Annotated in this window: 49 protein-coding genes, 2 tRNA genes and 2 pseudogenes (1 of these 53 running past the window's edge); 11 read left to right on the top strand and 42 right to left on the bottom strand. The window is 40.5% G+C overall.

The annotated features are described in order from the left end of the window. Nucleotides 1-598 carry the 3' end of a DUF445 domain-containing protein gene (locus tag AW165_RS15645; protein WP_014208114.1) on the top strand. 620 nt of this gene lie to the left of the window's left edge, so only the last 598 of its 1,218 coding nucleotides appear in the window; its start codon lies beyond the left edge, outside the window; the stop codon is at nt 596-598. A gap of 66 nt (nt 599-664) precedes the next feature. Here the strand turns inward: AW165_RS15645 and AW165_RS15640 are convergent, their stop codons facing one another. Next, nucleotides 665-1,102, bottom strand: coding sequence for a DoxX family protein (locus AW165_RS15640; protein WP_060466362.1), 438 nt, complete (start codon nt 1,100-1,102; stop codon nt 665-667). Nucleotides 1,103-1,296: 194 nt separating this feature from the next. Here AW165_RS15640 and AW165_RS15635 point away from each other — a divergent pair, with 194 nt between their 5' ends. Then, a complete protein-coding gene (locus AW165_RS15635; RefSeq protein WP_005071971.1) occupies nt 1,297-1,938 on the top strand; it encodes a DedA family protein in 642 nt (213 codons plus the stop codon). 8 nt (nt 1,939-1,946) lie between these two features. On the opposite strand, the gene AW165_RS15630 is transcribed toward AW165_RS15635, so the two are convergent. The 5 genes from AW165_RS15630 to AW165_RS15610 form a co-directional block, all read right to left on the bottom strand. Beyond that, the gene (locus AW165_RS15630) at nt 1,947-2,537 is read right to left on the bottom strand and encodes a LysE family translocator (RefSeq protein ID WP_060466361.1); all 591 of its coding nucleotides are present in this window, start codon (nt 2,535-2,537) and stop codon (nt 1,947-1,949) included. Nucleotides 2,538-2,751: 214 nt separating this feature from the next. Continuing rightward, nucleotides 2,752-3,138: a hypothetical protein gene (locus AW165_RS15625; protein WP_060466360.1), complete on the bottom strand. Its 387-nt coding sequence runs from the start codon at nt 3,136-3,138 to the stop codon at nt 2,752-2,754. A 10-nt stretch (nt 3,139-3,148) separates the two neighbouring features. Next, nucleotides 3,149-3,991: a ParA family protein gene (locus AW165_RS15620; RefSeq protein ID WP_002114096.1), complete on the bottom strand. Its 843-nt coding sequence runs from the start codon at nt 3,989-3,991 to the stop codon at nt 3,149-3,151. A 76-nt stretch (nt 3,992-4,067) separates the two neighbouring features. Continuing rightward, entirely contained in the window at nt 4,068-4,460 is a 393-nt protein-coding gene (locus AW165_RS15615) for a SirB2 family protein (protein WP_005071964.1), read from the bottom strand. An 11-nt stretch (nt 4,461-4,471) separates the two neighbouring features. Further along, nucleotides 4,472-4,780, bottom strand: coding sequence for a BolA family protein (locus AW165_RS15610; protein ID WP_060466359.1), 309 nt, complete (start codon nt 4,778-4,780; stop codon nt 4,472-4,474). Between the two features lie 230 nt (nt 4,781-5,010). Here AW165_RS15610 and AW165_RS15605 point away from each other — a divergent pair. Together AW165_RS15605 and AW165_RS15600 are read left to right on the top strand one after the other, a co-directional pair. Then, a tRNA-Gly gene (locus AW165_RS15605) sits at nt 5,011-5,086 on the top strand. 45 nt (nt 5,087-5,131) lie between these two features. Continuing rightward, nucleotides 5,132-5,207, top strand: a tRNA-Gly gene (locus tag AW165_RS15600). Nucleotides 5,208-5,370: 163 nt separating this feature from the next. Here the strand turns inward: AW165_RS15600 and AW165_RS15595 are convergent. The 9 genes from AW165_RS15595 to abaR all read right to left on the bottom strand — a co-directional run bounded on the left by AW165_RS15595 (nt 5,371) and on the right by abaR (nt 22,425). Next, nucleotides 5,371-6,132 carry a 4'-phosphopantetheinyl transferase family protein gene (locus tag AW165_RS15595; RefSeq protein ID WP_060466358.1) on the bottom strand — a complete coding sequence of 254 codons (762 nt, stop codon included), beginning with the start codon at nt 6,130-6,132 and terminating at the stop codon, nt 5,371-5,373. Further along, entirely contained in the window at nt 6,125-7,990 is a 1,866-nt protein-coding gene (locus AW165_RS15590; RefSeq protein ID WP_060466357.1) for an alpha/beta fold hydrolase, read from the bottom strand. The genes AW165_RS15595 and AW165_RS15590 overlap by 8 nt, the downstream gene beginning before the upstream one ends. A 53-nt stretch (nt 7,991-8,043) precedes the next feature. Then, the gene (locus tag AW165_RS15585; protein WP_060466356.1) at nt 8,044-9,318 is read right to left on the bottom strand and encodes a DUF1302 family protein; all 1,275 of its coding nucleotides are present in this window, start codon (nt 9,316-9,318) and stop codon (nt 8,044-8,046) included. Beyond that, nucleotides 9,315-12,965, bottom strand: coding sequence for an outer membrane lipoprotein-sorting protein (locus AW165_RS15580; RefSeq protein WP_060466355.1), 3,651 nt, complete (start codon nt 12,963-12,965; stop codon nt 9,315-9,317). The genes AW165_RS15585 and AW165_RS15580 overlap by 4 nt, the downstream gene beginning before the upstream one ends. A 24-nt stretch (nt 12,966-12,989) precedes the next feature. Further along, a complete protein-coding gene (locus AW165_RS15575; RefSeq protein ID WP_060466354.1) occupies nt 12,990-16,949 on the bottom strand; it encodes a non-ribosomal peptide synthetase in 3,960 nt (1,319 codons plus the stop codon). Then, the gene (locus AW165_RS15570) at nt 16,946-17,206 is read right to left on the bottom strand and encodes an acyl carrier protein (protein WP_001030690.1); all 261 of its coding nucleotides are present in this window, start codon (nt 17,204-17,206) and stop codon (nt 16,946-16,948) included. The genes AW165_RS15575 and AW165_RS15570 overlap by 4 nt, the downstream gene beginning before the upstream one ends. Further along, nucleotides 17,203-18,978: an acyl-CoA dehydrogenase gene (locus AW165_RS15565; protein WP_081410691.1), complete on the bottom strand. Its 1,776-nt coding sequence runs from the start codon at nt 18,976-18,978 to the stop codon at nt 17,203-17,205. The genes AW165_RS15570 and AW165_RS15565 overlap by 4 nt, the downstream gene beginning before the upstream one ends. A gap of 50 nt (nt 18,979-19,028) precedes the next feature. Further along, nucleotides 19,029-20,918, bottom strand: coding sequence for a fatty acyl-AMP ligase (locus AW165_RS15560; protein ID WP_060466352.1), 1,890 nt, complete (start codon nt 20,916-20,918; stop codon nt 19,029-19,031). 790 nt (nt 20,919-21,708) lie between these two features. After that, nucleotides 21,709-22,425 (bottom strand): LuxR family transcriptional regulator AbaR, encoded by a 717-nt coding sequence (gene abaR, locus AW165_RS15555; protein WP_060466351.1) that lies wholly within the window; start codon nt 22,423-22,425, stop codon nt 21,709-21,711. A gap of 818 nt (nt 22,426-23,243) precedes the next feature. Between abaR and AW165_RS15550 the strand changes: the two genes are divergently transcribed. Further along, nucleotides 23,244-23,660 carry a DUF4902 domain-containing protein gene (locus AW165_RS15550; RefSeq protein ID WP_060466350.1) on the top strand — a complete coding sequence of 139 codons (417 nt, stop codon included), beginning with the start codon at nt 23,244-23,246 and terminating at the stop codon, nt 23,658-23,660. Between the two features lie 63 nt (nt 23,661-23,723). Beyond that, nucleotides 23,724-24,290: an acyl-homoserine-lactone synthase AbaI gene (gene abaI / locus AW165_RS15545; RefSeq protein ID WP_079380981.1), complete on the top strand. Its 567-nt coding sequence runs from the start codon at nt 23,724-23,726 to the stop codon at nt 24,288-24,290. 90 nt (nt 24,291-24,380) lie between these two features. On the opposite strand, the gene AW165_RS15540 is transcribed toward abaI, so the two are convergent. The 7 genes from AW165_RS15540 to AW165_RS15510 form a co-directional block, all read right to left on the bottom strand. Next, nucleotides 24,381-25,733, bottom strand: coding sequence for an MFS transporter (locus tag AW165_RS15540; RefSeq protein WP_032005649.1), 1,353 nt, complete (start codon nt 25,731-25,733; stop codon nt 24,381-24,383). A 120-nt stretch (nt 25,734-25,853) separates the two neighbouring features. Continuing rightward, nucleotides 25,854-26,879: an enoyl-CoA hydratase/isomerase family protein gene (locus AW165_RS15535; protein ID WP_060466349.1), complete on the bottom strand. Its 1,026-nt coding sequence runs from the start codon at nt 26,877-26,879 to the stop codon at nt 25,854-25,856. A 12-nt stretch (nt 26,880-26,891) separates the two neighbouring features. Then, a complete protein-coding gene (locus tag AW165_RS15530) occupies nt 26,892-27,665 on the bottom strand; it encodes an enoyl-CoA hydratase (RefSeq protein WP_002118081.1) in 774 nt (257 codons plus the stop codon). Nucleotides 27,666-27,686: 21 nt separating this feature from the next. Beyond that, a complete protein-coding gene (locus AW165_RS15525; protein ID WP_005804783.1) occupies nt 27,687-28,814 on the bottom strand; it encodes an acyl-CoA dehydrogenase family protein in 1,128 nt (375 codons plus the stop codon). Nucleotides 28,815-28,825: 11 nt separating this feature from the next. Continuing rightward, a complete protein-coding gene (locus AW165_RS15520) occupies nt 28,826-30,475 on the bottom strand; it encodes an AMP-binding protein (RefSeq protein ID WP_060466348.1) in 1,650 nt (549 codons plus the stop codon). Between the two features lie 77 nt (nt 30,476-30,552). Next, on the bottom strand, nt 30,553-31,443 hold the full coding sequence (gene mmsB / locus AW165_RS15515) for a 3-hydroxyisobutyrate dehydrogenase (protein ID WP_060466347.1): 891 nt from the start codon (nt 31,441-31,443) through the stop codon (nt 30,553-30,555). 11 nt (nt 31,444-31,454) lie between these two features. Continuing rightward, nucleotides 31,455-32,972 (bottom strand): CoA-acylating methylmalonate-semialdehyde dehydrogenase, encoded by a 1,518-nt coding sequence (locus AW165_RS15510; RefSeq protein WP_060466346.1) that lies wholly within the window; start codon nt 32,970-32,972, stop codon nt 31,455-31,457. A gap of 165 nt (nt 32,973-33,137) precedes the next feature. Between AW165_RS15510 and AW165_RS15505 the strand changes: the two genes are divergently transcribed. Further along, entirely contained in the window at nt 33,138-34,019 is an 882-nt protein-coding gene (locus tag AW165_RS15505) for a LysR family transcriptional regulator (protein WP_057067783.1), read from the top strand. Nucleotides 34,020-34,076: 57 nt separating this feature from the next. Here AW165_RS15505 and AW165_RS15500 read toward each other — a convergent pair whose 3' ends face one another. The 5 genes from AW165_RS15500 to AW165_RS15480 all read right to left on the bottom strand — a co-directional run bounded on the left by AW165_RS15500 (nt 34,077) and on the right by AW165_RS15480 (nt 40,241). Further along, nucleotides 34,077-35,510 (bottom strand): amino acid permease, encoded by a 1,434-nt coding sequence (locus AW165_RS15500; RefSeq protein ID WP_009387486.1) that lies wholly within the window; start codon nt 35,508-35,510, stop codon nt 34,077-34,079. 370 nt (nt 35,511-35,880) lie between these two features. After that, entirely contained in the window at nt 35,881-37,320 is a 1,440-nt protein-coding gene (locus AW165_RS15495; RefSeq protein ID WP_002118023.1) for an amino acid permease, read from the bottom strand. 161 nt (nt 37,321-37,481) lie between these two features. Next, on the bottom strand, nt 37,482-37,841 hold the full coding sequence (locus AW165_RS15490; RefSeq protein WP_000071347.1) for a RidA family protein: 360 nt from the start codon (nt 37,839-37,841) through the stop codon (nt 37,482-37,484). Between the two features lie 10 nt (nt 37,842-37,851). Next, entirely contained in the window at nt 37,852-38,955 is a 1,104-nt protein-coding gene (gene alr, locus AW165_RS15485; protein ID WP_060466345.1) for an alanine racemase, read from the bottom strand. Between the two features lie 20 nt (nt 38,956-38,975). Beyond that, the gene (locus tag AW165_RS15480; RefSeq protein WP_060466344.1) at nt 38,976-40,241 is read right to left on the bottom strand and encodes a D-amino acid dehydrogenase; all 1,266 of its coding nucleotides are present in this window, start codon (nt 40,239-40,241) and stop codon (nt 38,976-38,978) included. A 136-nt stretch (nt 40,242-40,377) separates the two neighbouring features. On the opposite strand from AW165_RS15480, the gene AW165_RS15475 reads away from it, so the two are divergent. Beyond that, complete coding sequence (locus AW165_RS15475; RefSeq protein ID WP_060466343.1) at nt 40,378-40,845, top strand: Lrp/AsnC ligand binding domain-containing protein; 468 nt, start codon at nt 40,378-40,380, stop codon at nt 40,843-40,845. A 41-nt stretch (nt 40,846-40,886) separates the two neighbouring features. Here AW165_RS15475 and AW165_RS15470 read toward each other — a convergent pair whose 3' ends face one another. Next, nucleotides 40,887-42,032: a DUF1624 domain-containing protein gene (locus AW165_RS15470; protein WP_060466342.1), complete on the bottom strand. Its 1,146-nt coding sequence runs from the start codon at nt 42,030-42,032 to the stop codon at nt 40,887-40,889. Between the two features lie 75 nt (nt 42,033-42,107). Between AW165_RS15470 and AW165_RS15465 the strand changes: the two genes are divergently transcribed. Further along, entirely contained in the window at nt 42,108-44,198 is a 2,091-nt protein-coding gene (locus AW165_RS15465; RefSeq protein ID WP_060466341.1) for a TonB-dependent receptor, read from the top strand. 44 nt (nt 44,199-44,242) lie between these two features. On the opposite strand, the gene AW165_RS15460 is transcribed toward AW165_RS15465, so the two are convergent. From AW165_RS15460 to AW165_RS15430, 7 genes are all read right to left on the bottom strand, one after another. Further along, nucleotides 44,243-44,620, bottom strand: coding sequence for a nuclear transport factor 2 family protein (locus AW165_RS15460; protein WP_017387409.1), 378 nt, complete (start codon nt 44,618-44,620; stop codon nt 44,243-44,245). 28 nt (nt 44,621-44,648) lie between these two features. Beyond that, nucleotides 44,649-45,026: a ribonuclease E inhibitor RraB gene (locus AW165_RS15455; protein ID WP_005079563.1), complete on the bottom strand. Its 378-nt coding sequence runs from the start codon at nt 45,024-45,026 to the stop codon at nt 44,649-44,651. Between the two features lie 127 nt (nt 45,027-45,153). Beyond that, on the bottom strand, nt 45,154-45,819 hold the full coding sequence (locus AW165_RS15450) for an RluA family pseudouridine synthase (protein ID WP_060466340.1): 666 nt from the start codon (nt 45,817-45,819) through the stop codon (nt 45,154-45,156). A 111-nt stretch (nt 45,820-45,930) separates the two neighbouring features. Further along, nucleotides 45,931-46,632, bottom strand: a complete 702-nt coding sequence (locus AW165_RS15445; protein ID WP_016802481.1) for a DUF1003 domain-containing protein — start codon at nt 46,630-46,632, stop codon at nt 45,931-45,933. 80 nt (nt 46,633-46,712) lie between these two features. Beyond that, a complete protein-coding gene (locus AW165_RS15440) occupies nt 46,713-47,216 on the bottom strand; it encodes a DUF2867 domain-containing protein (RefSeq protein WP_005071896.1) in 504 nt (167 codons plus the stop codon). A 486-nt stretch (nt 47,217-47,702) separates the two neighbouring features. Further along, nucleotides 47,703-48,902: an MFS transporter gene (locus AW165_RS15435; protein WP_060466339.1), complete on the bottom strand. Its 1,200-nt coding sequence runs from the start codon at nt 48,900-48,902 to the stop codon at nt 47,703-47,705. 197 nt (nt 48,903-49,099) lie between these two features. Beyond that, a complete protein-coding gene (locus AW165_RS15430; protein WP_060466338.1) occupies nt 49,100-49,684 on the bottom strand; it encodes a TetR/AcrR family transcriptional regulator in 585 nt (194 codons plus the stop codon). A gap of 249 nt (nt 49,685-49,933) precedes the next feature. Here AW165_RS15430 and AW165_RS15425 point away from each other — a divergent pair, with 249 nt between their 5' ends. Beyond that, a complete protein-coding gene (locus AW165_RS15425) occupies nt 49,934-50,635 on the top strand; it encodes an SDR family NAD(P)-dependent oxidoreductase (protein WP_060466337.1) in 702 nt (233 codons plus the stop codon). A gap of 98 nt (nt 50,636-50,733) precedes the next feature. Here the strand turns inward: AW165_RS15425 and AW165_RS15420 are convergent, their stop codons facing one another. The 4 genes and pseudogenes from AW165_RS15420 to AW165_RS20170 all read right to left on the bottom strand — a co-directional run. Then, nucleotides 50,734-51,963, bottom strand: a complete 1,230-nt coding sequence (locus tag AW165_RS15420) for a beta-ketoacyl synthase N-terminal-like domain-containing protein (protein WP_060466336.1) — start codon at nt 51,961-51,963, stop codon at nt 50,734-50,736. Between the two features lie 1,456 nt (nt 51,964-53,419). After that, complete coding sequence (locus AW165_RS15415; protein WP_060466335.1) at nt 53,420-53,929, bottom strand: GNAT family N-acetyltransferase; 510 nt, start codon at nt 53,927-53,929, stop codon at nt 53,420-53,422. Between the two features lie 182 nt (nt 53,930-54,111). Then, complete coding sequence (locus AW165_RS15410; protein WP_060466334.1) at nt 54,112-55,068, bottom strand: carbon-nitrogen hydrolase family protein; 957 nt, start codon at nt 55,066-55,068, stop codon at nt 54,112-54,114. An 82-nt stretch (nt 55,069-55,150) separates the two neighbouring features. Continuing rightward, nucleotides 55,151-55,264, bottom strand: a pseudogene (locus tag AW165_RS20170) (AraC family transcriptional regulator); the annotation flags it as partial. A gap of 4 nt (nt 55,265-55,268) precedes the next feature. Here AW165_RS20170 and AW165_RS19420 point away from each other — a divergent pair. After that, nucleotides 55,269-55,373 (top strand): annotated as a pseudogene (locus AW165_RS19420) (Mpo1-like protein); the annotation flags it as partial. Between the two features lie 65 nt (nt 55,374-55,438). On the opposite strand, the gene AW165_RS15405 reads toward AW165_RS19420, so the two are convergent. The 3 genes from AW165_RS15405 to AW165_RS19765 form a co-directional block, all read right to left on the bottom strand. Then, on the bottom strand, nt 55,439-56,017 hold the full coding sequence (locus tag AW165_RS15405) for a DUF4126 domain-containing protein (RefSeq protein ID WP_060466333.1): 579 nt from the start codon (nt 56,015-56,017) through the stop codon (nt 55,439-55,441). Between the two features lie 122 nt (nt 56,018-56,139). Further along, the gene (locus AW165_RS19965; protein ID WP_004640417.1) at nt 56,140-56,274 is read right to left on the bottom strand and encodes a zinc ribbon-containing protein; all 135 of its coding nucleotides are present in this window, start codon (nt 56,272-56,274) and stop codon (nt 56,140-56,142) included. Nucleotides 56,275-56,685: 411 nt separating this feature from the next. Next, the coding region (locus AW165_RS19765) for a hypothetical protein (RefSeq protein WP_060466332.1) at nt 56,686-57,671 on the bottom strand (986 nt) is incomplete at its 5' end.

The raw sequence follows: 57,671 nt of genomic DNA, 5'->3' as shown, positions 1-57,671 counted from the left end.
TCAAGGAAAATATCCTTGGATGCTACCTTTGTTTGGTGGTTTTGTGGGTTTCTTCAGTGACTGGATTGCACTGCAAATGATGTTTAGACCACTTTATCCTAAAAAGATATTGGGTTACACATGGCAAGGTCTGTTCATTAAACGTCAAAATGAAGTTGCAGCTGACTATGCAGCTTTAATTTCTAAACAGCTTTTAACTTCACGTCACATGATGGAAGAGTTATTTTCGGGTACACATTCAGCGCGTGTTATTGATCTGGTTAACCGCCATGTCAAACAAGAAATTGATATGCAAGCTGGGGTTATTCGTCCTTTAGTTGTATATGCAATTGGCGGAGAAAAATATCAGAATATGAAATCACAAGTTGCTGAACGTATTATGCAACAGCTTCCAGAGACGATGAAATATGTAGAGTCTTATGCAGAAGATGCAATGAATATTCGTAGCACACTCATTGAACGTATGCAAAAATTAACACCTTCTGAATTTGAAGGGATGTTACGTCCTGCATTTAAAGAAGATGAGTGGGCCTTGATTGCAGTCGGCGCAGTTCTTGGTTTCGTGGTTGGGGAATTGCAAATCCAATTTATGCTTTAATTTTTAAAATAAAGAAATAAAAAAATCGGATGAATTGCTCATCCGGTTTTTATTTTGTCTTGAATATTATTTCTCGATTGCATGATCCAGACTAATACGGCCAGCACCATGAAGCATTAGGAAGAATAAACCACCTGCCATTGCTAAGTTTTTCATAAAGTGGATGCCATTATTGTATTGTGCCGCTGCATCAGCCCCACCTTGGTGGAACAAGAATGCAGTTAAAATACTAAAGATACCAAGACCGAAAGCTGCAAAGCGTGCTTGGAAACCAAATAACAAGGCTAAACCACCACCAAACTCAACCAAGATAACTAAAGGAAGAATTCCACCTGGTACACCCATTGCTTCCATATATCCTGCAGTTGCTGCATAACCGGTAATTTTCCCCCAACCAGCAACAAGGAAGATATAAGCCATAAGAAGACGAGCAATAAGGCTAATAAAACTGTCCGCGCCTGATTGCTTTACGATATTTTTGACCACTACATTTGGATTAAACATTTTGCCACCTTTATTTAAATGCTTATTTATTGATGAGCTCATTCTAGGTTTGGGACATTGATAATTAAATACTCAAAATCCATATATATCGTTGCACAAACAGGATGATCAATTTGTATATTTTTGATGTTTTATACTGACTTTCTATAGGGTCACTGCTACGATTTGAGCACGGTTTACCACTTAATCATCTCATGGAACTTCTTGATTTTATTCTACACGTTGATCAACATCTCGCCGAGTTTATTACAAATTACGGGACGTGGATTTATGGCATTTTATTTTTAATTATCTTTGTCGAAACTGGTTTAGTGGTTATGCCGTTTTTACCGGGAGATAGTCTACTATTTGCAGCTGGTGCTTTAGCAGCATCTACAGGTGCGATGGATCCATGGTTATTGGGTGCTCTACTCTTCATTGCTGCCGTTTTAGGCGATACAGTGAACTACCATATTGGTCGTTTTATCGGTCCACGTGTATTTGAAATGAATTCACGATTCATTAATAAGCAGCATTTAATTAAAACTCAAGAATTCTTTGCTCGTCATGGTGGCAAAACAATTATTTTTGCTCGCTTTGTTCCATTTGCCCGTACTTTTGCCCCTTTTGTTGCGGGTGCTGGCAGCATGAACTATAAGTTTTTCCTAACTTATAATGTGATTGGCGCATTTTGTTGGGTCGCTTCTTTTGTGGCATTGGGCTATCTATTTGGAAATATGCCAATCGTTAAAGATAACTTCACTCATCTTATTTTTGGCATCATTATTATTAGTGTTTTACCGGGCATCATCGGCTTTATACGTGAAAAGCTAAAAAGCCGGAAAACCAATGCTTAAGGCTTAATTTAGAAGAAACGGAATACCACTGGAAGCATACATAAAATAAGCAACATAGCCGATCCTTTATATAAATGATCGGCTTTTATTTTTTGTACTGGGCCCGTTAATAGTGCACGTCCAAAAATCATCCAGAAACTCGCAGCTGGAATGAGCGTCAATGTAAAAACACCAAATACCATTAGACAATTTTCAGGCGAATTCCATGTTTCAGCAGGGAAAATACCTGCAGCAAAAAGTAAAGATTTCGGATTTTTTAAGGTTGAGAAGAATAATTGACGTGGGCGAATGTTACTGTGAGTTTGACTAAATTGTTGTAAATGGGTGGTTTTCCATAATCGGAATGCCATCCAGAACACATATGCCACACTTGTAATATGTAAAATGAGCAATAACGCAGGCCAAACTGGTGCTGCCAAATGAATAAACACAGCCCAAAAACTAATACCATAGGCATAGCCTAACCATTCCATAGGAATAAGCCAAAACGCTTTAGCTAAACCTTGAGAGTGAGCAGCGGTTGCAAGTAAAGCATTTGTCGGCCCTGGAATGAGCAAAACAGCCAACATTGCCAATACAAAAAACCAACTCTCAATCATAAAGTTTCCATAATATCTAAGATGGGGCCACCTTAAACGAAACAGGCAAAATATAGCAAGTTTATGAGGCTTTTTGATTACAGAAAATACAGAATTTTGGAAGCTTAAAAATTGATAAACTACTTATTTATATTACTTTTATTATGAAACATTTTGCTAAACTTTATTCATCACAACATGCCCTAGTTAGCATATTGTGATGCAAAGTTGACTATTAATTGGTCTTTTTATGAACAATTATTGGACAATTTTTGAACTGAGCAGCCTGAACAATCGCTTCTTGTTGACCTAAAACACGTGAAAGTTCGGTATTTTTCGTTGAAGAAGACTGTCCCATGTTTACAGAAATAGATGGACCGAATCCCCAGCCACCTCGTCCCCAACCACCACCGAGTCCAAGACCAACACCCATACCTGTACTTTTTGGAGTTTGCACGCCATTGTCGATATATTGCTGAATACGGTTATATTCACTTTGTAGCTGTTGGCAGCTCAAAGATTGATATTGTGTCGGAGACACATAAGTCGGTTTTACCGTTGTAGCACAAGCGCCAAGGAGTAAAGTGGCTGCCACCAAAGGCGCAATATATAAGCCTTTCATCATTTTTCTCTTATCGTTTTGGCTCAATCTCACCAAACAATATCTCATAAGCTTGAGTCAATTTATGTTCTGGTGCCAAATGGGCCAAAGGTAAATTTTTCTGATGCGATTCTTTCATCAAAATCGAAGGCGGTAACATGCTATTGAGTACAGGCAACCCTTCATCTTTTAACTGCTGAACCACTTCCCGAGGTAATTTTGCTTGGGATTGGAATTGATTCACCACAATTCCTTCAATTTCCAAGCGATCATTATGATCATCTTGCGTTTCGAGAACATTTTCAATCAATGTTTGTAACGCACGCTTTGAAAAAACATCACAGTCGAAAGGAATGAGTACTTTATCTGCCGCAATCAAAGCAGAGAGAGTAAAAAAGTTAAACGCTGGTGGTGTATCTATATAGATACGGTCATATCGCCCAACTAAGTTTTGGATCGAATCACGTAATTTATAAATTTTATGTTTACTTTCAAGCGCATGTTCAAGCGCGCCAAGTGTGGGACTTGCTGGAAGCACATCTAATTTTGCAAAAGGAGTTGAATGAACAAAACTGTCGAGATCTTTATTTCTTGGAGCTTTTAAAATTGAACCTAATGCATTACCGATTAAACCCTTTTGTTGATTGTTGCCCAACACATCATCAAAGAAATTTTCGATATTTGGCTCTAAAATTGATTTTTCAGCAGAATAGGTTGCTTCGTCACCTAAAAGATACTGACTAGAATTGGCTTGAGGATCAAGATCGATCACCAATGTTCTTAAGCCATGTTTGGCACTAATTGCAGCCAAATTTACAGTAATACTTGATTTCCCTACACCGCCTTTTTGGTTAAACACCACACGAGTTAACATGTTTCCCTCTGCATATTATTTTACTGTACGCAGTTTAACCTAGAGCTTAATCAAAAAGGCAAAGAATGTAGAACAATTAAGCAAAAACAGGTTTCACAATCACTAAGATAATAATAGCAATAAATGCAATCGCACTAATGACCAAACCTGCACGACGCTGTGCCAACAAAAGAGTGTCATCTTTTTTAAAGGCTTTCATCAGGGAAGATAACAACACTAAAAATAGAATAATTTTAGCGTAAAACCACGGTTGTACTTGAAAGTCTTTCATGACTAACAAAATTGCACCCGTAATGAAAACCACGGTAAATGACAAATGTTGTAAGGCAACTAATACTTTACGCCCTGCTGGATTGGGTTGTTCACCTTGAACACCTATAAACAGAGTTGAAGCGCGTAAAACAAAGACCATAAGTGCGGCAGCTACCGCAGTCATATGAATAATTTTAGTGAGTAAATGTGCATCCATGAAATTAACCCTTAGCTTTTAGGTGCATGTGCACATTCTGGGCTAGCAGGAGCTTGACCTTGCCACTCACTTGGCAAATAAGCATGAATCGCTAAAGCATGAATTTGGCCTGGATTCATCAAATCAGAAGCTAACGCGTATACTTTTTGATGACGTTGAACCAAACGCAATCCATTAAATTCGTCGCTCACTATAATCACTTTAAAATGAGATTCCTTACCTGGAAAATAACCACCGTGCCCGGCAGACTCATTGGTCACTTCCAAATGACTAGGTGCAAGTGTTTGTAACCGTTCAATCAACTGTTGTTCAAGGCTCATAGCTTTTCCTTTTACGATTATTCGTATATTTAAACCTAGTATACCTTGTCTACACACAAACAAAAGTTGCTCTTGTATGCTTTGACTTCAAACAAAATGTCTATTTATTCGGCAACTTAACAACAAAAATACCGCTAAATGGTCATTTCTGTTTTTATTTTATGCAATCAGCATAATTATTTGCATAAAGTTGTTGACCCTTGTTTTGCTTAATGTATTATAAGCGGCACGCGGGAATAGCTCAGTTGGTAGAGCATAACCTTGCCAAGGTTGGGGTCGCGAGTTCGAGTCTCGTTTCCCGCTCCAAATTGGTTTTTTTTGAGAAAGTTTTAGTAAAAACTGCTTGCATATGCGGGAATAGCTCAGTTGGTAGAGCATAACCTTGCCAAGGTTGGGGTCGCGAGTTCGAGTCTCGTTTCCCGCTCCAAATTTAAAAGGCCCTAGTCGAAAGACTGGGGCTTTTTTCCTTTTATCGACCCATGATTTTACGTTCTATCGATTCACAGCATATTTTGAGGATAGCTCGACTCAAGCCCGAGTGTTTCATTAATAGACTCAGATTTTTAAACTATTAATTGTATCGAGTTAATCTAGTTATATTTGCAGAGTACTGGCGTTATGTGATGCGTAGATATGCATGGCACTAATTGAAAACAATCCAGATCCAATTTTTCTTGGGCAAGAAGCTGCTGTAAACAGATTGAAAAGATAAAGTTATGATCATAGACATAGCTTTGGAAATAATATTCTTCTGTCTTTTGAACATCACCAGTCGAATCGAGAAAATCTATATGTTCAGCTAACACATGAAAGTTGAGCTTCTTTAAATGACGGCTCATTCCTTCACCAGTACATTTAATATAGGATTCTTTTAAAGTCCATATATGAAAAAACCGTTGATATACACTGGATGGATCAATCCTTTCATTTTCCTGAATCCATTCAATTTCACTTGGCGCTAACACGCTATCGACACGCATCCAATCGAACTCACGGTCCACCCGTTCAACATCGACTCCTATTTCTCCTTCTTTAGTCACAGCAAGGACAATAACATCTGCTGAATGACTAAGATTGAAATAAACAGCTTTACTACCTTGTATAAAAGGTTTGCCGTTCGGTTGTAATTGAATATTAACTTCATGGGGTGAGATACCCAGCTTATCTGCTAAAACAGACTTCGTTAACACACGAGAAATTAAGAAAAGACGTGCAGCCTGAGAATGATATTGATCATATCTCAACTTTTCTGTCGCATTGAGAAAGCTGAGATAATGACTCAATATGAGGTAGTTTTGTGGCACCCGTGAAACTGGGCAGACATACACCTCTACTTTGGAAATATCAGACATCACTGAGCTGTGCTGTGGTGCTGATGTATTTGGTTAGAACTGGTGTGAGGTAATCATAAACCGCTTCTACATGGGTAACGTGCGGATTATGACCTGCACCAGCAATGATATGTACAGGAATATTAGGACTGATTGTAGTAACAATTGGGTCCTTTTCTCCAACAAGGATTTCAACTTTAGAGCCAAGCTCATTTAACAAAGCTGTTTGAGACGCTCGCTGCTGAGGCAAACTAATACGGTGCATATACTCACTAATATGCTTGGCTACCGACACCCGGCGTAATGAATCCATCGCATAACCAACAGATGGATTTTTTTGTCCCTCTGGATGTAAGTCTTTAGCAATCACATCTTTTGGCACAAAACGGAAAATGAGATTAGATATAGCTTGTATCTGAAACATTTTGGCAGCCTGTGCCTGAACAAAATAAGGCGATATGAGAATAAGGCGTGCAACTTTATCTGGGTATTTCTTTGCAAGGCTCAATGCAAAGAGACATCCTAACGAGTGGGCAATCACAACACTATTTGGCGCTAAAAGCTTTGCAGCAGTATCGATAAACTGATGGTTGTTGTCTTCTATCACCTCATAACTACCTGAATGCCCAAGTCCGGGTAAGTCCATCATAGCGACCTGATCATATGTAATTTTATTGATGATTGGAGACCAACATGCGCTATCGAATGGAATGCCGTGTAAAAATAGTGCGGAAGATTTTTCTGAACCAACAGGCTGTTTAGTATAGATTTCTGTCCAATATCGGTTCTGATAGCTAAAAGAATTAGGTGTTGGAGCTTGCATACGACCAAAGCGTGTAAGCACCAAACGATCAATCCAGCGAGAAAAATAAGGCATGATATTGATCAGGTCTGCGATGCCCATCTTCGCCGCCATCGCCTCAGCCCCAGCAATATGATAGTGCTCGGTAGAAATGAAAGCGAGCTGCTCTTTTGAGCCACCAAGCAATGCCTCAGGTAGTTTCTCTAATAGACCTTTGGGTACTTGTAAATGTGGTGAGCTAACCCCTAAATGCTCGGCAGCGAGATGAACTAGACGATGAAGTTTTGGTGTCGCAGGATCAAGCAACATATACTCCTGAGCAATCGTCTCAGGATAAGACATCGTTCGGATCAAGAAGCTCACGATATATTGCATATTGCACAGTGGCAGGAATGTATCGCGGCCACCTGGTAATGCCAGCAGACGTCCCTGATATAGCTTATCGATCATGTCAGCGACACCAATGTATTGCATATCGCCATAGTTATAAAAACCATCAATGACTGTCGCCGGATTTATTGCAGTCCATGGCACATTTAAACGCTTACAAGCCTCAATAAAAGCTTGATGTCCTAAAATTTTCGAAGCCTCATAGCCACCATGTTTGCAATACAACTCATCAGCCGACTCTTGCGGTGGAGTAGCAACACGATATCCACCAATCCAGATAAAACGCTCAAGCTGCTTTAATGTTGCCGCCCATCCAATCAAGGCAAGGCCGGACTTAATATTCGTACGCTCAGCTTCAGCTTTACTAATGCCCCAATTAAATGATGCAGCAAGATGATAAATCACATGGATCTTTGTCTGAGCATCTGCTAGCAAAGAGTCCAGCTTAAAGTCACGGCTTAAATCATATTCAACAAACGAAATAGATGGATCAACTAACCCTTCTGTTGCAATAAAACCTAACAGCTTATCTTTCTTGGTTGCGGCATTGCGCAGTGCAGCAATCACCTGATGACCTTCACGCAGAAGATCAACGATCAGTCTACTGCCAATGAAACCCGCCGCACCTGTTACTAATATGGTCTTCTGTGAAAAATTATCTTTTTTTGCGTTATTTAAATTATCCATATATCACCTTATTAGATACTGGGCACTCCAGCATTGTTTTGGAGCGAATTGTCTTAAAAGTTATATCGAACCTGGCCATATACCAGACTGTTATCTCTAAATTGTCCTAACACCGTATCATTTCTGCCCCAGAAGCGATCTCCACCTACATTAAACTGCCAGTGGTCATCGAGGTTGTAATTAATACGTACTCTTAATAATTCATTAGGCTCTGGTGCAAAATAGAATCCTGTTACTTCTAATTTCAGATTATCATTCAGTAGATTAAGTGCATAGCGCAACATAGCTCCGTACTGATCCTGCTCATATTGATTACTGATGGTTTGCTGATAACGGTAAACTTCTCTCAATGATGGATTGGTTAGACTATCGGCGGATCTAAAGTCTTCCGTATGTTTGTACACGCCGACCAAACTCAGGGTAGAATTCTTCAATGCTAATTCTGGTCCCATGACTACGGTCAGATTATTTTTTTTGTGCGTAAGATCTTCACTACCATTCGAGTCAGTGTGGGTATATGCCGCTTCACCTCTCCACACAATATCGTTATGGTTATAACTGAAATCAACTCCATAGACAGACATAGGATTATTTTTCAGCTGCAATGTGGCCTCTCCTGTTGGAGACGCTGAAAGAACTGACAGATCAGGCATATGGTCCGAACCTGAGAAATACGATGCACCTACATCTAGACCATCTACGGAATAATCCCAACGCATTGCAAATGCAGGACGGCTCTTACGGTCTATGTCATACTGAACACCAGCAATCTGACGCAATGGAATCACATCTGAACGACTACGCGGATACCACAATGCAGTCCACTTATTAGTTCCAGATTCAGGAATATACGTCAATTTGAGTGCATCATTTCCAAGACGTTGATCTGTCTCATCTGGTACTAAACGCGTATAGTCACGAGGCGATAGATTATCTGTTGGATTAATCCCATCAGCTCTCCCCCAGACGACAACCTGACGACCAACATCAAGATAGAATGTCTGATCCCAGTTGTAAGAGACATACAACTCACGTAAGTTGCGATTCACCTTACTCACCTGATCTGGGTTTACAGTATGGTCCGTTTCATCTCCAATATTTATGTCATAACGGATCTTGAACTCAGGGTTAAACTTGAGTGTACCATTGGACCAGAAACTTGCTTGCCCAATGTTTTTTAAAGAACTTAAATCCCGATCTGATGACCAGACATCGAGTCTGGCTGAGTTCTGGCTCACAAAACTAATTTCGTTGTCATCTGCATAAGCATGCTGCAGTAGCATAAAGCTACTGCAGCATGCAAATACCCAATAGGCACCTTGCGTCATTTTTCAAGACTCTGCGGTGAGAAAATCTTATCGGATAAAGTTTTTTCTGCGACAAAATCATTGACGATCACTTGTGTCATATGCTGAGTTTGCAGATTCTTCGCCATAGATTTCATGGCTTGCCATCTTGGTTTCACTTTGCCGTAAGGACGGATATCCGTGAATTCAATATGCTTTAATGGTTTGCCTGCTGTATCCCAAATGTCGATGGTTGCTGTAACAAAGTTGTCTTTGAGTATGCACATGCGACGTTTGCTATAACCAAAGTCACTCTTCACAGTATTATTGATTGGCGTTGCTTCGATCATGTAACAATCTTTACCATTAAATTTGCCATCTGCAAGCTTCGTGTACTTCCAGTCACTTAACTTATAGCCAAGGACATCACCATAACTAAAGTCCGTGCCAATAAAAGCATCACCTTTATTCGCTGATGCAAGACGGCGTACTTTTTTCAATGCAGGCAAATAGACAAACATGCTATCACTGCCTTTTGCATTCTCAATCAATAGCGTTGTGGTGCCTTGTACATCTGCTGGCGAGATAAACTCGGTCAAACGCATGTTGTTCTGAGTATTTCCCGCAAGCTTGGTCATATTTTTAGTCAGGCGTACACGTTGCTCACCACTTTTAGAGGTCAAAATAAATTTGGCGCTAGCACTTGAAGACAAGAACTTAGAGGCATCATTACTACGATTAACAATGTCTTGAACTTCATCTGCATGAGATGTTTTAGGCAATGAAAAGGTAAGTGCCGTACCCAACAAAAGGCTTGTCACAACTGTTTGTGCAATAGGAAGGCTCTTCTTCTTTGAAGAAAAGATAAAACGAGGTTTCAACATCAGAATCATTGTAGGTACCATAATTAAGGTTGCAAATACACTGAAAAGCATTGCAATCACAATAAACATTGCTAGCCATTGATGGACATGGAAGCCTTGCGACAAAGACAATACGCCATACCCACCAGCGACCGCAGTCGCAACAAAAAGCGAAGCCTTACCAGCAGTACTTAAAGTTTTACGAATCGCATCTTTGATATCGCCCTCTTCTTCACGCAAGATTTCACGCAAGCGATAGAGGAAGTAGATGGCGTAATCTGCACCAATACCTACGGCCATGGCCGAGATAAGTGAATTCGGAATATTGAGCGGAATGTCGAGCCAGCCCATCACGCCAAAGATGGCAAGAATTGAGAACAGAAGTGGTGTCAGGACAATCAGTCCAGCTGAAATCGAACGGAAAACCAGTGCTGAAATAAAGAATACGGCAAACGAAATTTGTAGAATGTTCATGAGCTTGCCGTGAACCATCGTTTCAGTCAAAGCAATGGTTTGCGTCACGTCACCACCAAAACTCACTACAGCTTTATCACCCAATTGACCCGCCATATACGTTTTTAGCGACTCAAGGATTTCTTTGATTCGATGATTACTACCTGTTTTCAGAAGAATCGTGATCTTGGCATAGCGTTGAGTGGTATCAATGTAAGATTCAAAATCAGTCGGCTCACCCGACATTGAATACAACAGCAGATACTGAGCAACGACATCTTTGGTTGCAGGAACCTGAAATGCCTGTGGCTGATCGGCATTCATTGCCTGATTCATTCGTTTGATATAGTCCACGATAGAGATGGTTTTACCCACCTCTGGAATTGAATTCGCGAACTTTTCTGTATTATCAATCGCTTTTAGGATTTCAGGGTTTTCAATACCATCACGAACCTTCGTATCAACCATAATGTAAAGGCTGTTTGTGCCACCAAGAGACTGATTTAAAAATCTGTCGTCTTGCTGCATTGGTAGGTCACGAGAGAAGAAATTACGGCTATCGTTATCGACCACAATACGGCTAGTGCCGATCGCAAGAAGGACACCCATCGCAGCAATTGCAGTCATTAACATCATTCGCGGACGGACTGACAAAATGACATCACCAATACGGTTTGGAATCCAATCCCAGATAGGCAAACCTTTACGTTTGACCTTTGTAGCCGAAGGCGGTGGCAACATTGAGCGGAGTGCTGGAATAAAAGTCATCTCAATCACCAGCGTACTGATGATCCCAATTCCTGTAAAAATACCAAATGAACGAATCGTTGGAATGTTGAAGGTCAACAGAGAGAAGAATCCAGCCGCTGCAATACCACCAGCCAACACCATAACCGGACCCACACGAACCAAAGACTGCACTACAGCTTCGCTATTGGCAGCTTTAGGTTCCATTCCCTGAGCAATCAAACGATCAAAATCTTCATAGTAGCGCTTGAGCAACTGCACGGCGTGCCCTGCTGCAATGGCCAGAATCAGAATTGGTGTAGGTGAGTTAAAGATATCCATTGGCTGTTTGAACAAGCCCATCATGCCCATACCCCATGCCACAGCCAACAAAGCTGTAACGAGTGGCAGAATCAAACCTTGCTTGCTTCGGAATGCTTCAAAGTGCAATAAACCAATCACCAATACGGCAATCGGGAACAAGATATTGATACGCTTAGAGTAGTCTTCAGCTTTATCCAGATACACAGGATTACCACCGACACTGATGGTCATATCTTTAGACTGTTCGCTCTCTACGATTTTGTTGATTGGGCCCATCATCTTTTGGAAGCCCTCTGGACTTTCCTCAAGCTCAAGCAAAATCGCAGCAGTTCGTTGATCTTTAGATACTACTGAATTCATATAGGTTGGATTCAGTGCCAGTAGTTTTTTCAGGTGATCAATATCTTCCTGAGTGACTGAACTACTCGGCAATAGTTTCTTGGCATCGAACCCTTCTGCATTCGCCTCGATACCTTTTGCCTGACGTGCAGCCAGACTCATCATAGTGGAACGGACCACGCCCGGTGCATTATCAACTTCTTCGGTAATGCGTTTAACTTTTTCCAACACTTGCGGCTGATAAATATCACCCTGCTTCGGTGTAATCCCGATCACGACCATATATTTGGAGCCGAATTTCTTTTCAATCAGCTTGGTCGAGGTGATGTAAGGATGCCCTTTAGGCGCAAGTGCATCTGGGTCAATAATAATTTTTACGCCAGATGCCAGATACGCTAGAGCAAGTGTTAAGAGCATCACCACAGTCAAGACAATACGACGATGGCTAAGAATCCAACGCGCATATTTCTCCATCATTTGTTGAGTCTTACGAGGTGGTTTATTGGTCTCATGTGTTGGTTTATTTTCATTACCAACTGACTCATAGGCTTCACCCTTCTGAGCCAATGCTTGAAGATTATCAACATCTTTCTTGAACTGAGCGAGCACCATCTTTTTTAGCAGCGCTGGCGGTAATACACCAAAAAAGCTACCTGGTTCTGCCTCAAACACCCATTCAATCCACGTACCTTCCGGATGTGGCTTGAAACGGTAAGTACCAGTGTAGTGAAAGGGTCCTTCCACTACTTTAAACGCATACAATTCGTTCGGTACTAGATGTGTAATTTCACCTTTAAAGGACATTTCACGCCCAATAAAGCTAAAACCAATTTCGTACTTACTACCCACACGCGGAGTACTGTCTAGCAGCTCAGAATGCTTACATGACAATTGCCAACCTGCATCATTGGCCGGGTTTGCAAGATAGTTGAAAACCTTGTCAATCTCGGCCGGTATGAGGAAAGCATGTTCTATGGTCACCATAGTGGTTCTACCTTCTTGTATTTCTTATGCAGGAATTGGGTACATCTGATCAATGGTCTGGGCTACAGCCACGACATTCTCAGCGTACATAATTGATGAATGGTCACCAGGCAAATCCACTTGTGTAAACGTGTCTTTGACCAGTTGATCCCAACCTAAGCTTTCCCCAAAATCTTCCAGCTCATCTTTTGCCTTAACCAAAAGGATTGGAAAGTCTTCAGGGTCCGGGAAATAAGTCTGGAGTGCGATGCCATTCGCCAAATAGGTATCAAAATAAAGTCGGAAATCTGCTGGGTCTGCATCTAGAGGCAGAACATTGATGGCCTTAGCTTCTTTAAGTACATGATCAAACATTTGATCTGGACTCAATTCACGCAAGTATTGCGCTGGGATCGTTAACTTTTTGCCATAAGGTGCAGCTAAATCACGGGCGAACCAAGACAAAAGCATGGCATCGTCAGCATCTTCAGGCACATTTTCTGGAATTGGAGCACGAGTATCGATCATGACAATACCTGTGACCTGTTGCCCCATTTGACGCAACTGACGACTGATCTCATATGCAATTGCACCACCGAAACACCAGCCACCGAGGAAATAAGGGCCTTGAGGCTGCATCTTTTGCATTTCAGTAATATAGAGCGTCGCCATTTCTTCAATTGCCACTTCCGCAGCATCGGCTTCAATCAGTCCAGGAGACTGAATAGCACGTAAGGTACGATTCGGGTTGAGGTGACGCGAAAGCTCCATATAACAGAAGGTACTGCCACCAATTGGATGAAACAGCCACAGCGGTTGTTCATAGGTTCCACGGCGTAGTTCAATTACGATAGATGGCTTAATTTCTTTATTTTCGCGAATGATTTCACCCAAACTCGCCACAGTGGAATATTGTGCCAACAAAGCAACTGACAGTTCGGTACCGAAAGCCTTTTTAAGATGGTTGACAAGCTTCACAGCTAATAAAGAATGCCCACCTAATTCAAAGAAATCATCGTGTATACCAACTCGCTTGACCGACAAGATCTGTTCAAAGGTAGTACACAATTCAATTTCGATCGGATCACGCGGTGCAAAATAATCATTGCTCTGCTCAAAGATCGGCTCAGGAAATGCCTTACGATCCAACTTATTGTTGGCCGTCATTGGAAATTCATCCAATCGGATAAACGCACTTGGCACCATATAAGCTGGAAGATGGATTTGCAGGGTCTTTTTCAAACCAGCAATATCAAGCTCTTGTCCAGTTACATATGCCACCAATTTCTGGTCATTGCCAGCTGTAGTCTTAACTAGCACTACTGCATCTGTGATACCGTCGATTTGTTTGAGAACATTCTCGATTTCACCTAGTTCGATACGGAATCCACGAATCTTGACCTGAAAGTCTAAACGTCCATGATGAGTCAAACGTCCATCTGTGCGCAGGCAGACTTTATCCCCTGTACGGTAGAGTCGACCAGCATTTGGTAGAGATGGCAATGTTCTAAATTGTACACCTGTCAGTTCAGGTCGATGCCAGTAATCAACTGCCAGACCATCACCGCCAATCCAAAGCTCACCCATAACGCCTGGTGGAACTAAACGCTGCTGCTTATCAAGAACATAAAGCTGGGTATTCGCCAGTGGTTCACCTAAATCAATACACTTTGCATCAGTGATACGAGCCGCACTAGACCACACTGTAGTTTCGGTCGGACCATAGACATTCCATAGACAACCAACTTTACCCAGCAGTTTTTCTGCCAGAATAGTATCTAACGCTTCGCCTCCACAGAGTGCTGTCAATCCCGCATTGCCGCTCCATTCGCTGTCTAGGAGCATTTTCCAAGAAGCCGGTGTAGCCTGCAAAACATTGATAGACTTAGCATTTAGATAATCTACGAGTTGATTGCCGTCTTGTGATACTTCACGTGGACAAACATGCACCACACCGCCGTACATCAACGGAATGAGTAATTCAAGAATTGAAATATCAAATGCATAAGTGGTGATCGCTAACAACTGAGTTTCAGTCGTTACTTGCAATCTATCCTTCATAGATAGCAAGAAATTGATGATTGAAGGATGCCCAATACGTACACCTTTAGGCTTACCTGTCGAGCCTGATGTGTACATCACATAAGCAATGTCACCAAAAGCAAGCGTCTCGCGCACTTCCTCAAGTGGCACAACACCAGCTTGATTGATATCTAAGCGAGGCACAGAACTGTTAAGAGCATCCATTAACTCGGTTTGGGTCAAGATGACTTTAGGTTCGGCATCTTCAATGATGTTTTGTAAACGTTCAGTTGGGAAGTTAGGATCAAGTGGCACATAAGCTGCCCCTGCCGCCCAGATCCCAAGGATTGCTGCTGGCAATAATGCTGTGCGGTCTAACATGAGACCTACACGATCGCCACGTGTAATGCCGTGTGCACGCAAATATTCAGCAATACCAGCAATATGTTGACCTAACTCACGGTAGCTAACCGCATGATCGTTCGAGGTCAAAGCATGATGATCACCACGCTCATCAATCTGCTTGAGAATCATTGCGAATAGATCATGCTGAGCATAATCAGTCGCCTTTCCACGGAGGGCCTCGAACTGGATACCATCTTTATAATCAGGTGCGATATCTAACTCAACGATCTTACGTTCAGGATGAGCCACCATCTCTTCTAGTACAGCTTGCAGCAGCTGCACCATATTTTCGGCAGACTGCGCAGAAAATAACTCAGTGTTATATTTCAATACTCCAACAAGTTCACCCTGATATTCACCGCCCATTTCTAGCGTAATATCCAACTGTCCTTCTTGCTGACGAACTGGAAAACTTCCTAAAGTTAAATCTTGACCAGCTAGAGTAGCTGGGGTATGAATTGGCAGAAGTAGTTCTTTAAACTCATCCATTCCCCCTAGACGTTCCCAGAACATTCCTACCTGAGCCAATGGGTTAATACTGCCATCACGCTTTGGTGAAACAGCCTCAACTACTCTAGAAAAAGCAACTTTTTGATGCTTAAGGCTCTGTCTTAATTGTTCCTGAACCTGCTGTGTAAATTGACGTAAAGTCAAATCAGCATCGATGTCCATCTGGATAGCTATTGTGTTGACGAACTGCCCCAATGCATTACGCAAAGAGCGTTCAAGTCGACCAGCTACAGGTGTGGCAATGACTAGATTATTTTCATTAGAGAGTTTATGTAGTAGGATATAGAAACCAGATAGCACAAGTCCGAACAATGTGATCTCATAATCTTTCGCCAAGTTGACAAGACCAGATGACACTGACTCAGGTACACGAAAAGCCAGTGAGCTACCCTTATGCTGCTGTACAGCTGGACGAGGATAATCAAGTGGAATGCTATGCACATGTGGTGCATGCTTCAACGCATTTTTCCAGAAAATTAAACTTTCATCAGTATCATCAATTACGCTGCTCTGCTGCTTATCGGCATACTGTGCAAACTCAATTCCGTTTACTGTGTCGGACTCTGCAACGAGTCCAAAACGTTTACTAATGTCTCGCAGCAACAGACCAATTGACCAAAAATCCATGAGCGCATGATGAATCACAACGGCAATCACATAGTGATTTTGTCCACGCTCATAACAATGAACACGCCACAATGGTGGCTGAGTCAGGTCAAATGGCTGTTTGGTGTCTTGCTCAACCAATTGCGTCAAATCAGAAGCTTCAATATGACGAACATCAGAAAAGATAATATTCGGATAGACGCGATCCCAGATCAGTTGCTCAATTCCCTGATCATTGGCAGGCATGCTTACTCGCAACAGCGGATAATCATGCATGACCGCTTCCAGAATCTCCATCGGCTTGTTGCCTAATGGTTGATTGACCTTCACATCAAAGGCCACCACCATATTGTAGGCACTGCAAGTTGGCTCAAGACGCTGGATGTACCAAATACCAAGCTGTTCCGCAGAAATCGCATGACGAGACAGAACTTCTGGTTCTAGTCGTGCAAGGTTGTTCATGAAGCAACTCCCTGTTGCAACTCAGAAACAAGATATTCAGCCAACGCATTGATAGTCGGGTAATCCCATAATAGTGTCGGCTCAAGCTCCAGTTTTGTCAGATCTTCTAGGTCCCCAGACACAGACAAAGCAACGATCGAATCAAGACCGTAACTGGTAAATTTTTGGTCTGGATCAATAGTTTCAGGCTCTACACGCATTTCTTTGGCTACTAGCGTACGAATGATTGCGCTCCAGTAAGCTTTATCTTTATTCATGGGGTAATTTCCTCTTTAACCGGTTTGGCATCACGTGGTGCCAGTGCAAAATCGATGACAGATAACATATGGTTGGTTGAAATTCGGTCTAGCAAATCTGCCAATGTGCTTTCACGTAATGACGTCATTGGAGGGGCTGTCTGCCCTTCAGCGGAATTTAAGAAAATGATCAGCCATGCACCATCCTGTAAAGCAGGCCTTAAGCCATGACGGTTGAAGACCCAGAAACCCAGCACAGCAATGCGAGCAAATAACTCTGCATAACTACGCGCAAGACTAAAGCGCAACGTTTCAAACTCTTTGCTTTGCTCAGAATTTGAGAAGTAATCCTGAATTTTTTGATCCAACGAATGCTGCTCAACCAGAAGTTGGTTTGCTTGTTCACGTAGCGTGGTGAGTGTCACAGCAGACAACCCTGCTGTGACATCAGCATCGTTGAGCATTTCGATGATTGTGCCTAGTGATTCCATCACCAAGTCACCATCTCGGTTGAAAATTTCAAGCTCGCGGAAATCAATAGCACCTGTCTCTACCTGCAAGTCATACAACTGGCGATAGCGTGCTTTAGCTTCGGCTTGGTTGAGATGGTCAGCTTTTTTGCTACGACCTTTATTGGCAGATTTGAGCTGGAAACTCAGGCTGTCTAGACAGACGGTGCTACTCCCGTCAAACACACTAACAATTAGATGGTCTCTGAATGCTTTCTGATACATACCATCCGCATATGCATTTCTTAAGAAAAAACGCGACCCAAGCACTGAAGAAGTGATCTTGGCGAGTGACTCTACATACTCAGGTACGAGTACCTTGACGATTGGTGACCATGTACTGAACTGATTGATACAAACGTGTAACCCACGCGCACCAACGAGTGATAACACCTCAGCAGCTAAAAGGTAGGCATAGGCTGTCGCGAGTTGCTCACGTACCAACGGAATACTGATTACTTTTTTGTTATATAACTCACGTTCAATAGCAAACTCGGTCGCGATACGGAGCATGGTATCGCCAGCACCAAGAGAGAAGCTACTGCAATATGCACGTGTTACCTGTAGAGTCTTGAGACCAAGCTCTAACCCTTGGCCTTCTTCACCGATCAAAGCATCTTTGTGAATTTCAGCATTGTTAAAGCCAATACCACTGATATCTAGCCCACGCATACCCACTGTTGGTAGTCGGTTCAGGCTATATGTTCCTTTTGAGGCCATATGACGCTTATCGAGCCAGAATGCGCTTAGGCTACGTGGTCCACGATCGTCTGATGTTTTAGCGATCAGACTTAAAGAGTCTCCTAAAGTGGCACGGTTAATTGACCATTTTTCGCCATTTAAAACATATTTACTCTCGGTAGATTGCGCTGTCACTTCACTCGATAGCAGGTCGGCGCCATGGGCTTTCTCGCTATAAGCCAGCGCTGGAGCAGCACCACTCAAAATTCGACTAGCAATATTTTGGCATTGGTTCTCATTACCGCCGATCCATACAATCACGGACCAAGCATTCGTGCTATAAGTCGAATTGATGGTTAGATCTCGTCGTGCTAACACGCGATGCAGATATAGCAATTCTTCACCAATTTCCATGCGACCTCCAAGTTCTGAAGGTACATAGAAACGGTTCATACCCACCGCATTCAGAAAATCAACAGCACGCTGAGGGTACTGTTCTTTCTCATCACGCTCGATGGCAGCAGACCAAGAAAAGTCGTTGTTAGTATCATGTACGGAGCCTAAAATTTGCTCCAGACGAGCAGCAGATTGAAACTGCCGCAAATTGGATGTAAGTGACATGAATTTTCACTCAAATGATTAAAGGGTAAGGGTTAAAACAAAGCACTTTTCAGACGATTAAAAATCAGCTTGCGCACTTCACGTTCCTTGATCATTGAGTTGAGTAGATTGGAGCTATAACGAATCAGCTGCCCCCGCTGCTCACGATCACGGATGACTTCTAAACCGTTCTTGACATAGTTTCGAGCAATCACCGTTCTACGGTTTGGATGGGTTAAACAGACCAATTGACCGCGTTCGATCTGCTCTTTAATTTTTCTTCTTCTAATTTTGCCGCTCGTGGTCTTATTTATTCGGCCTTGATGCAGTAAAAAGACACCTTCTACAGGCAAGCCAATCTCAGCTGTCACTTGTTCCTTGACCTGAGTTCTAATGGCTTCAAAATTGAGAGTCTTATCTAGTGACTTCTTCTTGATTTCAAGTACAACCGTAACACCGTCAGAATCAGCAACATTCACTGCTGCAACACAACCTTTACGAACAGCAGGATGCGCCATTTCAACAGAGCACTCGATATCTTGTGGATAATAGTTCTTGCCACGAATGATAATCACATCCTTAAGACGACCAGTCACATATAGGTCTCCATCTTTGACAAAGCCCATATCGCCCGTTCTTAAGTAATGTACTTGGCTAGGCTGACCCGCTTCATCGACAATAGTTGCGGCAAAAGTTTCCTGATTGACCTCTGGCTTCTGCCAGTAACCTGCTGTCACACTCTCACCCGCCAACCAGATTTCACCGACTTCATGATCAGCTACTTCTTGACGGGTATCTGGATTGACGATGCGGCAATCTATGTGCGCAGATATCTTGCCACAGCTCACCACTTGCACAGCATTCTGGTCTTGACTGCTTTGTACCAAGTGGGCATTTAATTTGTCACGATCAAGTGAAATTGCATTGAGAGGACCAGTCACACCACTGACTAAGAGCGTGACCTCTGCCAAGCCATAGCATGGTAAGAAAGTATTCAGTTTCAATTTCGATTGAGTATTAAACTTCTCCATGAAGCGCTGCATAACGTGAGCTTTGATTGGCTCGGCACCGTTAAACATTACACGAACGCGACTCAGATCAAGCGCTGCAGCATCCTCATCAGAGATACGATGCAAACACAATTCATAGGCAAAGTTTGGTCCACCACTGATCGTGACACCTTTCTCACTAATGAATTGTAGCCATTTCAGTGGTTTACGGATGAAGTCTAATGGTGACATAACATAACAAGTTAGCCCCACATAAACGGTCTGTAAAACTGAGCCAATTAATCCCATATCGTGATAAACAGGAAGCCATGTCAGACCAATATCATCAGGTTGCGTACAAAATGCTTCGGCAATCATGACTTCATTTGCTATAATATTCTTATGGGTAACGATCACCCCTTTAGGCCAACCTGTTGATCCCGAAGTATATTGCAGGAAGCAGATATCTTGTTCTGCAATAAGCGGAAAATCCTTTTCTACCAAATCACGCTGTAATTCAGTATCAACGGCATGCAATATTAAACTTTCATTTTGAGCCTTTAATGTGATCAGACCTGATAGCTCAAGAATCTTTTTTGTTGTGAGTACGATTTTTGGCTCACAGTCATTCATGATATTCAAAATATTAGAAAAACCATTACGATTAAACGGTAAGCTGACTGGTACTGCGATAATTTTGGCTTTCAGACAGGCAAAGAACGATATGATAAAGTCTAGGCCAGGTTCAAATAGCAATACTGCACGATCGCCACTGTCTACAAGGTTTAGTAGTATCTGAGCTTGGTGTTGAACTCGCTTATTGAGTTCCGCATACGTCAGAGATTGAATACCACCAGATTGACGTCCTAAATACTCGAAAGCGGTCTTAGCTCCATTTAATTTCGCGTGGGATTCCAAAGTTGCAATGATATTATCCGTACACATTACAGCCATAACTTACTCCGATTAATTATAATTAACCCTTAAAAAAAACCTGCTATTTCAGAAATTCAACTTCTAGCTGAGGGTTTAATAAAAATGAATATACTTTTTTTGTTTAAAATATAAATTCACATTATATTTTATGTGTGAGTGTTTTTTATTACACCTGTAAGTATTTACAGGTTAGGTAGCTTTTATTTAAAATTAAGAATTTAAATTACTTTTATAATTATTTTTTATTCAGTTATAGACTACAAATTTTTATGATTAATTAAATTTAAAAACTCATCCTGATAGTCTCGATCCAGAGACTCTTAAGCAAAATTTTTGAAGATTTTCTAATCTATAAAACACGTACTTAGTTCGAATTTTTCTTTTATAGGTCCTTAAATTTAGGTTCTTACTTGAGATAACATTTATAATTTCTATGATTAAATTTAATCTAATTCAGAACCATATTCACTCCACCACCTTTACATTCAAAGGAAAGAATTGAGTTAATCATATTTAACTAACAATTAAAGACTCAAAATTAGGTATCATCCAAGAGTTATAAAGTTAATTTCTTAAATCTATCAACTTCACTTTAAGATTGTGTAAAAATATTAAAAAATTAAAGGCAGCAGTAATAATATATATTTTAATCACAATAAATATTGTATTCTAAATCAAAATAAAACAACAATTTAAATTTAATTAAACTATAAATAGCTTTAGATAGCTTAAATGAAAATTAAATTATTTATATTTATTAAAATACAAACAAAATATATTTATTCAATTTCATATTATAAACTTGGTTTTACAAAAGGCCTAGCATTACAGCCCTGATAGCTGCTGATATTTTATTATTTACGTTTAACTTTTGCATTGAGTTACAGAGATGGAAATTTACTGTTCTTTCAGTTACTCCGAGAATCTGGGCAATCTCAGCTGACGTTTTACCCTCAGCTGTCCAACGTAGCACCTCCTTTTCACGGTTTGTTAAATAAAGATTAAACTGAGAGAACTCGACATCATTCACAATTTTAGCAATGCTGGAATGTACTATTTGGGTCAACCAGTACATATTTGTATATTGTGCCTTTTGCTCTGTCTCTGACAATTGGTCACTGGATCTTGCGAGTGTTAACATTCCTCTGGTCCCAATAAAATCACGGCTTGACTGAGCCCAACCCACATTAAGGCCATAAGAACGTGCCTCCTCCCAGAAATCTTTTTCTTCTTGTGTCTTTGCAGATTGGCTCGACCAGACAAGAGGTTGAAGTGATACCATACAATGCTGCACAGTTGGGTCAACCTTGACATACTGTTGTTCTACATAACGCTTTTGCCATGCTTCTGGATAATTATTCAACATAATAGTTTTTGGTTCAGCAATGGATAATGGCGACTGCATACCATAAGCACAATAATCAAAGCCAAGCTTTGAAGCTGTAGATTTAACGATCTCAAATAACTGGTATTCATCTTGTACGACCAGAAATGCTGATAATAAATCCTCTTGCCAACTGTCCATTTGCTCTCATTAGACTCCGACCAAAAATCATTTTTTGTTCATTTACATTTTATAAATCCAAGCGATCAAATTGAAGTATAGGCCTTGTCTTTTACCCTTATTTCAATAAAGCGATCCGAGAATCTAAAAGATTTTTAGGTTGCTAAGATATTTCACCAACTATTCCTCTTTTATTGATTTCTCAATTATAGATTTTGAATTCATCATTCAATTAACAACACTTTTAAGCCTAAATGGTTGTAAATTATTCAGATAAACTAAATTTCTGAAAGCTTTTAAATTTGTTATATTTCAGGTGCAAATTATGCTTGAAAAAAAATTTTTACAGGATGCATTTTATTCCAAAAAATAATTATTTTTAAATTGATAAAAGTAGCCTAGCATTTACTCCTGATATTATATTTTTTGTTAATTTAATTAAATAATAACTTCCCACAACAACGAAGTTATGTAATTTTACCATTTATTATATATACAAACTAAAAAAATCCACAATAATTCAAAAAATCAAATAATTAGATTATAATTTGTATTATCAATAATTATCCATTCAATAATGAGAACAAGTGCACTATATAAATTTCATGATCGGTTGTGCTATTTATTAACTTTCAAGAAGTTATTTCTCACCAAAAATCTAAATTCATTTTATTATCATATAAGTAAATCTTAATATCCCAATATCTCTCTAATAAGATCAGCTTAACGATGTTGGTCATAAAATTGCCTTCAACCTGTTAAACATAACAGTATTTTATTGGCAATAATTTATGTTATTTATCCATTGAACCCCAATTCAAGTCACTTGAACAGGTAGCATGGTCACCATCCCCCCTCATTTCTCAATATCAGCAGATGGTTTCATTCGACTGAATGAAAACCAGCTTATGAACTATCCACTCCAACACCTCATATCTATTGTTGAATCAACACAAATTGAAGATTCTCAAATTCTCTATTATGGTTTTACTGAATGGGTAACATCACTGACCCCAGCTTTAAGTACGGGATGGGATTGGGAATTTATTGAGTACAATGGCATCACGAGTATAAAAAGAATTGGACTGCCTCGAAGCAATATTATGCTTGTTGATGTATCTGGTACAGATATTGGATTTGAAGTTACTGAAACACTAATTGAAAAGAAAATCGATACTTTGTTCTGGGAACAGTTCATTTATGCCCAAATCAATACAACCCAAACAATGGCTAAATTAACTCCATATTTCTCTTAGAAACCTGTAAATTCTTACAGTTACCGCTTCCCCACCTGTTAAGTAAAGTCACTTGAAAAATAAGTGGAAGCACTTGTAATGAATGTTATTGCTGGATTTCAAAATAATTTTTCAGAAGGCCTATATACTAAATTTAAAAATTACCGCTATAGGGTATTTGTTGAATATTTAGGTTGGGAGTTGAACTGTCCTAATAATGAAGAACTAGATCAGTTTGACAAAGTCGATACCGCCTATGTCGTCGCTCAAGATAGAGAATCTAATATTATTGGTTGTGCCAGATTACTACCAACTACTCAACCTTATTTACTTGGTGAGATATTTCCTCAATTACTTAATGGAATGCCTATTCCTTGCTCACCAGAAATTTGGGAGTTATCAAGATTCTCAGCAGTAGATTTCTCAAATCCGCCATCTTCAGCTAGTCAAGCTGTGTCATCGCCCGTCTCTATTGCAATTCTGCAAGAATCTATCAACTTTGCAAGGGAACAAGGCGCAAAACAACTCATTACCACCTCTCCTCTGGGGGTAGAGCGGTTATTACGTGCTGCGGGTTTTCGTGCTCATCGTGCAGGCCCACCCATGGTTATTGATGGATATGCAATGTTTGCATGCTTGATTGATATTTAATTTCTTATTTGGGACTCATACCTATTTTTGGCATGAGTCCCAATTTTTATATAGTCAGGTAGCAATACGATTAAGAAACATTAATACCTATTAATCAATTTTGGTTTTTAAATTTAAATTCGACTTTTTATAATAAGTTTCATCCGTTTTAGCACTCCAATCGCGCGGCATAAATGACGTCGATATAATTGCGACTACAGCCATACTTCCAATATAAAGCATAATTAGATATGGATTACCCTGCCCGACACTCAATAATTTAGTAGCAATCATCGGTGCCAAACCACCACCTAATACACCAGCCAACTGTACCGAAATCGAGATTCCGCTATATCGAATTTCTGCCGGAAATTGACGGGCAAAAAGCTGAGCTTGTGGTGCGTACATAATTGGGAACACAACGCCAATTGCCAAAACAATTGCTGTCCACACTAATACCGGATCTTTTGTATTGAGCATGGTAAAAAATGGATAGCAGTAAAGTGCCAGTATGCATAGGCCAAACATAAACATATTGCGTTGGCCGACTTTATCCGACAAATGTCCACATAACGGCGTCATAAATAAAATGACGGCTGCGCCGCAAATGGTGGCAAATAAAATGTCTTGGCGTGGAATTCCAAGTTGTGCGGTGGTATAAGCCAAAGTAAATGTTGAAGCAATATAGAACCATGCATTTTCGGCAGCACGAGCTAAAATAATGGTAATAAGTTGCTTTGGATGGTTTTTAAAAACCTGTAAAGCAGGAACTTTGACTTCTTCAGACTGCTGTTTTACTTTTTCGAAATCTGGTGACTCTGGCACTTTTACACGAATATACCAACCTACTGCCAGTAAAATAATACTTGCAAGGAATGGTAAACGCCAACCCCAGCTAAACAGCGCTTCTTCAGGTAATAACGACACCAGACCCAACGCGATTGAGGCTAGCATTAAGCCACCACCTGTACTAGCTTGAGGCAAGCTTCCCCAAAACCCTTTACCGCCTTCGGGTGCATGTTCAACGGCCATCAGTACAGCACCGCCCCATTCACCGCCCATTGCCATACCTTGAATGAATCGCAAGACAACCAAACCAATCGCAGCCCAATATCCAATTGATTCATAAGTCGGTAATAAGCCAATCAGTACAGTTGGGATCCCCATGAGCATCAAGGTCAGTAGCAACATCGATTTACGGCCAATCTTGTCACCAAAATGACCAAAGACTAAGCCGCCTAATGGTCTTCCAATAAATCCAACGGCATAGGTGGCAAATGCAGCAAGCACGCCGGTAAGTGCATCCAGATTTGGGAAAAATAGCTTATTAAAAATGAGCGCCGCCGCCGCACCGTAAATAAAAAAGTCATACCACTCAATGGTGGTGCCGACCATGCTAGAGATACCTGCTAATCGATGTGACGACTTTTTAGTATTTGAACCGTTTCCATGTATTGATTGCATCGTAATATCCTTTTTAGATTTTCTTGTTTTATCTTTTTTATGCTTATGACCAACCCTGACCATAAGCATTTTCAGGTCTCGCTTTATCTCCTTAAGCTTTTTATTTGTTTGAAAAATGGTTTAGCTTAGTTTTTCTAAAATTGGCTCAAATTTCGAATTACGTTCTTGCCACTGTGGTTGTTTGTCTTTATCGACAATGAGAGCGCGGACACCTTCAATAAAGTCACCATGCTCAAACCAAATATCCTGTAAATCACGTTCAAGCTGCATACACTGTGGTAAAGAAAGCCCACGGCCTAAATGTTGCAGTTTCAAACTGGTTTGTTTGGCAATAAATGAGCGCTGTTGCAAAATACTAAGCATCTTACTTGCCCAAGTTTTTAAGCTTTCATCTTGTTCATTTTCAAGACTTTGTTCGATTTCATCTAAATGCTGATATCCGAAGTGTTTACGAATACCTTCTGCCAACTGTTTGAGTTCACTTTCAGCAGGACGAGTAATAAATCGGGTAATGATGCGTTCAATTCTCTCTTTGCTTAAAGTTGGCGCTTCAACGAGAGCATCTTGCAACGCTTGTAACTGCTCGCTTGGCACATGGTAGTCAATTAAATCGAGGTAAAGCGCATCGCTACTGCTAATCTGCTCACCCGTAATTGCCATATAAACGCCAATATCATCAAGGCGAGACAGGAAATGAGTTGCACCAACGTCTGGGAAAAAACCAATCGCTGTTTCAGGCATGGCAAATCTAGATTTTTCACTGCTCACCACAATGTGACAAGCCTGAGCCAAGCCAAAACCGCCACCTAATACATAGCCATCAAGCACAACAATAATTGGCTTCTCATATTCACGCAGTATATTTAGCATTTTATATTCGGCACTAAAGTAGCCTTTGTAATCGGCTGTACCATTTTTATAACTGTCGTAGAGATAGCGGATATCTCCACCTGCACAGAAGGCTTTTGGACTATTTGACTTAATTAACACTGCCTGAACAGCAGCATCATTTCGCCACAGTTCCAATTGGGCACCAATACTTTTAATCATGTCTAAAGACAATGCGTTGAGGTGAGTCACACGGTCTAAGGTAATAATGCCCAACTTAGCTTGTTGCTCAATCATTAAGTGATTTTCTGTATTCATTTTATTGATCTCTTATTGATTTTTAAAATTTGCCTTTCGTTTTTCAACAAAAGCCTGCATCCCTTCTTTTTGGTCAAATGTTGCAAATATCGAATGGAACATACGTCTTTCAAAACGTAAGCCTTCAGTGAGGTTCACCTCAAAAGCGCGGTTAATGGTTTCTTTAAGCATCATGTTTGCAGTTAAAGAGCGTGCTGCGATTTTTTCAGCGGCTTGTAAGGTTTGTTCAAGTAATTCTTCTTTAGTAAACACACGTGCAACTAAACCACTTTGCTCTGCTTCTACAGCGCCCATTTGTCGAGCGGTAAGGCACATTTCCATTGCTTTGGCTTTACCAATCGCATGGGTTAAGCGTTGTGTGCCACCAATACCCGGAATCACCCCTAAAGTGATTTCGGGTAAACCAAACTTGGCGTTATCAGCACAATAGATAAAATCACACATCAGCGCCAACTCACAGCCCCCACCCAATGCATAGCCACTCACCGCTGCAATTAGAGGTTTACGGCGCTGTGCAATACGGTCTGCAAGATGAAAAAAGTCATCTAAATAAATATCAGGAAATGCCAAATCAGCCATTTCTTTAATGTCAGCTCCTGCGGCAAAAGCTTTTTCTGAGCCTGCCAATACGATGCAGCCAATTTCACGATCTTTTTCGAGCTGATCTAATGCCTGATTAATTTCACTAATTAATTCACTGTTTAAGGCATTGAGCGCTTGAGGGCGATTTAATGTAATCAGTCCAACCCCATTACGCTTTTCTAATAAAATACTTTGCCACTGCATTACTTATTCCTTGTTCTGATTTTATAGACTACGTGCAATCACTAAACGCTGGATATCACTCGTACCTTCGTAAATTTGACAAATACGCGCATCACGATAAATACGCTCAATTGGGAAATCTCTGAGGTAACCATAGCCACCAAACACTTGTAGTGCGCTCGAACACACGCGTTCAGTCATTTCTGAAGCAAATAACTTGGCCATTGAAGCTTCATTGAGACATGGTTGACCTGCTTCTTTTAAACGCGCAGCGTAGTGAACCAGTTGTCTCGCTGCTTCAATTTCAGTTGCCATGCTAGCAAGGCGAAACGCGATGGTTTGATGCTCAAAAATTGGTTTTCCAAAAGTAATACGCTCTTTGGCATAACGAGTCGCTTCTTCGAGCGCCGCACGTGCTAGACCGACTGCTTGTGCAGCAATCCCAATACGACCACCTTCTAAATTGGCCAGAGCGATTTTTAAGCCTTCGCCTTCTTTACCCAGCATTAAGCTTTTGTGGATGCGTACATCTGTCAGCGCAATTTGGCAGGTATCCGACGCATGCAGACCCAGTTTTTCTTCAACACGAATCACTTCGTAACCCGGTGTCTCGCGTGGGACTAAAAATGCACTAATACCCTTTTTACCTGCACTCGGGTCGGTCACCGCAAACACAATAATGACACCAGCATTATTACCAGAGGTAATAAACTGCTTAGCACCATTTAAAATATAATCGTCGCCATCTTTCACCGCTCGGGTTTTAATGGCTCCCGCATCTGAGCCAGTATGTGGTTCAGTTAAGGCAAAAGCGCCGATCATTTCACCTTGAGCCAAAGGCTTTAAAAAACGCTCTTTTTGCTCGTCGGTACCAAATTTTAAAATAGGCACACAGCCAACCGAGTTATGTACACTCATGATGGTTGAGGTTGCACCATCTGCTGCCGCAACTTCTTCAAGAGCTAGTACATAGGCTAAGTTACCCGTGTCTGAACCACCCCATTGCTCTGAAACAAGCATCCCCATAAAACCGAGTTGCCCCATTTGAGTCAGAGTTTCTTTTGGGAATGTCCCGTCTCGGTCCCAATCACTGGCATTAGGCTTGATTTGTTCTTGGGCGAAACTTTTCGCCATATCACGAATGAGTAATTGTTCTTCGGTAAATTGCATTATTATTTCCTTTACCCTGCTTTAGCTTGTTGTTTAGCAATTTCTTGATTACGCAATAAAAAGCGCTGAATTTTGCCACTTGGAGTTTTAGGTAATTCACTCACAAATTCAACTAAACGTGGGTACGCATGTGCAGAAAGTCGTCTTTTAACAAATTGGCTGAGTTGCTCAGCAAGCGTATCGGAAGGTTGAGCATCCGCAGCTAAAATTACGAATGCCTTAACCACTTCGGTACGGTCCGGATCAGGCACACCAATCACTGCTGCTTCAATCACTGCATCATGTTCGAGTAAAGCGCTTTCTACATCGAAAGGCCCAATACGATAGCCCGATGTAGTGATTACATCATCACTGCGACCTACAAAGCTCATGCTGCCATCGGCATGAAGCTCGGCAGTATCACCCGTTAAGTAGTAATGACCAACGAAAGGCGATTTTCGGCTTTCTTTATAGCCGCCGAACCACATCATTGGAGACTGGCTAATGTCGACTGCTAAAATTCCTGGGGTGTCCGCTGGAAGCTCTTCACCTTGTTCATTGACAATCGCAACGCGGTAGCCCGGACTTGGGAAACCTGCTGAACCCGCATGAATTTCATGTTTTAAACCATGATGATTACACACCACCATGCCCACTTCAGTTTGTCCGTAATGGTCATAAATCGGAGCATCAAGCACTTGTTTAAACCAACGTATTACTTCTGGATTCAGTGGCTCGCCTGCACTGCTCACTACACGGAACTGCCCTTTTAACGGCGTCATTTGTGCTGGATCAGCCGCCATCATCATACGGTAAGCCGTTGGTGCACCTGCCAAGTTGTTAACTTTATAATCTTTCACAATTTGGCATAAGCTATCTGTGCTGAAACCACCTTCATAAAACAAAGTAGCGTGACCCAAGAATAACGGCCCAGTAATCGCATAGTACAGGCCATACGCCCACCCTGGATCGGCAATATTCCAGAATGAATCTTCTTCGGTTAAACCAATGGCATCTTTCATATATCGACCAAAGGCAATCAGTGCTTTTAATGGCACTTCCAAGGGTTTAGCAGGACCTGTAGTGCCTGAAGTAAACATGAGCAAGAAAGGATCTTGGATGCTACGCATGACCAAATCACATTGATCGGACTGCTGTTTTACTTCATTCCAAAAGTTAAAATCGCCTGCTTTAAGCGGAGTACCTTGTGCGTCGGCGACAGTCACAATTGCAGGGCAATTTTCAATTTCATCAAGCTTGCTACGGTTGCCCATATCGGTCACCACCAGCTTACTTTGTGCAAGCTGAATACGGTGCTCAATCGCTTTTGGGCCAAATGCAGTAAATAGTGGTTGATAGACAGCACCAATTCGCCAAGCTGCAAAAATAGTCACGATCAATTCGGGTGTTCTTGGTAATAGACCTGAAATACGGTCGCCTGCTTTTACACCTTGTGATTTTAGAAAGTTGGCAAATTGACTCGACCACTCTTTTAATTCACGGAAGGTATATTGCTCTTTTCGTCCGTCTTTTCCTTGCCAATACAGCGCAATTTTGTCGCCATCTGCGTGTCGATCACAGCATTCATAACAAGCATTTAAGCTATCAAGTGAACCTGATAACATCAGTTTTGCAGTGCTTTCCAAATCGAAAGTCTGTGCAGCATTTTGATAATCCATCATATCTTTTCCCTCAGTCCGGATTTGTTGTTATTCACGACAGGGTTTAATGTGTTTAAAGCCATCCTTTGGCTTTACCGTTATGCCTCTTGTGGCAGGTATTGCTGAATAATGCTCGAAAAGTCGAGATTGGCATTACCACGCATGCACATTTGCTGATACAGCTGTTGCACCATGCCACCTAATACGACTGGCTGTTTGACTTGGCCTGCCGCTTCTACTGCAAGACCCAAATCTTTTAGCATCAGCTGAGTTGCAAAGCCGTCTTGGTAACCTCGAGATGCTGGGGCATTTTCATTAATATGCGGCCATGGGTTACACACATCCGAGCTCCAGCAACGACCGCTTGAGGTGTTAATGACGCCTGCCAATGCTTGTGGGTCGATGCCCAGCTTTACACCGAGTGCCATACCTTCGGCAACAGCAGCCATTGAAATACCTAAAATCAGGTTGTTGCAGATTTTGGCAATTTGACCTGCGCCGACATCACCACAATGAACTATATTTTTACCCATGTGGCTAAGTACAGGTTTTACTTCATTAAAGGTTTGATCATCGGCACCCACCATAAAGGTTAAGGTTCCTGCTTGAGCACCAATGGTTCCACCAGAGACGGGTGCATCACAGATTTTAATATTTTTGCTATGTGCAACAGTGGCAATGTCTTTAATAGTTTGCGGGTCAATGGTGCTACTATCAATGCATAAGCTACCTGCTTTTAGCACTTCCAAGACACCATTTTCACCCAAGTAAACTTCCTTAACATGCTTTGCCGCAGGCAACATGGTAATGACCACATCTGCTTGTTTAGCTGCATCCTGTGGGCTATCACACACCACCCCACCTGCCTCGGCGAAGTGCTGAATCGCAACTTCACTGAGGTCATATCCATAAACATTGAGTCCGGCTTTAAGTAGGTTATGGGCCATTTTGCCGCCCATATTGCCTAGACCGATAAAGGCGATATTCATCCGTGATCCCCTTAACGTAAACTAATGGTTGTATTTACACCGCTAACTTCATGGCTATCTTCAAACCAGCGACTTGTAATGGTTTTGGTTTGGGTATAGAACTGCACAGCCTGTTTGCCGTATGGCCCCAAATCACCCAGCTTTGAACCTCTTGAACCGGTAAAACTAAAGAAAGGCACTGGCACAGGAATTGGAATATTGATACCAACTTGACCAATATCAATTAAGTTTTGGAAAGTACGTGCAATCGCACCGCTTTGTGTAAATAGACCTACACCGTTACCAAATGGGTTGGCGTTGATAAGCGCAATCGCTTCATCAAGTGTGTCTACACAAATAATTGAAAGAACAGGGCCAAAGATTTCTTCTTTATAAATACGCATGTCGGTATTTACGCCACTAAAAATCGTTGCACCCACGAAGTTGCCCGATTCATAGCCTTGAACTTGAACATCGCGACCATCGAGTAGTAACTCTGCACCTTGCTCAACACCGCTATTAATTAAGTCGAGTACTCGCGCTTTAGCACGTTTTGAAATGACAGGGCCAATATCAGTATTTGGCTCATGGCCTGCGTTTACTTTTAAGGTTTTCGCTTTTTCAACTAACTCTTGAATCCATTGTTTGCTGTCACCGACCATGACTGCAACCGACAATGCCATACAGCGTTGCCCAGCAGCACCAAACGCTGCGCCCACCAAAGCATTTAAAGTTTGTTCTTTATTGGCATCAGGCATGACCACAACATGGTTTTTTGCACCCATCATCGACTGCACGCGTTTACCATGTTGCCCTGCAAGGTTATAAACATGTGTTCCAACTGCAGTTGAACCTACAAATGAAATCGCTTTAATGTCTTTATGTGTGCACAAACGGTCAACCACTTCTTTGCCACCATGCACAACGTTAAGTACACCCGCTGGAACACCTGCTTGAATCGCAAGCTCAACCAGCATCATGGTTGATAACGGGTCTTGTTCTGATGGTTTTAAAACAAAGGTATTGCCACACACGATTGCCATTGGGAACATCCAAAGTGGAATCATGGCTGGGAAATTAAACGGCGTAATACCTGCACAAACACCCAAAGGTTGCTGCAATGTGTAAGTGTCTACACCACGTGCAACACCTTCAACATATTCACCCATTTGCAAAGTACCAACTGAACAGGCATGTTCAACGACTTCTAAACCACGTTGAATATCGCCTTCTGCATCTGCCAAGGTTTTGCCTTGTTCCGCCGTTAGTACTTGCGCAATTTCTTTCATGTTGGCACGAATTAAGTCTTGTAACTTGAGCATGATGCGCATGCGTGCCTGAATTGGGGTTTGTCGCCAAGAAGCAAAAGCATCTTGTGCAGCTTGAATAGCAGCGTCAACTTCTTTAACCGTTGCAAATGGTACACGACCAATCACTTCCTGTGTTGCAGGGTTAATAATATCTTGCCATTCTTGTGTTTCAGATTCGATAAAATTTCCGTTAATGAGTAATTTAGCGGTTTCCAATTCGATTTTTTGGATTGTGTTCATAACCTCTCCGTAGGCCATATTTTTATTGTGTTCAATTATTGGAAAATACTTATCTGTGTATTTTCTTTATTCCAGTTTCAATTGAGACTAGCAAAGAAAACTTTGACCACCAACGGAAATTCATGCACGATTGTTGTGCAAATATGCACAAGGATGACAACAAAAATGAAAGTGGATTGGGATCATCTACATTTTTTTCTGGTTTTAGCTCGGACTAAAACTTTGACCAATGCTGCGCGGATTATTGGTGTCGAGCACAGTACGGTTGCAAGACGGATTCAGGCCCTAGAACTTGCTTTGGGTACAACGCTGTTTAAGCGTGAAGCGACAGGTTATGAGCTAACACTCGAAGGGATGGCACTGGTTCCTCGAGTTGAGCAAATGGAACAAGCTTTCTTACAAATTGAAAAACCACACCAACCTTTGCAAGGTCGTGTGCGAATTGGCACACCTGAAGGTTTTGGTACTGCTTTTTTAGCTCGGTTATTAGCTGAGTTCTCTATCCAATATCCACTGCTCACCATCGACCTAATTCCAGTGCCAAAAATGATTAAGCTTTCACACCGTGAGGCAGATATTGTTGTGTCAATTGATCGTCCTACGTCTGGCCCTTACATCATTACGCGATTATCAGATTATTGTTTAAAAATTTATGGTAGCAAAAACTATCTGGCCCAAAACCCGCCTATTCGAGCCTTAGAAGATTTAACCCAACATCGCTTTGTGAACTATATTGATGATCTAGTGTATAGCCCCGAGTTGTACTGTTTAGAACGACTCCCTTTAAAGCTGAATGCCAACTTCCGTAGCAGCAGTATTTTAGCCCAGCAAATTGCGGTAAGTGCGGGTGCAGGACTTGCGATTTTGCCCAAGTTTTTGGCAGATGATAAACAGGAACTTGAAGAGGTGCTAGAGCAACAAGTTCGCTTTACCCATACGTTTTGGATGCTGACCTTTGTTGATTTACAACATGAACCGCGCATTAAATTGGTTTGGGACTATTTGCGTAAACAAGCCGATAAATATCAGCATTTGTTGGTTGATTAAAGAGTATAAATAAAAAAGCCAATCACGGATGATTGGCTTTTTTGAAATTAGCAATAATTAATCAAAAGTTTCTTGGCCTAGTTTTTTCATGCGTGGTTTATAAAACACATGATAGCTAACGCCTAAAACAACTAGCCACAATGGACTCACGTATACCGCTTTTAATGTATCTGGCTCGAGTGCCAAAATCACCAAAGTAAACAAGAAGAATGCGATAACAACGTATGCCATCAGCACGCCACCCGGCATTTTAAAGGTCGATTTAGCATGTAACTCTGGACTCAACTTACGGTAACGTAAATAGCATGCCATGATCAGAAGCCATACACTAATAAAGAGAATCACACAGAGTGAACTTGCCAAAGTAAATGCTTCCATCGTGTTTGGAACAAAGTACTGAAGCACTGCCCCACCCATAATGAAAATACATGAGAAGATTAAACCATTTGAAGGTACGGCACGTTTTGATAAACGCCCCAATGCACTCGGTGCCTGTCCATCTTTTGATAAACCGAACAGCATACGGCTCGTTGAAAACACACCGCTGTTCATTGAAGACATCACTGAAGACAGTACGACCAAGTTCATGATAATTGCAGAAATAGGAATACCTGCATTTAAGAACAACTCAACAAATGGACTTTTATCTGCACGAATGTGATCCCAAGGTGTTACTGACATCACCACAAAGAGTGCCAACACATAGAATAGAATAATACGTACAGGAATCGCGTTAATTGCCTTCGGTAAATTCTTCTCTGGATCTTTCGTTTCAGCAGCAGTTGTACCAATCAATTCAACGCCAATGAAGGCAAACACGGCAATCTGGAAACCTGCCAAAAATCCGCTTACGCCTTTTGGAAATATGCCGCCATGCGACCACACATTACTTACACTCACAACCTCGCCATGCGGAGCTTGAAAATGAGTGAGGAGCATGTAACCACCGACTCCAATCAGGCCAATAATAGCCAAAATCTTAATCAGCGCAAACCAAAATTCAACTTCACCAAATAGCTTAACGGTAAGAAGGTTAAGCCCTAAAATGAATAGTACACAGCCTGAACTAATCATGGCTTGTTGCATGGGTGAGAAACTGGCGCCTTCGGGCAGCCAGAAACTTAAATAGTTAATGACCGCAGACAAATCAGCAATACCGACCAGTACCCAGCCTAACCAATAAGTCCAGCCTATATAATAGCCAGCCCATGGTCCGATCAAATCATAAGCCATATCGACAAATGATTTGTAATGTAAGTTGGCAAGCAGTAGTTCACCTAATGCACGCATCAGAAAAAAGAACATGCCACCAATTATCATATAGATAACGAGGATTGAAGGACCTGCGAGGGAGATGGTTTTGCCCGAGCCCATAAATAAGCCGGTTCCAATTGCACCGCCAATTGCAATCATTTGTAGATGGCGATTATTTAATTTCCGTTGTAAATGATCAGGGGAGCTTGCCTCATCAGAATGATGAACCATTGTCATATTAGAAGTCCTTTTTATATTTTGCTTAACTTAAATCAGCAACCTATAGGGAGAAAAACGAACCGTATATCGTGGGTTGCTGAGTCTATACCTCAGGACAAGATGTTCAAGTATATTTTTTCCTTAATTGATAAATCGTTTGTCCTGATTTTTTTAAGTCACATTATTTATGTACTGCCTTCACGGCAATTTTAATTAAACAATCTGGGTTTCCAGATTAGCCGAAGTGTAGCATGTGATCCTGCTATATGTACTTTTCCAATACCCTCCAAACTGCTCTATTGATCCAAAAATAAACAATATTATTCCGATAAAAAATCTAATAAAAATAAAAAAAGCCAATCATGATTGATTGGCTTTTTAATAAAACTTAATGATCGTTGACGAGTTCACGTCCTAGTTTTTTCATACGTGGTTTATAGAGCACATGATAGGTAACACCTAAAATGACCAGCCATACTGGACTGACATATAAAGCTTTCAATGTATCTGGCTCTAATGCCAAAATAACTAAAGTGAAAAGCATGAATGCCAAAACAACATAACTCATCCAAACGCCACCTGGCATTTTGAATGTTGATTTTTCATGTAATTCAGGACGTAATTTACGGTAGCGTAAATAGCACACCATGATAAGACTCCAGACACTAATGAATAGAATCACACAAAGTGAACTTGCCAAAGTAAATGCTTCCATCGTGTTTGGAACAAAGTACTGAAGCACCGCTCCGCCCATAATGAAAGTACAAGAGAAAATCAAACCATTTGAAGGGACTGCGCGTTTTGATAAACGACCAAATGCACCCGGTGCCTGACCATCTTTTGATAATCCAAACAACATACGACTGGTTGAAAACACACCGCTGTTCATTGAAGACATGACCGAAGATAGCACCACCAAGTTCATGATGATTGCAGAAACCGGAATACCAGCATTTAAGAATAACTCAACAAACGGACTTTTGTCTGCACGAATATGGTCCCACGGTGTTACTGACATCACAATAAACAGTGCCAACACATAGAACAAAATAATACGTACCGGAATCGCATTAATCGCTTTCGGTAAGTTCTTCTGCGGGTCTTTGGTTTCAGCAGCCGTTGTACCTACAAGTTCAACCCCGACAAAAGCAAATACAGCAATCTGGAATCCTGCCAAGAAGCCTTCTGTACCTTTCGGGAATAAACCACCATGTGACCAAACATTACTGATGCTTGCGACAGCGCCTTGCGGAGCTTGGAAATGGCTGAAAATCATGTAGCCGCCCACTCCGATCAGGCCAATAATCGCCAAGATCTTAATAAGAGCAAACCAGAATTCGATTTCACCAAATAGACGTACTGTTAGTAGGTTAAGACCCATCACAAACAATACACAGCCTGCACTAATCATGGCTTGCTGTATTGGTGAGAAACTTGCACCGTCAGGCAGCCAGAAACCTAAATAGTTAATGACCGCTGAAAGGTCCGCAATACCCACCAGCACCCAACCTAACCAATAAGTCCAGCCCAAATAATAACCAGCCCAAGGACCAATCAAGTCATGAGCCATATCAACAAAAGATTTGTAATGCAGATTTGCAAGGAGCAACTCGCCCATTGCACGCATTAAGAAAAAGAACATGCCTCCAATAATCATATAGATCAAAAGGATTGAAGGACCTGCGAGGGAGATAGTTTTGCCCGAGCCCATAAATAGGCCGGTTCCAATTGCACCGCCAATAGCAATCAGTTGTAAATGACGGTTAGACAGTTTTCGTTGCAGATGATCAGGAGAATTTTCCGTATCTGAATGACGAGCCGTTGTCATATTAAAATTCCTTTTTGAATTCCTTTGTTAAGATCAGCAACCTATGGCGAAAATCGAACCGTATGCCATAGGTCACTGAATCTGTTCACCAAAAATGACTGGTTAAACCGTATCTATCTTCCTTCTGTTAGATACATCATCATTTTTGGAGTAAAAACGAATTACTTTTGTGCTGCCGTCACGGCAATTTCAATTAACCAATCTGGATTGACCAAATCGGCCTGAATTGTGGCACGCGATGGAGCAACACACCCTTTTAACCAGTCAACCCAAATTGCATTTACGGTTGAAAAGTCAGAAAGATTTTTCAAATAGAGCTGTGCAGAGAGCAAGCGAGATTTGTCGGTATTGGCTAATGCCAAAAGTTCATCAATCGTTGCAAGAATTTCACGAGTTTGGCCTGCCACGTCTTGCTCGGTATTTTTAGGTACCTGACCTGACAGATAAACTACTTTGTTAAAAACAGTCACGGCGCTCATGACTTCGTTAGTGTTAATCTTTTGTATATCTGAATTAGACATTCGGATTTCCTTATACCTGATTAATAAATTGAACACGGACGGTGACGGCACACATCAGTTCATAGCCCACCGTACCGGATGAAATTGCGACATCATCAATAGGTAAAACGACGCCTTTACTTGATTGGCCCCAGAGCACCACTTCACTGCCGACTTTGGCACTGTCAATACCCGTTAAATCGACTGCCAACATATCCATGCTGACACGGCCAATTGTGCGAGTGCGGACTGAGTCCACTAAAACAGGCGTACCTGTTGGTGAAATACGTTGATAACCATCGGCATAGCCACAAGCAACAATTCCAATCGTCATGGGTTGCTCTGCGACAAAGTTTGAGCCATAACCTACGCTTTCATTCGGCTCTAAATGCTGAACGGAAATAATTTCACTGCGTAAGCTCATGGTGGGTTGTAAGCCCCAGTCTGCAATACTATGCGTCGGGTAGTCTGGCGAGCTGCCATAGAGCATGATGCCGCTACGTGCATAATCTGATTTGAGCTGGTCTTGATAACGCAGAATTGCCGCACTATTACTTACCGACCTTTCACCCGGTAAATCTTTAATAATTTCTTCAAATGCAGTGATTTGATAATCAATACCTTGCTGGCCAAAACGGTCACCATCTGCATCTGAAAAATGCATCATGTGCGTAATCTTGGATACAGTTGCCAAGTTATTTAAACGTTCCCAAGCCTGAACATAGTGCTGTGGTTTAAAACCAAGACGGTTCATACCGCTGTTCATTTTCAAAAAAACATCAAATTGGGCCGCATAAGGATGCTTTTCTACCCACTCGATTTGCGCTTCACTATGAATGGTGAAACTGAGTTGATATTGCACACAATCAAATAAATCTTGAGGAGAGAAAATTCCTTCGAGCAATAAAATTGGACCTGTCCAACCTAGAGCACGAATTCGTTTTGCTTCATCAAGATCAAGTAAGGCAAAGCCATCTGCCGCTTTAAACGCTTCATAAACACGTTCAATTCCGTGTCCATAAGCATTGGCTTTTACAACGGCAAAGACCTTACTGTTTGGCATAGCCTTGCGTACCACCGCCAAATTATTTTGTAAGGCTTGACGGTGGATCACTGCGATAATAGGACGAGGCATGATTACTTTCCTAACGTCCGTTATGCAGCATGTGCGTGTGAATAACGCTGAATTGAAAGGCCATCGGTACTGATTTCAGTCTTATGATTCAATACGATGTCACTGATTAATTTTCCTGAACCACATGCCATGGTCCAACCTAAAGTACCGTGACCTGTATTCAAGAACAGATTTTTAAAGCGAGTCGCACCAATAATTGGAGTGCTGTCTGGTGTCATTGGACGTAAACCAGTCCAAAAAGACGCCTGTGCCATATCGCCGCCTGGGAACAAGTCCTGAGTCACCATTTGTAAGGTTGCACGTCGGTCTTCGTTCAGACCTAAATTGAAACCACTTAGCTCTGCCATACCACCTACGCGAATACGTTGGTCGAAACGCGTAATCGCAATTTTGTAGGTTTCATCAAGCACTGTAGATTGCGGAGCAAAAGCAGGATCAACAATTGGAATCGTCAACGAATAACCTTTCACAGGATATACAGGTAACTGTAGATCAAGTGGTTTCAAGAAATCACGTGAATAGCTACCAAACGCTAAAACATAACGATCTGCAGTTAAGACCTTACCATTGACCTGAACGCCCTTAATTTCATCGCCTTCAACAATCAATTTTTCTACGTTTTGGTTGAACTGGAAGTTAACACCTAACTCTTTAGCAATTTGAGCTAAAGCATTGGTAAATAAATAACAGTCACCTGTCTCGTCATTTGGTAAGTGTAAACCACCAACGAGTTTATCTTGCGCATTTGCCAAAGCGGGTTCTACACGACCAAGTTCGTTGCCATTTAATAATTCGTAGCTTACGCCGCACTCTTGTAGCACGCTAATGTCGCGTTGAACCGCTTCCATTTGTGCTTCTTTACGGAATAACTGCAACGTACCTTTAGCACGGTTTTCGTAATTAATGCCTGTATCTTTTCTAAGTTCACGTAAGCAATCACGGCTGTATTCAGCCACGCGCATCATACGTTCTTTGTTCACAGCATAACTTTGTGGATTACAGTTTTTTAGCATTTGCGCCATCCACTGTAACTGCCACATGCTGCCATCTAAATTAATCGCAAGCGGTGCGTGATGTTGGAACATCCACTTCACAGCTTTAAAAGGGATTCCTGGTGCTGCCCAAGGGGTCGAATACCCTGGCGAAATTTGACCTGCATTACCAAAGCTTGTTTCTTCAGCAGGGCCTGCCTGACGGTCAAGAACAGTGACCTCAGCTCCTTGTTGAGCTAGATAATAGGCACTTGCCACTCCGATAACGCCGCTACCTAATACAATTACGCGCATTTCCATTCCCTCACGCACACCAGTTTATTTAACTAGTATATTTCTGCTTCAATAGTTTATTTCACTGTTTTTCAGGGTATAATCTAGGTAAATTTATGTTTTTCTCGCGAGAATTTTAAAAAAAGAGGAAATATCTATGCGCCCCTTAGATCGTATAGATCGCATGATTCTGGACATTTTGCAGCGCGAAGGACGAATTGCGATTAGTGATTTGGCATCGAGAGTTAACCTGTCGACCACCCCTTGTTCAGAGCGTGTAAAACGCCTAGAACGCGATGGCATTATCATGGGTTATTACGCTCGGTTAAACCCAGCCTTTGTGGACCGTAACCTGCTTGTCTTTTTAGAAATTAAGTTATCTGCCAAATCTGGCGATGTGTTTGATCAGGTGGCTAGAGATTTAGTTGAGATTCCTGAAGTGCTTGAATGCCACCTCATTTCAGGTGAATTTGACTACCTTGTAAAAGCACGCTTAAAAGAAATGAGTGCATACCGCCGCTTGTTAGGTGATCTGTTAAAGAAACTTCCTGCTTCGGCATCATCACATAGTTATGTGGTCATGGAAGAAGTAAAAGAAACTTTATATTTAGATGTAAGCAAGTAAAGCGAAGCTCCATTGAACTCGCTTTACTCAAGTTTTGGAAATTAGAAATATTTTAAAATCGAAATATGTTTATTTTGATGTTTGAACTTCGAGAACCACTTAACTGCTGGATAGAGCGCAAAAGATAACACTATCGTGATTAACCACAGCATCCACACATGATTGACCGACAAATACTTCCCGTAGTTAGCTCCCCACACACTGAGTGCAAACACATACATGAGTTTCAATACATATAAGTGCAATAAATAAAAGAACATAGGCACCGAGCCAAACACCACCAAGGGTTTTAAAAACGAGCATTGCTGCATACGCTCAAAAGCAACGAGCACAAGCAAGCCAATTCCAACATTCAGCAAAATAAATAATAAAGACGGCGGATACTTAGTGAGGTTAAAAAAGCTCATGAGACTCAGTTGTAATGACTCAAAATGTTGCCACGGCTGGTCGCCATAGACATTGATAAAACGCAGTAAAACAAACAATCCAATACTTACTAAACCAAGGCTGAGTAAAGTGCAGCTTCTTTGCTTTGCTGAATATTTTGAACTAAAGAACTGACCTAGCGCATAGCCCAATAAAATCACCCCAATCCAAGGTAAAACTGGATAGCTTGTGCGAAGCTTGATGTCTGCAATCTCAATCCAACCACGGTCATGTAAAACAAACCATATATTTTGCAAGACGCCTTGTGAGAAGTGCACTGAATCTAATAAATTGTGCCCAAAAATAATAACCAAACCTGCGCCCGCAAGAACAGGCAAAGGCAAACTTACACAGCACGCTAGCACCACCATGCTAATACCAATCGCCCAGATCACCTGTAAATAAATGACTTCGGGTGGAAAAGTTGCTGTCCATGCAAAGTTCACCAGCGTGAGCTCCAGTGCAATCAAAAATAAGCCACGCTTTAATAAAAAAGCGCGCGTTTGTTGTAAGTCCTGTTTTTTTGATTGAAATAAAAATGCAGAAATACCGGTTAAAAGTACAAAAACCGGAGCGCAAATATGGGCCAATAATCGACTGCCAAATAAAGCCGGTTCTGTTACTGTTACGTCCATTGGGTCGGTAACCTGTTTATGTAAATAGAAAGTTTCTCTTACATGGTCGAGCAACATAATAATGATGACCAGACCACGTAAAGCATCAATCGACTGTAAACGTTCAATATTTTTTTCTATAGACATAGCGGTAATCAACAAAATAATGTAACGTTATACTATTACATTTAATACCTTTTGTCTTTTTATGGCTGATTATTTATGCGACACAAATTAGGATTGCTGTCTTCGTTAGGTCTATCATTTATATCGCCCCTCACTTGGGGAGAGGAAACGTCAACAGTACTTGAAACCATACGCATTCAGGCTGAAAGCAACAAAGAAGATGTGAGCCAAAATAGCTCGGCGACTAAATTTTCTCACGATGTTCTAGATGTACCGTTTAATCGTGCTTTTCTCTCTAAACAAATGATAGAACAACAAGACGTTCAACGGATTGATGATGCATTAACTTTAGTGAGCGGAGTTTTTCATCAAAACAATTATGGGGGCGGCTTTTGGGATAACTACTCTTTCCGAGGTTTTAGTGGCGACCCAAATTTAGGTGCCTCTATGATTCGAAACGGTCTGAGTGTTAACCGAGGAATCAGTGCTCCAAAAGATGTAGTAAATATTGAATCTTTAGAGTTTTTAAAAGGACCAATGGCGGCGCTATATGGCCGGGGCGAAACAGGAGGCTTACTTAACCTCAATAGTAAAAAACCACAATGGGAAAGTGAAAGTGAAGTTAACTTACGCGCTAATACCCAAGAACAATACCGAATTAGTCTCGAACATACCGCGCCTATAAATGATGAACTGGCCTATCGTGTAGCAGTGGCTCATGAAGATAATCAAAGCTTCCGTGATCATGTCAGCAGTGAACGCTGGTTCTTTTCACCACAGCTTACATGGAAAATTTCAGACCAAACGCAACTCGACTTTGACAGTGAATTTACTGAGCATAAAGGAACCTTTGACCGTGGGGTCAGCACAGTCCATCACCAATTTGTGATGGACCCGAAAACATTTACAGGTGAACCTGACGACGGCGATTTAAAAATAAAAGATTACTTTTACCAATTACGTCTGAGTCACGAGTTTAATCCTGACTGGAAACTAAATAGTGCGGTCAGCTATAAAGATGCCAAAATGGTCGGCTTTGCAACCGAACCTCGGCGTATGCAAGCCGATGGACGTACTTTAGAACGTCAACGTCGCTATCGTGACTATACAAGTGAAGATGTCCTAGCTCAGACAGAGTTACTTGGCAAGCTTGATACCTCTTGGGCTCGCCATGAAATTTTACTTTCAACCGAGCTTGGTCAACTTGACTATAAACAAAACCAGCTTCGTCGTAATCACAGTGCTGGTATGCCAAACACAATTGATATTTACCAACCTGAATATGGCAAATATTTACCGAACCTCACTCCGTTTACCAACACCAAAGAGCGCCAGCGTTACTTCGCACTGAATGTACAAGATCAGATCTTTTTCAATGATCAGTGGAGTGTGCTATTCGGTAACCGTTTTGATCAGGTCGAACAAGACTTTAAAAATCACCTGACTCAGACTGAAAGCAACCAGACACTTCATCAAAATAGTCCGCGTTTCGGAGTAAACTTTAAGACCTCTGACCAATGGGCGTTTTATAGCAACTATGGCCGCTCATTTGCCATGAATAGTGGCATGAATCGAAATGGTCAGACTTTTGCTCCTGAAAAAGGCGAAAGCTATGAAGTCGGTACCAAATATAAAATAAACGACCAAAGTGTGCTGAGTCTCGCTTTGTTTAAAATGAAAAAACAGAATGTACTGACGACAGACCCTATCGACAGTAATTTTCAAACCGCAGCAGGTGAAGTGAGTAGTAAAGGAGTTGAGTTTGACTTAAATAGCCAAATCACTGATCGCTGGTTCGTCAATGCCAACTATAGTTATACCGATGCTCAAATTGAAAAAGACCAAGACTTGGCAAAAGGCGCTCGTCTAAGCAATGTTCCAAAACATCAAGGCTCCGTAAGCACCAATTATGAGTTTCTACAAGAAGGCCCACGAAAAGCAGGTGTAGGTGCCAACCTTACTTATGTAGGCGAACGCAGTGGGCATAATCTAGATAATGGCTTTAATTTACCAAGCTATGCGCTGGTCAATTTAAATGGTTACTATGCCCCATCTGATCGTTTACGTTATCAGCTCAATGTAAATAATCTGTTTGATAAAACCTACTATGTCTCAAGCTATAGCGATTTATGGGTTCAACCAGGTGAACCACTGAATGCCTCAATCTCGGCACAGTGGAAATTTTAATTCTTCTATAAATAAAAAAAGCCCGAAAACTTTCGGGCTTTTCATTAGAACATACCATTTTCATTGACGAGTGGGTCGGGCTGTACTTGTCCAATATCCCAAAACTCAGCAATTTTACCCTTTTCAAAACGGCAAATATGAACCACGGCCAAGGTGGTTAACCCATTCATTTGCATTTCAAGTTTTGAATGCACAGCAACCAAATCGCCCTCTTCAATGACATGTTGAACATCAAAGACTTTGTTGGGAGTTTCAATTGCACTTTCACGCATCCCTTCCTTCAAAGAAGTCGCATCACCCGCATAATAAGGGTTGTGATGCTTGAAGTTCGGCGCAGTGTAATTGCTGTAAGCTTCATCAACTTCACCAGCTGCGGCAAGCTCTAAAAACCGTACTGCAATTTGTTTTTGAGATAAGTTCATGATTATCTCCTACTCTTTATTTTAGACCTTACTGCAACAGGTCATCTTCTTCGTCTTCCTCAAAGACATAGGCCATACAGCCCCATCCATCATATTCGCCCTGAAATTTCTCAGCGATGCTGGCAAACCATTGTTCCAAGTCAACAATGTCCGAATACTCAGGTTCCATGTTAACGAAGATGGTAATCACCCATTCATTTGGCTCAACAGAGTCATCTTGAAAAAGTGAAACTTTTTGTTCTTGATAAAGCAAATACAGCGCACATTGCTCTGCATTTTTCTGATCATGAAAAGCAATAGAAAATTCAATTTCATGCAGCTCGGTTAAATCATCCCCATCTTCAGCCATTTGCCAAAGTACATTGCCGTTATCATCATCTGGAAATTGTTCGTAGTCACGAGTCATAAAGTGATCCTTGTTGTTGTCGCGGTATTAATATTATTCGACATCCAGAATACCCGACTTTTATTGCAATTTGGGTATATATTCCGTTCCCAATTGCATCAAATTAATTTTTTTAATTATATAAATTTTAAAAAGGCACTTGTGACTCAATCACTACATCCGTTCCATTTAAGGGATGTTGGAAAGCCAAATATGCGGCATGTAAGGCCATACGGTTTAAGTGAAAACGTTTAGGCTCAGGGTGATATAACTTGTCCCCCATAATCGGATGTCCTATATGCATCATGTGCACACGTAGCTGATGTGAACGTCCTGTTACTGGTTCAAGTAATACTCGACTTTGATCGATTTTTTCATCATAAAACAAAGGCTGAAACAAGGTTTTAGCGTGTTTACCTAGTTCAAAATGTACAATTTGTCTTGGGCGATTTTCCCAGTCGGTAATGAGTGGAACCTCAACACTGCCCTCTTCTGCGACTGGGCCTTGCACCAAAGCAATATAATGTTTTTTGACTGTTCTGGCCTGAAACATTTTACTTACCGCAACTTCTGCATCACGGTGTTTAGCAAACATAAGTAAGCCTGATGTCGCCATATCTAAACGATGCGTAACCTTAGCTAAAGGGAATTTTTCCAGCACCCGTAAATAAGCACTGTCATGATGCTCAGGTAACCGTCCCATTACCGACAACAAACCCGCAGGTTTATCAACCACAACCAAATCATCGTCTTCAAATAAAATTGAAAGCGGATCTTGTGGCGGAGCGTAAACAAAGTTGTCGTTTAAAGGCATGGTCGTAGAAACAGCAATGGAGCATGGCGGCAAATCATAAAGAAATTTCAGATCTACCGCAAAATAATCTATAACGCTTTACTCATGTTCCACGTGAAACTCAGAAAATCTTTATCGTTTTTTATTCATTTCAGCTAAAAGATCAAGCTGAATTTCTTGAATATGCGCAAGTCTTTCCCACTGATGCGATAAAAGATGGTCCATTTTTTCATGCAAATGACGAATTTCAAGTTCGGCTTTTAAATTAATTTGATAGTCATGTTGAGAACGTAAACGGTCTTTGGCTTCTTGGCGGTTTTGACTCATCATAATAATAGGCGCTTGAATTGCAGCTAAGCATGACAAAACTAAATTCAGCAAAATAAAGGGATAAGGATCAACAGGCCGTACTACCATTACGACCGTATTTAGAATAATCCAACCTGTCAAAAATAGAGCAAAACAAATGAGAAAAGCCCAGCTACCCCCAAATGTTGCGATCTTATCTGCTAACTTTTCTCCAAATGTCCAATTCTGATCAAAATCCGACTCTGTATTTCGGCTAATTAGCTCATGGCGTTGCATACTGCCAATCACTTCATTTTCTAAATTAGAGAGTTCGCCCTTTTCGGAACGTAAAAGTGATTGAACATATTTAATTCGATAATCTGCCAGATCGGCTCGACAAATAAAACTTGAGTAATTCCAATCTGGATAGTCTTTTAAAATTTCATCACTAATCACATTACGAATGACTTCACCAGACACTAGATCTTTTAAAGGAAAATTTTTCCCACAAACGGCGCATTGCCGACACTGATTTTTATTTTCCATATTATTCAGCTCGTTATTATGATAATAAGATTATTATATAAACAATTTTGGCTGATCACATCGTAAATAAAAATAGTAATCTAACCTAAAATCTGTAAAGTCGCTGGTACGATTTTTCGATGGGCAGGAATTACAGGTAGCATATACAATCGCCCAAGCCAATTTTTAATATGCACTATTGTAGTTACGGTAAGCACTTTGGTCTTTTCATTCTTGTATATGGATAAAGTCACATTTAAGTGCTTGTCATCATCTCCAATCACTAACTCATTTTCGGTACGCTGCAAAAAAGTAAAAATTCCAATTCGGTCGCCTGCGACATATTCATTTTCTTTTTTATGAGTATCAATCTGCTTAAAACTTCCTAAATCTTTAAGCCCAATCTTTGAAGTAATTTTATTACGCATATTCATGCTCCACTCTATCCACTCTGGAGTGTGCTGGAATAGCTTAATAAGTTGCTGAAATACATTTAGGTCGGGCTGACCAAGCACAATACTCCACGAATCGTGGAAGTAAGCATTATTCAGTTGAGATGAGATTTGACTGTCGGTAGGTAAAGCAGAAAGATAAGGCTTATTCATAAATTATATTCTTGTAAAGTATCGTTTTTATTATAGAGAATTTTTTAGGGTGTCAAGGGAAAACATCTATGGTTTACTTCAACAATTATAACTTTGTAAGTTAGAACCTTATGCCTATAAACTTTTGATCTATAGCGTCCTAAGCCGAATCGAGACCTTTTGGGTGAGTACACACTAACGTTATACGTTTTGGTGCATGCTACTCTTTTCGATCCCTATCACACCCTTGAGATATAGTTTAGCCAGCACCCTGTGGGATTGTTTTTCTAAGAAAAGCTAATTTTTAATATTTTTGGGAATTTTTACGTCATTAGACAAATTTAAAAGAATTTATTCCCATTTACCCATAATTAGTTAAATTTAAATTCCGATTTATTTGTATTTTTCGGTTTATTTTACCAAATCATTCATTGTTTTGACCAATAGGACATCAGGCTATAAAAGTAAATTACCCTTCATTTTTTAGTCATGAAGGGCAAAAGCCTTTTATGAAGAGATAAAACCATGTTTACGGGTTTGGTAAACGGTACATAATGCGATCAAGGCAAAAACTAGCATAAACCATGGAAAATAGGCTGCCCCAAAACTTTCAAGCAATCCACCACCAACCATTCCACCAAAAGCTATAGCAAGGTTAAATACCGTGACCAACATAGACTGCGCCACATCTGCTTCGGGACCCGCAGTATTTGCCAGAGCTGTTTGTAATAGTGTTGGAGCACCACCAAAAGTTACTCCCCATAACACTACACTCGTGAACACGACAAAATTTGAAGAACTATAAACACCTAACAGCGCTGTTGCGATGGCAAAGATAAATAAGCTCAAAAGTGTTATTTTTCTTAATGAACGATCGATAAACATCCCTGTAATGAGAATGCTGACAATTGAAGAAATACCGAATATGAACAGGATAGTCTCAACTTTATATGTCTGCCCTGTCGAGGCCAAAAAAGGTGAAATATAAGTATAGAGAATGCTATGCGCCAATATCCAAAGAAAGACGACTGCTAAAATAGCTCTGATGCCCGGCATTAAAAGAACTTTTAAAATGGGTAACCTTTTTTGCGCTGACTGCCCTGCAAAATCAGGAATGCTAAAACGAATCCAGACAAATAAAATCAATGCCAATAAAGACATGATCCAAAACACGCCACGCCATTCAAACAATGTTCCCAACCACGCACCCAAAGGAACTCCTATTGATAAAGCTATCGGTTGCCCAACCCCAGCGATTGCTAAAGCTCGTCCTTGATACGATGCAGAGACCATGCGTCTTACATAACCCGCTAAAAGCCCCCAAATAACACCCGCTGCCATCCCTGCAATAAAACGAGCACTTAAAGTCAGAGTATAGTCATTTGATAAGGCAGTAATCGCGTTAAATAAAAGTAACCCTGCAATAGCACTGAGTAATAAGGGTCTCCGATTCCAACTACGGGTAAGGCTAATCAGCGGTATTGCTGCTAAAACAGAACCTAAGGCATACACTGCTATAAGCTGTCCTGCATAAGCTTCTGAAATATGTAAGCCTTGACTGATTTGGGGCAAAAGCCCTGCTGGCATGGTTTCTGTCATAATGGTCAGAAAGCCTGCAACTGTAAAAGCCAACAGTTTCCAAATTGGTAATTGAGTAGAGAATTCATTAGTTAGCTGATGAGATGTTCCATCATTCTTTATATTCATAAAGCTTTACTCTCAAATTCTTTTACAGCGTACTTACTCTGCTCTGCATCGTTATATGCTTGTTTTATCGGATTAGGATGGGAAGACATTTGTTCTCCATGGAAACTAAAGTCATTATTTTGGAATGATCATTCCAATTTAAGTTAAATAAAAACCTTAACTATTCAGCTCAACAATAGTTAAGGTTTAAATGAGTTTTATAAAATGTTTAAAGCAACCTCGACCACATCCATTAAACATTGCTTTCTTTGTTCAAGTGGGCTGCCTTTCCCTAAAACACGTAATCCTTGAATCGTATTTACAAAAAAACTCGCTAACGCACGCGGGTTTTGAGTAGAAGCAATTTCACCAGATTGTTGAGCTTTAATTAATAAACTCTCTAAAGCATGTTGTAGTTTCTGTAGGTTGCTCACAACAAATTGAGCGACATCTTCATCATGGCCAGCCAGTTCCAAACAAGCATTTGCGACAAGACATCCTTTGTGTTCTGGATCACTTAGCTCATCTTTAACCACATTTATCAGTAATTGCCGAATAAGGGCTTTGGGCGAACCTGAACCAGATAACAGCTTCACATTATTAAGTATAGTTAAAAGTTCATAGCGCTGTAACGCTGTTTGATAAAGACCCTGTTTGTTTTGAAAGGTACTGTAAAGACTACTTCTTGATAGTCCCGTACCGTCAACCAAATCTTGCACTGAAGTTGCAGCATAACCACGACGCCAAAAAACTTGCATTGCAGCATCAGCAATTTCATCAGTTTCAAATTCTTTTGTACGCATACATACACTTAACAGGAACGATCGTTCCAATTAATTTATGACAGGAAGATAGAGAAGTCAAACTAATAATTCTTTCAATAGCGCATGTTTAGCCGAATAACTCATGTAAAGCTGACTCCCTAATCCCCACTTTTAAGCATTTTTATTCTTTGGGCACTATTCTTAGAGATAACTTTTGCGCTTGAATACATTATAAAAACATATTATAAACTATTTCTAACCAAATGATTGGTTTTTTGGAACTTTATAATGAACAACAATATTATAATTTTTGGTTATGGAACAGGTATTTCCAAAGCCGTAGCACATAAATTTGGTAAAGAAGGCTATAAAATCGGTTTAGTGGCACGTAATGCTGAAAAACTCGAAAAAGCCATTTTAGAACTTAAAACACAAGGTATTGAAGCTTACGCTTTTGCATGTGATTTAGCGGTTCTTGAAGATATACCAAATCTTATTAATCGTATTAAAGACCGATTAGGAGAGATTAAAAATATTCATTGGAATGCTTTCCATGATATTGAAGGTAATATCCTAAAAACCCCTCCTCTAGAGCTCACCAAAAGCTTTCATATTCGTGTTTCGAGCTATATTGCGACGGTACAAGCTTGCTTAGGCGATTTAGAGAAGAACCACGGTAGCATTTTATCGACAAACGGAATTTTTGCTTTCGATGCAGTGGGTATCGACTTGGTTGCTAAAGAGTACTCATCCTTAGCAACCACCGCTGCCGCTCAATACAAAACCACCAATTTACTTGCTCATAGTCTTGCCGACTCAAATGTTTACGTGAGCCAAGTGATTGTGAATGGTTTCGTTGATGGGACATCTGGAGCACAAGATAAGACTTACACGGTACATCCAGAAACCATTGCAGAGCAGTTCTGGTACTTACACCAGCATAAGCAAGAAACTGTTTCTCTTTGTGGTGAAGCCATTCAAGCTGCTTAAACTATGTCTTATGAGAGAAAAAGCGTAATCAATTACGCTTTTCTTAACTTTCTAAATTTATTCTTTTTCTCACGCCTATATATATTATGAGTTTTAAATTACTCTTCCCATTTTCTAAAAACGAGACAAGTATTTACGCCACCAAAACCAAAGCTATTACTCATAACTGTTTTCAGTTCGGTTTCTCTGCTTGTTTGAACAATATCGAACTTTTTAGCTTCTTCGCGCAGTTCGGTAATATTAATACTTGGTGCGATAAAGTTATTTTGCAGCATTAAAATAGAATAAATCGCTTCGTGTACGCCTGCTGCCCCCAAACTATGCCCAGTCATGGACTTGGTCGAGCTGAGTGGCGGTACTTTTTCACTGCCAAAAGCTCTTTCTATAGCCAATAGCTCTGGAATGTCTCCGACTGGCGTTGAAGTGCCATGCGTATTGATATAGTCAATCGTTTCAGAGCCATTTTGCTTGGCTTCTGCGAGTGCCAATTTAATGCAACGGGTCGCGCCTTCGCCACTTGGGGCTACCATATCGACACCGTCACTATTGGCAGCGTACCCAACCACTTCTGCCAAAATTTTTGCTCCGCGCTTTTGGGCATGGCTTAAAGACTCCAAAACCACCATGCCACCGCCGCCAGCGATCACAAAGCCATCGTTATCTTTTGAATATGGGCGTGAAGCTGTTTCTGGTGCATCGTTATATTTAGAGCATAAAGCCCCCATCGCATCGAATATTGCTGTTTGGGACCAATGGTCTTCTTCGCCGCCACCCGCCAGCATTAAGTCTTGTTTACCAGCGGCAATAAGATGAAATGCATAGCCGATTGCGTCGGCTGAAGTGGCACAGGCACTCGCGATTGATTGAGAGATACCTTTTAGGTTGAAAGCATTTGCTAAGTTAGAACTAACCGTATTTGTAAGATAGCGTGGTGCTAAATCAGGCGATACTTCGCTTGCACCTTTTTCTTTTAAGCTATGCAGCATGTCGATGATTGAAGCTGTCGAGCTGCCACCTGTTCCTCCAATCACACCATATTTTGAGTTGTTGGCAATATCACTCACATCAAGCTCAGCGTGTTGTAGCGCATTGACCGCTGAATTGTATGCATACATGGCACAAACACCCATGTGTTTTTTTAATTCTGGATCAATATTTTCAAAATCCATTTCGGCAGTGGCACTCACATGACTTCGAAAATTCAATTGTGCATAGACATCGTTATAGCGAATGCCTGAGCGGCCTGCTTTTAAGGACTCGGTTACTTTCTCTAATGTATTTCCAATACAGGAATTAATTCCCATACCTGTTATTACGACACGTTCCATTCTTATCTCTATAAAAACGACAAAAATAGATCTTAACAATCAAGTTCTTTTTTAGAACTGGCAAAATATTTCTATATTTATTATTTTTTCTTATCGAATATAAATAAAAAGTTAATAATAATATTTTTATTTAAAAATACATTTAGTTTTATTATTAAATCAAAAATATTTTAAATATTAAATTGACGCAATTAAAATCACCGATTATTATCTCGTTGCTGGCCTACATTGCCAGACGGTTTTGACAGACCGTAACTCGTAGCGGGTTATAGTACAATCTATAAGTCGTTAGACCCTTGCGTCCCCTTTTCTTTGCGGTAGGACGGATGGGGGACGCCCCGTGCGTGCTGGTTCTACGAGTCCAGTCTGTCAACCCCCTTTCGTTCTACCACCATAAATTAATTCGCGGTAATCTGGTGGTAGGACTCCATAAATTATAAGGAGTTGACCATGACATTTTTCAAACTTATTCCCTCTTCTACTTAATCATTTTATTTATTTAAAATTTAGGTTTTCTATTGCCTAGTTTTTTAATTTATAAATTATTTTTATTTTAAAATTTTAATTGTTTTATTTTCCTATATACATAGGAGGATTAATTATTACCTAAAAATTATTTTAATCCTTAAAACTAATTATATTTTTATTCTACTCATAGATATAAATTATTATGAGAATAATATGACAATTTATAAACCTATTTTGGCTTTAAGTTTTGTTCAAGGTAGCTACGATTTTTTCAGTTTGCAAAGTCCTGTTCTCCCACGGGACTTTGCCCCTACTTTTTAGCTTCATGCAGCGGTGTGACAAAAGTGGTCTGGGCTAAGCGTTTGGCTTAGCTCCTTTATCTCTGTGCCGCAATAGTTTATTACTTTAAATCAGCGCAAAAGATTAAAGCCTGTTGTGGCACAGAGGCGGAGAGAAAATAAGAATAAATAGGAGTCCTAAATTTTTTATGAGTTTTTCTTTAAATCTTCAATATAAGTGGTTGTACTGCCATCCCAATAACAATGTTTACAACGCCCCTCTTTAAAGACATGCTTACAATTTGTATATCCATAAATTATATAGGCGCATTCAGGACACAAGGATGCCATGCTAGATTTACTTTTTAAGTATTGGCTTCCACATTCATCACATTTTTCACAACCACTTAGCATGGATATATCTCGATTTAAAACAAGCCATGAGAACATAATAATAAATTAAAAGACGATCTTGTACGTTTTAACCTACAAGCTTTTAGGGATTTTGCGGATTGGCGACTTCCCGCTTTTTTCCTAATATGAGCTCATACAGGAACAGGATGTTCCGGAACATAAAACAACAATAATAGGTTCAAGCACCAGGAGCGTGAGATACGACAGGAGTCATATCTAGTACCCAAATACGAAAAAGCCCGACAGGATGTCGGGCTTTTTTTATTGCTGTTTAAAAATAATCTGAAAGAAAATTCTTATAGTGTTTTATTCACAACATACCTTTGAACTACTTGATCTTGAGTAATTTCAGAATGAAGACGACCATTGTTTGCTTGAATTACTTTTGCGGACGCTAAATTAGATTTATAACAATGTATATGTAATTCCGTTAAACCTAATTTCCAGGCCTCCTGAATCGTAAGCTCTAATAATTTTGAACCAAAATCATTTCTACGTTTAGAAGGGCGAATACCTAGACCAATATGCCCACCACAATATTGAATCTGTTCATTAAGCTTAGGTCGTAAGTTAGATACACCAATAATTTCACTGCCTTCTACTAACCAATATGTAATATTGGCAACATGTCCTTCCTGTAAAGATTCCCCATTTTCATACTCTCTTAGTTTATTCAAAAACGAATCAAAATTTGTATGATCAAAATCCATTGTCAAAGGGTAACGTTCTTCATCTGCTAATTCATTAATATAGTTGTTATAGCTCTCTTTAAACCTCAAATGAGGTTTTACCAACATAACGGTCATTTATTGATTACTCCCGATAAAATTGTTCTTTTTACAACCAAACTTAAACATAACATATTGTTATCAATAGCAACTCTTATTCTTCTCATCACCCTAAAGCGTACTGTTCAATCAATACCACGCGAGCATCTTCACGACCTGTTAATCGCTATTTGTTTAATTGGAATCTATTTTTACTTCAACTAATTTTGCCAAGGAAACTTTTTCAGTCGATGTCTCACGCGATACATCAATCCGCCATGCAGGTTGCCGACATGCCATGCTAATTTTGAAGTCAGGGTCATGTCAGGAATCCAATAACGTGATTGTAAGGGTACAACAGGTTTAGGTTCAGCCAATTCAATCTCTGCGGCGATATAGCCTTCACCATCCGCTAAACTCATACGTGCCAACACATTTCCAGTAGCATCACAGATTTGTGTTTCACCCACCATTTCCGTTAACCATTTGACGTAAGGTAACATCGGCATATCACTCAGGATTTCTCCGACATGGGCAGCATGTACCACTGGAATACCTGTTAAACGTGCCATTTGTGCAGGCAGTGCTTCACTTTGATGTTTATATATTTCATGTTCACGACGCATCCATGTACCCAATAGCCCATACCAATTAATCGGCATGGAGTACCAACACATTCCGCCTAAAATCAACTGTGCTTGCTGTTCTCGCACACGTTTGGCTGTGCGAAATCTTGCCCACTCCCAGCCCGACAGCAAAGCAACTTTACAGTTTAAGCTTGTCGAATCCACCTGCCCATCGTCCGAACCACCACGATAAAAGTTATGCTCCCATGCAGTTGGAATATCTTTGTCATGCAGATGATAATCGCCATTACGCTCCACCATGACATAACTGCCATAAGTATGCCCATCACGTATCGCTACAAATCCACCTGTGATCACCACATTTAATTGCTTAGCTAAGCGGATTAAAAGCTGTAAGGGCTTGCCCTCTAAAGGTTGTGGTGTAAACAACGCCTGTGGTGAATAGACGTTTGGAGAAGTCATCGACTCAGGAAGTACGATTACATCAGGCGTATGCTCTTGATGTGCAGCTAAAATCAATTGTTCAAGTTTTTTTAAATTTGCTTCAATCTTTCCTAACTGTAATGCAGGCTGAATGGCAACGATTTTCATATATGTAATTCTTTTGAGTACTTATAAAAAGCTTAACATCGAATCTTAGAAATACTTTGACCGTACTGCCTCAATGCTTGGTTTATTTTTCTGTAGAGCGACCGCTGATAAAACTAGTATTAGCTCTAAACATTGACGGCGCAAAATCCACCATACGGCGTAAAGTTTGGGCGAAATGGACTTGAACTGAAAAGCCTATCTTTTATAAGCATAATAAACCTGCGACCTTTAATCAGCCGTTCTTTGGTCTCGCCTGCGATTTTACTATGTATAAAGATATTTTATTAAAACGTGTGAAGTGGTGATATACATAGAAAACTTAGATTATAAAATTAGGTCTAAGTTTTCTTATTCAACTAAATTTAAAAACTCACGATGTTGAATGACTGATATTTTCTTGCTTTTTATGACGTATCCAACGTATTGCCAAAATAACAGCAATAACCACCACAACTGCGACAAGCGCGGGAACTAGCAAAGCTGAAACTGAAAGTAAGATGGCTCCAATCCACTCACCTGTCGCAACAACAAAATTCCCTAAACCGCCTGTGGTTGCAGTTGAAACACCACGTGCAGCGACTGTACTCATTTGCACCACACCTGCCGTACCACCGCCCACAATAATCGCTGCCGCCCAACCTGCGAACTGTGACATTTCACCACTACTCACGGCCATGGTCGTTAACGTACCCGCAATCATGGCCGCAGGAGTCGCGACTGTGTCTAAAGCATTATCGACCCAAGGAATATAATAAGCGGCAACTTCACAGACTGTTGCCACAGCTAAAGCCAAGCAAACCGATGGCAGAGCTAACCATTCAAAACCCTTCGATGGCTCAAACCATCCCATCATTGTTGCAATGCTCATGACCAACAATGGCACAAACACCCGAAAACCGCAGGCAGCGCTCAGCCCCACGCCAATACATAAACCTAATATAGTTTCCATAACGGTTTCCTTTTTCATGCCCATCGCGGGTCTTGTTATGTAAGTCTTATTTTAAACTAACAAAAAGCCCCATCAGGTGACAGGGCTTTTTGTTAAATGCGAACGCAAATATTATTTTATTCTTAACGTTTAAACTCAGTGCAATAGCATTTAGTGCATGGTGGTAAACGATCTGTATTAATTTCTAAAAACACTCTCTGGCCACATTGAGCGCAGAAATAGAAGCCTGTTCCGGGTTTTTCGCCAGCTGTTACCATGATTGCATTCCTATAATCGTATAGATATTAAACAGGAATATAACCCAGTTAGAATGATTGTCAATTGTCCATTTCGCCCGATGATGATGGCATAAATGCAAAAAATGTTATTTGTACGATTTATCTTACAAACTTTTAGGGATTTTGCGGATTGGCGACTTACCGCTTTTTTCCTATGATGAGTTCATACAGGAACAGGATGTTCCGGAACACAAAACAACAATAATAGGTTCATGCACTAGGAGCGTGAGATACGACAGGAGTCATATCTAGCAACCAAATACGAAAAAGCCCGACAGGATGTCGGGCTTTTTTTATATACTTACTTCGTAGATTTATAGAGTATGAAACTTATAAAATTACTCTACACTTCCCTAATTATTATAGTTTATTTTATAAGTTCTTCATTAATTACTTTCTTTTACTAGCAGATATTTTGGGATTTCCATCAATTAGAATAATTTGAGAAGCTTTACCATAACTTGTAACAAACTCTCTTCTAACTTCTTGTAGCCTTTTAAATTTTTCTCCTAGACCACCAATATCTATTAGAATAAATATACCTTCTTCTGACTGCTCAGCTGTCTTATATATTTCAAGTTGTCTCTCATAGCCATGTATTACATTTGAGTTAGTAGATAATTTTATTTCAACTATAACTTTAAAATTAAAACCCTGAGATATTTTAAAATCAACAGGCCCATTGCCACTATCTACTTCAGGGCTAAGATCTAAATTATTTGCTTTACAATAACTCAAAGCTACCGCAAATAGTAATCTTTGACATGCTTTTTCTTTTCTCGGTTTTTCATCTTCTGTCCATAATTCTTTCCATAGACCATTATCTTCAATTAATAACTTGAATTGATCTATTATTTCATTCACCACGCCTAAAAGTTGTTCTCTGTTATGTATACCATTACTAAAACTCTTCAAATTTAAAGGATATTGATTTGCAATATTTTTTAAAATTTGAAGCCAAAATATATCCCCATTAGGATCTTGACGGAAATCATAAGCTTGAGCACCCTTCAATTTTTTAATTAGATTTAAAACGTCATCAAATGACTCCTTGTCTTGAAGAGCAGAACTTTTAAATTCCGCTTTATCTTTTTTATTCATAGTTGCCCAAATATGGCCAACATTTTCATTAATTCTTTTTCGAAGTTGTTCATTTTTTCTTACAACCTCTGAAATCTCACTCCAATCGTTAGCTATTGGTAAATCTCGAACAACATCCATAGGTAAAAAGAATATAGGATTATTAGAGTAAGGATTCTTTATTAGTTGAAAAACTTCACCCTTAAGCTCAAAAGGTTCTGTAGGAATATTTAGTTTTTCAACAATATCAATTGTATATTCAAGTATTTGATCATAAATAATATTAGTGACCATAT

Origin of the sequence: Acinetobacter sp. LMB-5, assembly GCF_001541635.1 — a bacterium.
In the GTDB taxonomy this organism is placed as follows: Bacteria; Pseudomonadota; Gammaproteobacteria; order Pseudomonadales; family Moraxellaceae; genus Acinetobacter; species Acinetobacter pittii.
This window is presented reverse-complemented; position numbering and strand designations above follow the sequence as displayed.

Bases quoted from the DNA above. Each gene is read 5' to 3' on its own strand.
- AW165_RS15610 (WP_060466359.1), bottom strand. From the start codon at position 4,780: ATGAGCCTTGAACAACAGTTGATTGAACGGTTACAAACACTTGCACCT.
- AW165_RS15465 (WP_060466341.1), top strand. From the start codon at position 42,108: ATGCGACACAAATTAGGATTGCTGTCTTCGTTAGGTCTATCATTTATA.
- abaR (WP_060466351.1), bottom strand. From the start codon at position 22,425: ATGGACAGTTGGCAAGAGGATTTATTATCAGCATTTCTGGTCGTACAA.
- AW165_RS15520 (WP_060466348.1), bottom strand. From the start codon at position 30,475: ATGATGGATTATCAAAATGCTGCACAGACTTTCGATTTGGAAAGCACT.
- AW165_RS15505 (WP_057067783.1), top strand. From the start codon at position 33,138: ATGAAAGTGGATTGGGATCATCTACATTTTTTTCTGGTTTTAGCTCGG.
- AW165_RS15575 (WP_060466354.1), bottom strand. From the start codon at position 16,949: ATGAACAACCTTGCACGACTAGAACCAGAAGTTCTGTCTCGTCATGCG.
- AW165_RS15430 (WP_060466338.1), bottom strand. From the start codon at position 49,684: ATGCGTACAAAAGAATTTGAAACTGATGAAATTGCTGATGCTGCAATG.
- AW165_RS15445 (WP_016802481.1), bottom strand. From the start codon at position 46,632: ATGGAAAATAAAAATCAGTGTCGGCAATGCGCCGTTTGTGGGAAAAAT.
- AW165_RS15415 (WP_060466335.1), bottom strand. From the start codon at position 53,929: ATGACCGTTATGTTGGTAAAACCTCATTTGAGGTTTAAAGAGAGCTAT.
- AW165_RS15425 (WP_060466337.1), top strand. From the start codon at position 49,934: ATGAACAACAATATTATAATTTTTGGTTATGGAACAGGTATTTCCAAA.
- AW165_RS15410 (WP_060466334.1), bottom strand. From the start codon at position 55,068: ATGAAAATCGTTGCCATTCAGCCTGCATTACAGTTAGGAAAGATTGAA.
- AW165_RS15460 (WP_017387409.1), bottom strand. From the start codon at position 44,620: ATGAACTTATCTCAAAAACAAATTGCAGTACGGTTTTTAGAGCTTGCC.
- AW165_RS15620 (WP_002114096.1), bottom strand. From the start codon at position 3,991: ATGTTAACTCGTGTGGTGTTTAACCAAAAAGGCGGTGTAGGGAAATCA.
- AW165_RS15525 (WP_005804783.1), bottom strand. From the start codon at position 28,814: ATGCAATTTACCGAAGAACAATTACTCATTCGTGATATGGCGAAAAGT.
- AW165_RS15510 (WP_060466346.1), bottom strand. From the start codon at position 32,972: ATGAACACAATCCAAAAAATCGAATTGGAAACCGCTAAATTACTCATT.
- AW165_RS15535 (WP_060466349.1), bottom strand. From the start codon at position 26,879: ATGAATACAGAAAATCACTTAATGATTGAGCAACAAGCTAAGTTGGGC.
- AW165_RS15500 (WP_009387486.1), bottom strand. From the start codon at position 35,510: ATGACAATGGTTCATCATTCTGATGAGGCAAGCTCCCCTGATCATTTA.
- AW165_RS15635 (WP_005071971.1), top strand. From the start codon at position 1,297: ATGGAACTTCTTGATTTTATTCTACACGTTGATCAACATCTCGCCGAG.
- AW165_RS15420 (WP_060466336.1), bottom strand. From the start codon at position 51,963: ATGGAACGTGTCGTAATAACAGGTATGGGAATTAATTCCTGTATTGGA.
- mmsB (WP_060466347.1), bottom strand. From the start codon at position 31,443: ATGAATATCGCCTTTATCGGTCTAGGCAATATGGGCGGCAAAATGGCC.
- AW165_RS15630 (WP_060466361.1), bottom strand. From the start codon at position 2,537: ATGATTGAGAGTTGGTTTTTTGTATTGGCAATGTTGGCTGTTTTGCTC.
- AW165_RS15490 (WP_000071347.1), bottom strand. From the start codon at position 37,841: ATGTCTAATTCAGATATACAAAAGATTAACACTAACGAAGTCATGAGC.
- AW165_RS15440 (WP_005071896.1), bottom strand. From the start codon at position 47,216: ATGAATAAGCCTTATCTTTCTGCTTTACCTACCGACAGTCAAATCTCA.
- AW165_RS15580 (WP_060466355.1), bottom strand. From the start codon at position 12,965: ATGGTGACCATAGAACATGCTTTCCTCATACCGGCCGAGATTGACAAG.
- AW165_RS15530 (WP_002118081.1), bottom strand. From the start codon at position 27,665: ATGCAGTGGCAAAGTATTTTATTAGAAAAGCGTAATGGGGTTGGACTG.
- AW165_RS15480 (WP_060466344.1), bottom strand. From the start codon at position 40,241: ATGCGCGTAATTGTATTAGGTAGCGGCGTTATCGGAGTGGCAAGTGCC.
- AW165_RS15455 (WP_005079563.1), bottom strand. From the start codon at position 45,026: ATGACTCGTGACTACGAACAATTTCCAGATGATGATAACGGCAATGTA.
- AW165_RS15615 (WP_005071964.1), bottom strand. From the start codon at position 4,460: ATGGATGCACATTTACTCACTAAAATTATTCATATGACTGCGGTAGCT.
- AW165_RS15450 (WP_060466340.1), bottom strand. From the start codon at position 45,819: ATGCCTTTAAACGACAACTTTGTTTACGCTCCGCCACAAGATCCGCTT.
- AW165_RS15560 (WP_060466352.1), bottom strand. From the start codon at position 20,918: ATGGCTGTAATGTGTACGGATAATATCATTGCAACTTTGGAATCCCAC.
- AW165_RS15495 (WP_002118023.1), bottom strand. From the start codon at position 37,320: ATGACAACGGCTCGTCATTCAGATACGGAAAATTCTCCTGATCATCTG.
- AW165_RS15625 (WP_060466360.1), bottom strand. From the start codon at position 3,138: ATGAAAGGCTTATATATTGCGCCTTTGGTGGCAGCCACTTTACTCCTT.
- AW165_RS15435 (WP_060466339.1), bottom strand. From the start codon at position 48,902: ATGAATATAAAGAATGATGGAACATCTCATCAGCTAACTAATGAATTC.
- AW165_RS19965 (WP_004640417.1), bottom strand. From the start codon at position 56,274: ATGGTAACAGCTGGCGAAAAACCCGGAACAGGCTTCTATTTCTGCGCT.
- AW165_RS15595 (WP_060466358.1), bottom strand. From the start codon at position 6,132: ATGTCTGATATTTCCAAAGTAGAGGTGTATGTCTGCCCAGTTTCACGG.
- AW165_RS15570 (WP_001030690.1), bottom strand. From the start codon at position 17,206: ATGAATAAAGATAAAGCTTACTGGAGCGCAATCATTCGTACGCTAGTA.
- AW165_RS15475 (WP_060466343.1), top strand. From the start codon at position 40,378: ATGCGCCCCTTAGATCGTATAGATCGCATGATTCTGGACATTTTGCAG.
- AW165_RS15540 (WP_032005649.1), bottom strand. From the start codon at position 25,733: ATGCAATCAATACATGGAAACGGTTCAAATACTAAAAAGTCGTCACAT.
- AW165_RS15585 (WP_060466356.1), bottom strand. From the start codon at position 9,318: ATGACGCAAGGTGCCTATTGGGTATTTGCATGCTGCAGTAGCTTTATG.
- AW165_RS15550 (WP_060466350.1), top strand. From the start codon at position 23,244: ATGGTCACCATCCCCCCTCATTTCTCAATATCAGCAGATGGTTTCATT.
- alr (WP_060466345.1), bottom strand. From the start codon at position 38,955: ATGCCTCGTCCTATTATCGCAGTGATCCACCGTCAAGCCTTACAAAAT.
- AW165_RS15470 (WP_060466342.1), bottom strand. From the start codon at position 42,032: ATGTCTATAGAAAAAAATATTGAACGTTTACAGTCGATTGATGCTTTA.
- AW165_RS15405 (WP_060466333.1), bottom strand. From the start codon at position 56,017: ATGGAAACTATATTAGGTTTATGTATTGGCGTGGGGCTGAGCGCTGCC.
- AW165_RS15590 (WP_060466357.1), bottom strand. From the start codon at position 7,990: ATGGATAATTTAAATAACGCAAAAAAAGATAATTTTTCACAGAAGACC.
- AW165_RS15640 (WP_060466362.1), bottom strand. From the start codon at position 1,102: ATGTTTAATCCAAATGTAGTGGTCAAAAATATCGTAAAGCAATCAGGC.